The organism is Rhodococcus sp. MurmanLake-1, from assembly GCF_056945715.1.
Window position 1 is genome coordinate 572,617 of record NZ_JBWZNF010000003.1, and the last position, 57,671, is coordinate 630,287.

A 57,671-nucleotide genomic window follows, 5' to 3' on the forward strand; every position below is an offset into this window, starting at 1 on the left:
TTTCAGTGCATCGCGCAGTTCCGCGGCGTGGGCGGCGGTCAGATCGATTTCGTAAGCAACTCCGTCGACGGAAAACTCCACAGTTTCGTCCGCGGGCGATTTTTTGTCCAGATCGTCAACCATCGTGACAACAACCTTTTTCACCACGACCATTCCTCCCCAGATCCTTCGATAAGCAGCGACAATAGCACCTGGACAAACGTCCTGTCTTGGCTCGTCCGGATGATTGGGACTGATCTCCACCGGGTATGCCAGTCGACTTGTCTTGCGACAAAGACAGTGCCGATACATTCCTTGCGGCGCATCGGGGGATGCATCCAGACGGGGAATCATGACAGACGACGACTCGAGAAAAGACCTCTACCGAGCGCAATCTTCGCCTCCAAGAACGGCACTCTCGCCAGCATCGCTTACAGCGGACCCACGAATTTCACCATCTCCGGACGCCCTGCGATCCGGTACACCGCAACCGTCACAAATATCCCGGCGGACAACGAATGCGATCCGCCCTCAGCACAATTCGATGTCATGACCACACCCGGATACTCCACAGCCGAGGTCATGGTCTTCCTTGTCCAGTCGGATCAGGGACTACCTGACGCACTCAACCAGGGCACGATCGACCAAATCATCGCAATAATTCGAAAGTCCGAAACTCAGGCGACCGCGCATGGATGAATCCTTTGCCGCAGGCGAATGTCGTTGGGAACAAATCGAATCCCAACTACGAGCGCTCCCCGCTGAGCTGATCGAGCTGAAGAATTCACCCAGATTCATCTGGTTTTCGGCACCGCCGATAGCCGACGACGACGCCGACTGTGAACCGTATCGAATACCTTGGGAGTGCCCCAACTGAAAAAGGTTCGGCCGCAACATGTGCGGCCGAACCTTGATCGAAGTAAAGCTAGCGAGCGGACGGACGAACGATCGGGAAGAGGATCGTCTCGCGAATACCGAGACCCGTCAAAGCCATCAGCAGTCGATCGATTCCCATGCCGGTGCCGGTGGTCGGCGGCATGCCCTGTTCCATCGCGGCGAGGAACTCCTCGTCCAGCACCATCGCTTCGTCGTCGCCTGCCGACGCGAGGCGCGCCTGGTCGACAAAGCGCTCACGCTGGATGACCGGGTCGACAAGTTCGGAGTAGCCGGTCGCCAACTCGAATCCGCGGATGTACAGGTCCCACTTCTCGGTGACACCCTTCTTGCTTCGGTGATCACGGGTCAGGGGCGACGTCTCGACCGGGAAGTCACGGACGAACGTCGGCACGTACAGCTGATCGCCGCACTGGTGCTCCCACAACTCCTCGACGAGCTTGCCGTGGCCGTAGCCCTTGTCCTTGGGAACCTCGAGGCCTACCTTCTCCGCCAGAGCGAGAAGCTCGTCGACCGTCGTATCCGGCGTGACCTCGGTGCCGATGGCCGCCGACAGCGACGGGTACATCTCGAGAACCTGCCACTCGCCACTTACGTCGTACTCGGAACCGTCGGCGAGGGTGAGGACCTGCGTGCCGAATGCTTCCTGCGCAACTTCCTGGACGAGCTCACGAATCATCTTCGCGGAATCGTCGTACGTGCCGTAGGCCTCGTACGTCTCGAGCATCGCGAACTCGGGCGAGTGAGTGGAGTCGACGCCCTCGTTGCGGAAGTTGCGGTTGATCTCGAAGACCTTCTCGATACCGCCGACGACGCAACGCTTGAGGAACAGTTCCGGCGCGATACGCAGGTACAGGTCGATGTCGAGGGCGTTCGAGTGCGTGACGAACGGGCGAGCTGCCGCGCCGCCGTGCAGCGTCTGCAGCATCGGCGTCTCGACCTCGAGGAAGCCGCGGCTCTCGAGCGCATTGCGCAGCGCACGGACAACAGCGACGCGCTTGCGGGCGTTGTCGCGAGCCTCGGGGCGAACGATCAGATCCGCGTAGCGCTGACGCACCCGGGACTCTTCGCTCATCTCCTTGTGAGCAACCGGCAGGGGGCGCAGCGACTTGGATGCGATCTGCCAGGCGTCGGCCATCACGCTGAGCTCGCCGCGACGGGAGCTGATGACCTCACCGTGGATGAAGACGAAGTCGCCGAGGTCGACGTCGGACTTCCAGGCAGCCAGTGCCTCTTCGCCGACGCCGGCGAGGCTGATCATGGCCTGCAGCTGGGTACCGTCGCCTTCCTGCAGAGTCGCGAAGCACAACTTGCCGGTGTTGCGCATGAAGATGACGCGGCCGACGACGCCGACCAGCACGCCAGTCGCCGTGTCCGGCTCGAGTTCCGGGTACTCCGCGCGGATCTGCGCGAGCGTGTGGGTGCGATCGACCGAAACCGGGTACGCCTCCTGCCCCTGCGCGAGGATCCGTTCACGCTTCTCGCGCCGGATACGGAGCTGCTCGGGGGTGTCGTCGACTGGCTGGGCTTCTACATCACTCACGGGGTACAAGACTACTGGGCCGTGTCCACCGCGTTTGTTGCTGGTAGCACCGCGGCGACCGCGAGCACGATTCCCGACAGGAGGTACAGCGCAACCCTGACGTGATTCCACACCGTCCAACCCACCTCGTACGACGCCCATGCGGCTGCATCGGCAGCACTGACCGAGGCAAAAGCGTCGTTGCGGGGGACGTGGTAGATCGCTGTCACCGCGAAGGCCGCGAGCACCCCGACGCAACCGACAACGGCAAGGACCCAGCCGTCCGGTCTGGAGATCGCTGCCCAGATTCCGGTGGCGATCGCGGTGAGCGCCGATCCGACGAGGGGCAGCATCAAGGCGCTCCGCGGTGCTTCGACGTTGATCGCCTGCATCGACGTGATCGCGGCGTGTGCATCCACCGACCGCAGAGCGGGCATTACGAAGGACGAGAACGCGAACAACGCACCACCGGCAACGAGCGCGCCGAGCGCAGTCACGCCGACGAGCAACTCCAAGAAGATCTCGGATTTCTTCACGACCAGACCCCCGTTCGAGCAGCCTCGGCGGCAAAAGTGGTGAAATCTCGAGCGGGTCGTTCCAGGACCTCTTCGACGACGCCGGTCACACTTTGATTTCGTCCGTCGAGAACCTCGGCAAACAAGTAAGTGAGCAACTCCACGACATCACTCGGGACGCCAACTTCTGCCATGCCGTCGGAAAACTGTTGCAGTCCAATTCTTTCGAATGACATCGCACGCCCCGACGCCGCCGAAATCGCCTCAACCGCCTCCGCGAAGGTGAGCAACTCCGGACCCGTCACCTCGAGAACTCGGCCGAGGAGGTCGGTTCGAGTCAATGCGGCGACCGCCACGTCAGCTAGATCGTCGACGTCGATGAACGGCTCCCCCACTTCACCGACCGGAAGTGCCAGGTGGCCTTCCCGAATCGGATCGAGTAGATACCCCTCACTGAAGTTCTGGGCAAACCAACTGGCCCGCACCACAGCCCATTCCAGACCGGTGTCGGCCAGAACCTGCTCGGCTTTCTGCGCCGCCGGTTCACCGCGCCCGGACAGGAGCACCATGCGACGAACCCCTTCGCGGTACGCAAGCTCAGCGAGTTCCTCGATGTGGGTGCTCGATTCCGGCACTGCGAGGTCCGGCGCATACGTCACATATGCCACGTCGACGCCGGACATCGCGGGCTGCCACGTCGTCTGATCGTTCCAGTCGAAACGCGTCCTGGATGTTCTCGACGCGATTCTGGTACGGATTCCCACCGCCGTCAGCCTCTGCGCAACGCGCGCACCGGTCTTGCCGGTACCACCGATCACTACTGCCGATTGAATGTCGCTTGTTGTCGTCATGTACTCATTCGACCGCGGAGCGTCAATACGATCCATAGCCGAAGGTCGCAAAAACATACGTCAGCGTCTACCGTCGAAGCATGGATGCATTGTCGATGATGCTGGCCGGGTCGCGGGCGGAGGGCGCTTTTCTGCTGCGCTCGCTGCTCGATCCACCGTGGTCATTACGTATCGAGGACCACGCACCGATCACCGTGCTGGTTCTGGTTCGCGGCACCGCAGTTGTCGTCTCCGACACCGGACAGACCGAAGATCTCGAGGCCGGCGACATTGCGCTCCTGCGCGGCCCCGATCCCTATACGGTCGCCGATCACCCGGACACCCCGGTCCACGTACTCATCGACGAGGCACAAAACTGCGCCGCAGTCGACGGATCGCCACTCGAGGACATGTCGGTTCTCGGCGTTCGCACGTGGGGCAACTCGACCAGCGGCCAGACCGTCATGCTCACGGGCACATACCGTTTGGACTCCTATGTCAGCCGTCAGATCCTCGACAGCCTGACACCCGTCGCGGTAGTGCGACGCAGCATCGAAACCGCGCCGATGACAAACCTTCTGGAACAACAGATCGCCGCCGACGGGCCAGGGCAGGAAGTGTTGCTGGACAGGCTCCTGGACCTGGTCCTGATCTCGGCGGTCCGTACGTGGTTCGCCGAGAACCCGAATCGATCACCGCGATGGATCAAGGCCTACGAGGATCCCCTCATCGGGCATGCCTTGCGGCTCATACACAATCGGCCGGAACACCCCTGGACGGTCGCGAGCCTGGCCCAGGAGTCCGGCAGCTCACGAGCGGCCTTCGCGCGCCGGTTCACCGGTCTCATGGGGATCGGACCCGTCGGCTATCTGACCGAGTGGCGCTTGTCGGTGGCGGCAGATCTACTCGCAGACCCGGCACGAACGGTGTCCTCGATCGCGCGAGAAGTGGGCTACTCGAGCCCCTTTGCCCTCACGACGGCCTTCACCCGCCATCACGGTATGAGCCCGAAGATTTACCGCCAGACCCGCTGTGCGCCTTTATTAACCGCCCGCGGTTAATAAAGGCGCACAGCAAATACCTCAATGAGCCGAAACCGCCGCCAACTCGCGGGAGCAATGACGAACTCCGCTGAGAGCACCGAGCAGTCCGGCGGCCTTGATCGCCTGGTACCCGCCCACGAGATCGGTTGCCTTGTGCAGACCCAACTGCTGCAACGACGCTGCGGCCAGGCTCGAGGTGTAGCCCTCGGAGCAGACGATTACCCACTCGACGTCGTGGTCGGTGGCCAACGCGAGGTGTGCGCTGCTGGTGGGGTCGAGTCGCCACTCGAGAACGTTCCGCTCGATCGCGAGTGCACCGGGGAGAGTTCCCTCGATGGCGCGCTGCGCCTGCGGGCGAATGTCGACGAAGATCGCGCCGCGATGGAAGGCTTCGGTGAGCTGGAAGACGTACATACGATCGATCTGTGCGCGAGCGTCGTCGAGCATTTGGTCGATGGTCATTTGGTGCCCCCCTCGGGCAGGTCGGTCAGCTCGGTACGGGTGCGACGAAGAGTCCGGTGATCCGTCACTTCGTAGAAGGACATTGCCGTCAGCGGCGGCGAGTAAGCGTGAACACTCAGAGTCGGTGCATCAGAGCTGATTTCGATCGGAGCACCAGGAACATCCGTCGAACGCACGACATCGTGAACCCAGCCGAGCGGGAAAGAAGCCTGATCGCCGGCGTCGAGCTGGCGTTCCACCAGGGCGTCACCGGCCCAACGGAATTCGGTGAGAGAACCACTGAGGACGGTCAATGCGCCGAACGAACCTGCGTGGTCGTGCAATTCGGTGTTGCGTTCGGGTACCCAGCTGATGAGCCACACATCGACGTCGTCGTCCGCATGCAGGCGAGTGGACCAACGATCGAGCGTCGGGAAGGCGTCGGGAATGAGGTGGTCGAAACGGCCGTCGAGCACGCCGTTCGCTCCCTCGTCGGTCAGTCGCAGCAAATCGGCCGGGCGAAGGCGGGTAGGCAACGACGCACCACTCGGACGGCGTCCGGACGCCCCACGATTAGCGCTACGACCTGCGGAAACAGCACGATCAGCAGCGAGAGTAGGGGTCAAAACAGAGAGATCTGCAGAATATGTGGATAGCACGAGCTAGCTCCAAGGAATGTGAATTGGTCAAGGCAGCGGTCAGCCTCGACAACACTCCTGAGCACCCATGCAGCGATTCACGAGTACCATTGTGGCATAACTTTTGCAATCGCGAAACTGCTGGAACGAAACCATCGATCAGGCGACCGGTCGTCGACCGGATCCACGACGCGCCTGATTGCGCTCGAAGACCAACCTCAGCCCCTCGAGAGTGAGGTCCCGTTCGAGGTGGTCGATAGTGTCGGATTCGGGAATGATCAGCGGTGCGCTGTCCCCGGTTGCGATCACGGAGACGTCGTCACCACCGAACTCCGGCAGTTCGTCGCGTACGCGGTTGACCAATCCGTCGACGAGGCCGGCAAAGCCGAATACCGCACCGGACTGCATGCATTCGACGGTGTTCTTGCCGACCACCGAACGCGGGCGCACCAATTCGACCTTGCGCAGCGCAGCGGACTGCGACGCCAAGGCATCGGTCGAGATCTCGAGTCCGGGCGCGATGCAGCCGCCCAGAAACTCACCCTTGGCGGAAACGACGTCGACACAGGTCGACGTACCGAAGTCCACGACAATGCACGGACCCTCGTAAAGATGGTGAGCGGCAAGACTGTTGACGATCCGGTCGGCTCCCACCTCTTTGGGGTTGTCCACCAGCAGTGGCACACCGGTGCGAATACCCGGTTCGACCACCACATGGGGAACGTGACCCCAGTACCGCTCCAGCATCACGCGGATTTCACGCAAGACGGACGGCACTGTCGACAGCGCCGCAACGCCGGTGATCTCATCGACATGAGTACCCAACAGCCCACGGAAGGTCAACGCCAACTCGTCGGCAGTCATCCGAGGGTCGGTTCGCATTCGCCAGTCCTGCAACAGCTTCGAATACTCACCAGTCCCGGAAAACAACCCCAGAACGATATTGGTGTTCCGCACGTCGACCGTGAGCAGCATGGATTACACCAGGCTGGATTCGCGCGAGGCCTCGAGTGTCGACAGCATGCGCGGGGTGATCAGACCCGAACCCTCCGGCGCATGAGCCGGGTCGGAGCCGAGTTCGATCTGCTTGTTGTCGGCATCGACGAAGACGACGCGCGGGGAGTATTCCTTGACTTCCTGCTCGTTCATCACGCCGTAGGCGATGAGGATGACCAGATCGCCCGGCTTGACCAGATGCGCTGCCGCACCGTTGATTCCGATGACACCGGTTCCCCGCTCGCCGGCGATGACGTACGTCTCGAGACGCGCACCGTTGTCGATGTCGACGATGCACACCTGTTCGCCTTCGAGGAGGTCTGCGGCGTCCATCAGATCCTGGTCGACGGTGACGGAGCCGACGTAATGCAGGTCGGCGTGAGTCACGGTGGCGCGGTGGATCTTCGACTTCATCATTGTGCGAAACATATCCAGGTCCTTACTCGTGAAAAGTGCTCAGTGAGACAGCAGGTCGTCGATGGCGTCGGCGGATGGGTCGGTGTCACGCTCGAGGAACCCGGTTCCCACCGCGACACCGACGTTGTCGATCAAACGGGTGGTTCCGAGCTTGGCGGCCACTAACAGTCGGCCGTCACCTCGCTCGGGCGCGGGGCCCAGATCGACGCCCCGAACCTCGAGGTAGTCGACCTCGATTTCCGGAACAGCTGCCAGAACAGCGCGTGCGGTTTCCAGAATTGCTTCCGCTCCCCCGGACGCCGCGTGTGCACCGGCGATCAGAGCAGCGGACAGCGCGACCGCTGCGGCGCGCTGGCCCTCGTCGAGGTAGCGATTGCGAGAGGACAACGCGAGGCCGTCGAACTCGCGGACCGTCGGAACTCCGATGATCTGTACATCGAAGTTGAGATCCCACACCATCTGACGGATGAGCGTCAGCTGCTGGTAGTCCTTCTCACCGAAGTACGCGTGATTGGGTGCCGCGATCTGCAGCAGCTTCGCCACAACCGTCAGCATTCCGGCGAAGTGAGTGGGGCGCGCTCCGCCTTCGAGTTCGCTACCCAACGGGCCCGGCACGATGGTGGTGCGCTGGCCCCGCGGGTACATCGTCTTGGCGCTCGGCGCGAACACCAATTCGACGCCCTCGGCGCGAAGCAGGTCGAGATCCGCATCGAGAGTGCGCGGGTACGCGTCCAGGTCTTCGCCCGCACCGAACTGGAGCGGGTTCACGAAGATGGAAACGATCACGACGGCGCCGGTGACCTTGGCCTGACGAACCAATTCGATGTGGCCCGCATGCAACGCACCCATCGTCGGAACGAGCGCCACCTGACGCCCGACACCTCGCAGTGCCCGCGAGACGCGCCGAAGCTTGTCCGGATCGTGGTGCACCGTCAGTTCGCCGCGCTTGTATCCGCCCTGCAGATCACTCACGACGGTCACCTCCCGTTTCAGTCAAGATGTCGAACAATTCGGTGGGGGCGCCCACCCGCTGGGCCGATCGCAAGGACATCGCCCGATAGCCGGCAGCGAGCTCCGGATCCAGTTCTGTCAGTACGCGCAAATGTGTGTCGACAGCAGCAGCGTCGCCGCGGGCCACCGGGCCGGTCAACGCCGAGGGACCGCGTCGTAGCGCGTTGTCCAAGGCCGCCGACAGCAGCGGCTGCAGGACACGCTCGGCCACTCCACCCGGATCTCCGTCGACCAACTGTTGACCGAGCAGCTCGTCACCTTGCAACGACGCTCGCAGCGCCTCGACGGCGTCGACCACGAGCGTGACCAGGTGATTACTGCCGTGAGCCAGTGCCGCGTGGTAGAGCGCGCGGTTCTCCTCGCGCACTCGGACGGGCTCGCCGCCGATCTCGAGGACCAGTGACTGCGCGATCGCGTAACCGATGTCGTCGGCAGCAGTGATTCCGAAGCATGCCGACGACAGCCGTGCGGTGTCCTCGTCGTGACCGGTGAACGTCATCGCCGGATGGATAGCCAAGGGCAGCGCGCCGAGTTCGGTGAGCGGAGTCAGGATCGCGATCCCGTTGGCACCGGACGTGTGGGCGACGAGCGTGCCCGGCTTGACCGCTTGGGTGGCCGCGAGACCTCGAACAAGATCCGCAAGCTGGTCGTCAGGAACGGCAAGAATCAGCAGTTCGGAGCGAGCTGCGACGTCGGCAGCCGGAAGAATTTCGGTATCGGGAAGCCGCTTCACAGCGCGGGCAACCGAGGCACTGGAGACGGCGGAGCAAGCGCTGACAACATGACCGGCTCGCTCCAATGCGGCACCGACAGCTGTTCCGACCCGTCCTGCTGAGACAATTCCTACCGTCAATCGCGCAGGTGCAGGCCCATTAGTGATCCCGAAGGAAGTCACCGGATTCCTCTCGTTCGTTCCAGTCCCGCTCGGCGGGTACCAGACGTTCTGCGTCCGAGGATATCCTTCGCCCGAACCGTCATGCCATGGCCGGGCGAGTGATCTGCGACTCAGTCCTCTCGGCGACGACGTCGACCGGAGCCTTCGGACGGGTTGTTCGAACTCAGGTTCGCCATTATTTCGGCGACGGTCAACCCGTTGGAATGAGCACCGCTCGCGGCATCTTCCGGGGCAGCGCGACGACGACGGCGAGGCTCTGCGTCAGGCTCCGCAGCGGGTTCAGCTTCCGCGACGATCTCGGGAACAACCTCGGGCGCCTCCTCGGCGTCTTCGATGACGGCGTCTTCGATGTTCGGGGCCTGGGCGGGAGCCTTGATTTCAGGCTCGACCGGCGCTACCGGTTCCGGATCCTTCTCCACCGGAACGTCTTTCACCGTTCGTGTCGGCGAGGAACTCACAGTGGAACTCGCTGGGGAACTCTTCGGTGCCTGGTTCCCGCTCTGATTCTGCGGCTTCTGCGTCTCTTGTGGCTTCTGCGTCTCTTGTGGCTTCTGCGTCTCTTGTGGCTTCTGCGTCGGTATGACACGCGGCGCCACAAAGCTACTGTCACGCCACGACGTCTCCGCGAACACGACGGTTGTCTCAGCAGTCACCGGATCGTCGTTGGGCGATGCCAAGCCGCCGACGTTCGGTGCCGGTTGGCTGGGTCCGTTCTGGCCGGCGCCGGGAACGTACAACCCCGACGGTGCCGGCTGGTACGCGCCGTACGAACTACCGCCAAGTTCCGGTACTCGCGTGGAATCGGTCTTGAGCGCGGTCTGTTCGGGCAGCAGTCCACCTTCGAACAGTGCTTCGAGGTTTCGGCGCAGCGCCACCAATTCGGCGCGCAGCCCGGCCAGTTCCTCCGCGTCCGCGGTCACCTCACGTCGCACGCGACCTTCGACGCTCAGTTCGTACTCACGTCGAGCCGAAATTTCACGTTCGAGCTGCAGTTCGTACACGGTCTGCAGATCGGCAACCTTGGCTTTGTCCAGTGCCGACTCACGCCGATACTTGGTCATGGCGATAGCGCCGAGGGTGGCTGCCCACAGAGCGACGACCAGTCCCACCCGAAGAAGCTGAACGCTGTTGCTGAAGATCAGAAACAGCGAAGCAATGACAGCAAGTGCCAGAAGAGCAGCAATGATCATCTGGCTCGCGCTGCGCTTGCTTCGGCGCGCAGACTTCGATCGACCAGAATTTGTCATGGTTGCCAGGGTACTTGCCGAGACCGGGGTCGCCACGTACCTCGGTGGGTGATTTGCCGACCAGGCTGTCAGTGCGCGGGCTCGTCAGGTGTATCTTCCGGCGTCTTGCAACAATGTTCGAGCCACAGAGCTGCCGCTACCAGCGCAATTGCGGCGCCCAACCCCACCCACGCGCCCGGCGTGTCGGAGGCTGCGGCCTGCAGAACCGAGCGCTGTGGGATGAGATACACCAGCACTCCGACCCAGACACCGACGGTAGCTGAACCGACCAAAGCGGATGCTTTGGCCAATGCCAGCGCTCGGGCGGCAGTGATGGGATGAAGCTGTCTGAGCCCGTCACCCACCTGACGGTTCTTGACGCGTGAACGAATGACAAAAGCGAAGACGGCCTCGGCAACGGCCACGAAGTACAGCGACGCTCCCGCATAAACAGGGATCGGCGGCATCGAACCGTAGAACACGCGAATCAGAATCCAGGTCGCCACAGCGGCAACCGCAGCCAGAACCGCGAGTTCACTGATCCGGGTCGGCTTCAAACCCTTGCCTTCTTCGGTCACCGCGCAAGCACCACATCGGTAGTGCGCACACCTTCACGCTCAGTGCGATCGAGGCCGTCGAGAATTTGTGCCACCGACAACTTCTGGCCGTCGACGATCAGCGTCGCGTCAGGCTCGACGTCCAGCCAGGGAACGAGCACGAATGCCCGTAGATGCGCTCGCGGATGCGGAAGGGTGAGCACGGGATCGGAACTGACGACGCCTTCGCAGTCGACCACGTCCACGTCCAGGCTCCGGGGTCCCCAACGCTGTTCGCGCACCCGGTCTGCAGCTTCCTCGAGAGCTTGCGACCGGCGAAGCCACTCAGCGGCGTCGGCCTCGAGATCGTCGACCACCACCACCGCGTTGAAGAAATCCTGCTGCTCGACGCCACCCCACGGCGCCGTCGAGTAGACCGGTGAGACAGCAACGACGGCGCTGCCCAACCCGTCGACAACGGACTGCAGGTGAGCCACGCTGTCGCCGATGTTGGAACCGATCGACAGAACAGCGCGCGTCATGCCGATCTGGTCCGATGTGCGACGACGGCGACGTCCGCAAAAACCAGCGGAATCGGTGCCGACGGTTTGTGGACCACGACCTCGACGCTCTCGACTCGCGAATCTTTCATGACGTCGTCGGCGATCTCAGCGGCGACAGTCTCGATGAGATCGCGCGACGGGCCGGCGACGATGGCTGCGGCGGCTTCCGCCAACTCGCCGTAGTGCAGGGTCTGGGTCAGATCGTCCGACGCCGCGGCGGGAGCCAAGTCCATCCACACAGTGATGTCGATGAAGAAGTCCTGACCGTCACGCTTCTCGTGGTCGAACACTCCGTGATTGCCGCGAACCTTCAGCCCGCGCAATTCGATTCGGTCCCCCATGTCAGGCCCTTTCTCGTCCACGGTTCCAGGCGTCGACCACGGCAATGGCGTCGAGCGAGGCTTGTGCGTCGTGCACCCGAACTCCCCAGGCGCCCTCACGTGCTGCAAGGGCCGAGACCACGGCCGTCGCAGTCTCGCGGCCACCAGGCGGACGGGGATTGCCGTCGGGATCGCTGAGCAGAGACCCCAGGAACCGCTTGCGGGAAGCGCCGACCAGTATCGGGAATCCGGTCGCGTTGAACTCGGGTAGTGCACGCAACAGGGCCCAGTTGTGGTCGGCGTTCTTCGCGAACCCGAGGCCGGGGTCGAGGATGATCGACGACGAATCGACCCCTGCTTTCAACGCCAGATCGACCTGCGACAGCAGTTCGTCACGGACGTCGCGGACCACGTCGTCGTAGTGATCGGCGCTGCCACGATGGACGTAGTCACCGGCCGAGCGCCAATGCATGAGGATCCAGGGCACTCCGGCGTCGGCCACAACGGATGCCATGTCGGGGTCTGCGCGACCGCCCGACACGTCGTTGACGATGCCTGCGCCCGCTTCGATCGCGGCGGCGGCGACGGAAGCACGCATCGTGTCGACGCTGACGCGAATTCCGGCTGCCACGAGTTCTTCGATCACCGGGGCAATACGGTCCGCCTCGAGTTTCGGATCGACGCGGGTGGCTCCGGGGCGCGTCGACTCGCCGCCGACGTCGACGATGTCGACGCCTATGCGTTGCAGTTCGAGCCCGCGAGCGATCGCCGCGTCACGATCGAGAAATTGACCACCGTCGGAAAACGAATCGGCGGTGACGTTCAGAATCCCCATCACGACCATCCGGGCCGGATCGCTACCTGCAACGGGAGCCGCGGACATCTCGCTCACTTACGAAGGATGAGGTCCAGCGCTTCGGACCGTGAGGCCGCGCTGGATTGCAGGAGCCCACGAACCGCAGACGTGGTCGTGCTGGCTCCAGGCTTGCGGATACCGCGCATCGCCATGCAGAGGTGCTCGGCTTCGATGACGACGATGGCTCCACGCGGATCGAGCTTGCGCATCAAAGCATCCGCGATCTGACTGGTCAGGCGTTCTTGAACCTGCGGACGCTTGGCGTAGAGATCGACGACGCGCGCGAGCTTCGACAAACCGGTGACCTTGCCCGACTTTCCCGGGATGTAGCCAACGTGAGCAACACCGTGGAAGGACACCAGGTGGTGCTCGCACGTCGAGAACATCGGAATGTCTCGCACGAGCACCAATTCCTGGTGACCCTCGTCGAAAGTTGTGTTCAACGCGTCGTCGGGCTCGGAGTACAGACCCGCGAAGATCTCCTTGTACGAGCGCGCAACCCTGGCCGGCGTATCGAGCAGGCCTGGGCGCTCCGGATCTTCACCGACCGCGATCAACAATTCCCGTACGGCAGCCTCTGCCCGCGCCTGATCGAACGGGCGGCCCGTTCCGAGCGACACCAGTTCACTGGCCACATCATTCACCGACAACCGAACTCTCCTCGAGAATTGTTCACAGGTCCCCCGCCGCAGAGCCTAGTGGCGCAAGGTCAGCGGGATCCGTCCGGTCCGTCCCAGCGAGCGGTGCTCGGGCCGTCGTCCTCAGCCGAATGCTGCGGCGGCGGAGTCTGCGGCTGTTCCGGTGCGGGGCTCTGCCACTGGTTTTCGCCGGTCGGGTTTCCCCGGTTCGGATCGGCGAAGGGTCCACCGTCCGGGTACTGCACCGGGTAATCGGGCTGCGCGGGGTAACGACGGCCGGGGTGCGGCTGCTCGGGGTACGCCTGCTGTCCCGGATGCGGCTGACCGTACTGCCCCTGATCGGGCTGGGGCTGACCGTGTTGGGGCTGACCGTACTGGCCCTGCGACTGGTTCGGCGGGGTCGGATTCTGTCCACCGGTGTACCCACCCGACTGCTGTCCGGGGTACGTCGGCGACGGGTTCTCACGCGGAGGCCAACCCGGTGCCGACCATCCGGCGGGCGCTCCGTAATCGGGTGTTCCCGGTTGCGGCGTCTGCTGCGGGGCACTCGGCTGCGGGTACGAGGGCTGTGCGTAGCCGTTCGAGGGCCCCTGGTTGCCGTTGTTGGGGAGACCACCGTTGTTGGGGACACCGCCGTTGGGGACACCGCCGTTGGGTGCACCGCTGTTGGGTGCGCCTGCCTTGACGAGAACAGGTGCAGCAGCGGGCTCCGGCCACGTTTCGCCGCGCTCGATCGCGAGTTCGCGAGGAGTCTTCACCGGCGGACGATCCGAAGGCGTGCGCCCACCGAAATCGTTGAAAGCCGTGATACGCGGACGCTTTTCGACGCCAGCAAGGATCTTCTCGAGGTCCTTGCGAGTCAACGTCTCACGCTCGAGCAGTTCGGTAGCGATGAGGTCGAGCGCATCGCGGTACTCGTTGAGGATGGCCCACGCTTCGGTGTGCGCCGCCTCGATGAGGTTGCGCACCTCCTCGTCGATTTCGCGGGCGATCTCGTGCGAGTAGTCGGACTGAACGCCCATCGAACGGCCGAGGAACGGATCCCCGCCCTCCTGTCCGTAGCGAACCGCGCCGAGCTTGGCACTCATGCCGTATTCGGTGACCATCGCGCGTGCGATCTTGGTCGCCATGTCGATATCGGACGACGCTCCGGTGGTGGGCTCGTGGAACACCAACTCCTCGGCGGCGCGTCCACCCATTGCCATGACGAGACGAGCGATCATCTCGGAACGCGTCATCAAACCCTTGTCGTCCTCGGGCACGGTCATCGCGTGACCGCCGGTGCGACCGCGAGCGAGGATCGTGACCTTGTAGACCGGCTCGATGTCAGGCATTGCCCAAGCAGCCAGCGTGTGACCGCCCTCGTGGTACGCCGTGATCTTCTTCTCGTGCTCGCTGATGATGCGACTCTTACGCCGCGGTCCACCGACAACACGGTCCACCGATTCCTCGAGCGAGGCTTCGGTGATGACGGTCCCGTTTTCGCGTGCGGTGAGCAGCGCAGCCTCGTTGATGACGTTGGCAAGATCGGCGCCCGACATTCCGACGGTCCGCTTCGCGAGGCCTTCGAGATCGGCGTTGGGATCGATCGGCTTGCCCTGCGAGTGCACTCGCAGGATCGCACGGCGACCGGCGAGGTCGGGGGCGCCGACCGGAATCTGGCGATCGAAGCGTCCCGGACGCAGCAGTGCGGGGTCGAGGATGTCGGGGCGGTTGGTTGCGGCGATCAAGATGATGCCGGTGCGATCACCGAAGCCGTCCATCTCGACGAGCAGCTGGTTGAGCGTCTGCTCGCGCTCGTCGTGTCCGCCGCCCAGTCCTGCGCCGCGCTGACGACCGACTGCGTCGATCTCGTCGACGAAGATGATGCAGGGGCTGTTCTGCTTGGCCTGCTCGAACATGTCGCGAACACGCGAAGCACCGACACCGACGAACATCTCGACGAAGTCCGAGCCGGAGATGGTGAAGAACGGGACGCCGGCTTCGCCTGCGACAGCGCGAGCGAGCAGCGTCTTACCGGTTCCGGGAGGGCCGTACAGCAGCACACCGCGCGGAATCTTGGCGCCGAGCGCCTGGTAGCGAGCCGGGTTCTGCAGGAAGTCCTTGATCTCGTACAGCTCTTCGACAGCCTCGTCCGCACCGGCGACGTCGGCGAACGTGGTTTTCGGCATGTCCTTGGTGAGCTGCTTGGCCTTCGACTTACCGAATCCCATGACTCCGCCGCGACCACCGCCGCCCTGCATCCGGTTCATGACGAAGAAGAAGATGCCGAACAGAATGATCATCGGCAGCACGAACAGAAGGATCGACGTCAGCCAACTCTCCTGAGTGACCGTCGTGTTGAACTTGTCCGCTCCGGCGCCTTCGACCTTGTCGAAGATCTGCTCCGACGCACTCGCGGGGTACTTCGCCAGGATCTGCGTCTTACCGTCGGTGGCGTCGTTGCCGTTCTTGAGCCACAGACGAACCTGCTGCTCACGGTCGTCGATCTGCGCCGACTCAACGTTCTTGGCGTCGAGTTGGGAGATCGCGACCGAGGTGTCGACGGTCTTGAAGTCGCGGGTGTCGTTGCTGAAGTAGCTGAAGGCATAGATCACCAACAGCACGACGGCTACGAGTAGCACGTTACGGAACACAGTCTTACGGTTCATACAGGTCGGCCGATGTGGCCGGTCCTTTCGAGAGTGCGGGTCTGCCAGGTCGCCTTCCGGCTGCCAACCGGACACCTGCAGGTTACCGCGATCGGCCCCATCGATGCCCGCCAGCGGCCGTGCCGCTTGGTTGGAACGGTCGTCACTGTGTTCAACGTGCGCATTGCCGATCAGGTTCCCGGGCTACGTCGCAGCACAGTTTCCTGTGAGCGAACATGCTCATAGTGGTTATCGTGCGCTTTTCCGACGCTCGTCCGTCGTTATTCGTCAGGCCGTTTCGGAGAGGATTCCCGCAACAGCGTCAGCGGCGCCCGATTGGTCACCGTCGATGATCCGGTGCGCGAGCTGATCGAGTCGCGCAGACAGTCGCGCCGAGGACTCGGGCACGTCTGCCTGCTTGGCGATGGTGTCGTCGAGATCAGCCAATAAGCCGCCGCCGGCCAGGTGCCTGACGCAGCGCCATGTCTCGGCGAAGTTTCTCGCGGTCCCGTCGTCGGTCAACATCGCGACCCGAAGCGCAGCGTTGGGATTCGACGCCGCCGCCCGAGCCAGGCCGGCCATGATCGCTTCCCTGGCAGCAGTCAGTTCGTCGACGGTTCGGTCTTGCAACCGCACTCCCGAATCCGCAGACCTACCCGCGTCGGGCGTCGGAGCTTCGCGAATCACCGCACCGTTACCGTGCTGGATTTCGACTCTGCCCCGAATCTCGAGGGCCACGAGCGCTTGAGCCAGCGATGCTCGACTGACGCCGAGTTCGGCAGCCAGGCTGCGTTCGGGAGGAAGCCGATCGCCGGGCGAAAGGCCTTGAGCCTCGATGAAATTCGAAATGTGCTCGGCCAACTGCTCATACAGACGCGGACGCTTCAATCGTCCGGGCAGGCCCGAGCGCGAGCCGGGCGATGACGTCGAATTCATGCCTCGGAGTGTACTTGACAAATGGAGCAGTGGCAGAGAGGCTAGGCCAATTCCAAGTGATGCAGACCACAAGCTGGTCGCGAACGGATTGAGAGTTCGATGGCAAATGTCATAGCCCTGTCAGTACTTGTCCTGGTGTTCGTCATATCCACCGTGAGGTCGGTGAACATGGGTGCGCTTGCCCTGGTGGCTGCCTTCGTCGTCGGAACACTGGTCTTCACTGTCGATACCAGCGAGATCCTCGACGGCTTCCCGGCCAGCCTCTTCGTCATCCTGGTCGGCGTCACCTACCTGTTCGCGCTGGCCAGAAACAACGGCACGGTCGACTGGATCATTCACGCGGCGGTCCGTGCGGTCAGAGGACGAGTGGCCCTCGTGCCGTGGGCGATGTTCGCGGTGTGCGCGGCCGTCACCGCCATGGGCGCGGTCAGTCCCGCTGCCGTTGCCATCATCGCGCCCGTGGCGATGGGCTTCGCCACCCGCTACCGGATCCACCCCATGCTGATGGGCTTCATGGTCGTTCAAGGCGCAACGGCGGGCAGCTTCTCCCCTATCGGAATCTTCGGTGTGATCACCAACGACGTCATGCGCCAGAACGGCCTCCCGTCCAGCCCGGCCTTGCTGTTCGTCTCGACCTTCGCAGCCGCGGCCGTTGTTGCCGCAATCGCGTACGTCTCGTTCGGCGGTCGCGCATTGATTGCACGCGGCGCCTCGGAGCGCGTGCTCGTCAGCGCAGTCGGCAACGCGTCGGGCGGTGGCGACACCATCACCGGTTCGGGTTCCGGCGACAGCTCGAAGGGTGGCGGCAAGTCCTCGGGTGGGACCGCTCCGCACGAGGGAGCACTCAATCTCGAGCGGCGACTCACCCTGCTCGGGCTGGCATCACTTGCACTCGGCGCCTTGGTCTTCGACCTCGACGTCGGATTCACCGCACTGACCGTCGCGGTACTTCTCACCCTGATCTTCCCGGCCTCCGCCCGCGGAGCCGTCGACAAGATCAGCTGGGGCACCGTCCTCCTCATCGGCGGAATCGTCACATACGTGGCCCTATTGCAGAACCAAAACACCGTCCAGTGGCTCGGGGATTCGGTAGCTCACGTGGGCATTCCACTTCTCGCGGCGTTCCTGATCTGTCTGATCGGCGCGATCGTGTCGGCGTTTGCATCCACCACCGGAATCCTCGGTGCACTCATCCCTTTGGCAATTCCCTTCCTCATGACCGGCCAGGTCAATGCAACCGGCCTGGTTATCGCACTGGCAATCTCGTCATCTCTGGTCGATTGCAGTCCGTTCTCGACCAACGGCGCGCTGGTGGTGGCGAACGCCGCTCCGGAAGAACGCGACGTGGTGTTCGGGCTGACGATGCGGTGGGGCATGACCATCATGGTGGTGACGCCGATTCTCGCCTGGTTGCTGTTCGTTGTTCCCTGGTCCGTCTGAATCTTCGCTCAAAGAAAGGGAACTCGCGATGAACAGCGAATCCACACTTCTGCGCTCCCTCGACCCCCGCATCTTCGACGATCACGGAGCGGCGGTCAGTTTCGGCGAAGGCGCGACCCTCTCTCGCGCCGACTTGTTGGCCGCCGCCACCGCGGTCGCCGATCGAATCCACGGTGCACAGCGAGTGGCAGTACAAGCCGCCGCCGGCCTCGAGACAGTGGTCGCCGTCGCCGGCGCGCTGATCGCCGGTGTTGCCGTGGTCCCGATCCCACCGGACTCCGGCCCGCTCGAACGTCAGCACATCATCGCCGATTCCCAGGCCGAACTGATACTCGGAGACGGACCGTCGGATTCGAGTATCCCGTTGATTCCCATCGATATTCACGCGCGATCTGCGACGTCCTATCCCGAACCGAGCGCGGCAGCTACCGCACTGATCATGTACACCTCAGGAACCACCGGAGCGCCGAAAGGCGTCGTCCTCTCGCGAGCAGCGATCGCAGCAGGTCTCGACGCACTTGCCCACGTGTGGAATTGGACTCCGGAGGACACACTCGTCCACGGACTGCCCCTCTTCCACGTCCATGGGTTGATTCTCGGCGTGTTGGGCGCATTGCGCGTCGGTTCACCGCTGATTCATACCGTCAGACCAACTCCGGATTCGTATGCCGCAGCGGGTGGCTCGTTGTACTTCGGTGTTCCGACCGTCTGGTCACGCGTGTGCGGTGATCCCTCGGCTGCGGCAGCATTGCGATCCGCGCGCTTGCTCGTGTCCGGAAGTGCACCACTTCCGGTTCCATTGTTCGAGCGGATGAAATCGCTGACCGGATTGGCTCCCGTCGAGCGCTACGGCATGAGTGAAACCCTCATCACCGTCAGCACGACGCACGACGGCGAACGTCGCCCGGGTTGGGTCGGGCACGCTGTTCCCGGAGTCAGGACGAGGTTGCGCGGCGAGAACGGCGAATTGTCGGCGCACGACGGAGAGCAGCTAGGGCAACTAGAAGTTGCGGGAGCCGTGCTCTTCGACGAGTACCTCGGGAACCCCTCGAAGACAGCGGAATCCATGACCGAGGACGGCTGGTTCCGCACCGGCGACATCGCGGTGATCGACGACAGCGGATTCCACCGCATCGTCGGCCGCGAGTCGGTCGACATGATCAAGTCCGGTGGATACCGCATCGGTGCAGGCGAGGTGGAACAGGCACTTCTGGCATACCCCGGTGTTCGCGAGGCCGCCGTCGTCGGTGTGCCGGACGACGATCTCGGCCAGCGCATAGTCGCATTCATCGTCGGAGACGTAGCCGACTGCGCGGTGGTTTCGGACTTCGTCGCCGAATCGCTGTCGATCCACAAGCGCCCTCGTCAGGTTTGTCTGGTGGACAGCTTGCCCCGCAACGCTATGGGCAAAGTCCAGAAGAAGCTGCTGACGACCTAGGCGGTTGGATCAACGGTCGATCCAAAATTATTGGAGCGACCGGTACTTGACCGCTAATGCGAAGTCCGAGTCCTCGATACCTGCCAGGGCAGCCAAGATATCCGCCGAATGGCTTTCCAACACAATTGCTTTGATCGAATCAGAACTCACCTGCGGCTCGACAACCGGTAGGCCTCGCGAGGCGACCGCAGTGGAAGCAGCGATAAGCATCTTGGTTGCTTCCTTCTGCTGCCACGGCGTCAGTGGACGGGTGGTCACCATATCGATTGCGAACGTGGGAATCGGCTCGGCGCACACGGATCTGCCCTCGTCGACTGGTATTCGGCTCGGCCGGTTCAAGGCGATTACGGTCCAAGGCTCACCGGTCAAGAAGTCTTCGGGTAGCTCATGCGCCTTCGCCGCCATCAAGGACACCTGCGCAGAGACGGATGAACCTCGAAACCACCCCCTCCCGACAGTGACGAGCCCTCGGCCTCCGAGATGACGAACCGCAGGCAAGAACTTCGCACTTGTCTGCGGAGTCAGCTGCCCGATGCGATGGCCGTCGACACGGACCTCGACCACCTTCTTTTCCGTCCTCGCAGTGCTCACGTCTAATTCATGCAAAGTGACGAGCAATTCCAGCTCGCCCTCCGGCTCTACAAAATTCCGAAGCACGTCGAAATGGTCGTCGACTTTGGTGACCTGGACAGAGGCGCCAGACGGTAGCAGCGTGTACGGGATCTCAGGTGGTTCGTTGCCTGGTATCAATAGATGCGGTTCACTGAGCTGAATCTCCACGGAGACAGACAACTCCACTGGAGTTCCTGGCGTGTCGTCCCAAGAGTTGCGGTCGTAAGCACGGATCGATGCGGGCACTGTAGGCACCAACCCGCGCTTGATCAGCTCCGCCAAGCGACTGTGGAACAGGATCGCCCGCTCTCGCGCCAAGTAGCCGATCAAATAGTTCGATGCCCTGACCGAGACTGCATAGCGATCATGCGGATTGCCGGGTTCCGGGATGAGTTCCACCGTTCTACGGACGGATGTACCTCCAGGGTCGAAGTCGGAACCCAAAGTCGACCTGATCGCATCGGTATAGGCATGAACACCGACGACTTCCTCGTTGCACCAGTCTCCGCGCCCTCCCCAAAGCGGATATGGACGCCACTGCCCACCAACGTCACTCATTTTCGTTCTACTCCTGTATTTGGTGAGATATGGAGCGCCTGCCTCCGAAAGACCGATTTGTCAACCTATTTCAGGAAGCAACGCACTAGGCTTGCCAGTCCACACCACGACTAAGTTGTCTCTTGCTCGGGTTGCAGCCACATACAGCAGCGACCTCTCCCTTTGAAGCGCGTCGTCACGCTCCCCCTCCGGGAGGGAATCCACCACATAGGACCGTGGAATCGAGTTCTCTCCCACTCCAACGAGAACAACCTTCGCGAACTCCATACCCTTTGCCCGGTGCATGGTCATCACCTGAGGAGTTCCCTTGGCACCTGATGAATTCCGGTCGACGAATGTTGCAGACGTCTCACGTTCACCCAGTGCGCGCGGAAGTGCTTGGCCCTCTTTCTTTGTGGGGACAAGCAAACCGATGGATTCTGCATCCGTACCAGCCGCTGTCCAAGTCTTCACGAGTTTGGCAACGACGTCATATTGCTCGGTGAGGTTCGATACCGAAATCTGTTGGGGTTTAGGCCCACTGCGAGCGGATCGGTACCCCTCGGAAGTCTCCGGCAGATCACCCAGATCGGTGAATTCTGTGCCAGAGAGAATCCCGAGGGCGTAGTGCAAGTTCTGTTCGGTCGTTCGGTAATTGAGCGTCAGGCGACGCGAGCGCCCCACAATGTTGATGCCGTACCGTCCGAGAACAACCCGTTGGCCGTATATCCGCTGATGAGTGTCCTCCGCAAAGAACAGATCATTCTTACCTTCAGATGCGAGGGCTCGAAGGAGCTGAAAACGGCTCGGGCTCAAGTCCTGAGCTTCATCCACGAGCACGTGATCGGCCAGTGCCGACGATCCGTCGCGCAGCACTGCTGCAGCGATGGCAGCTTTCTCGTCGAAGTCGGTCGAACCCGACGCCGCTCCAGATGCTCGGTAGCCGGCGATGACGTCCCACACCGCGTTTCGCTTCGACCGATTGAGTGACACCCCCCGCCCAGAGCGCTTCACACGCAAGTATTCTTCGCGCGTTGTGACAGAGTTCGGCAGAACTACCAAGCTGTACTCCGCTTCGAAGAACGAGTCCACTTTCAACTCATTCGGCAGATCGGCTCCGTAAGCAACGATCGCCTGTTTCCATGCATCGATACCCTGATTCTTGAACACTTGCGCAGTTCGAGGACCGAGAACTGTTGCAACTGCGCCGTTTACATCAGCACCTCCGCCAAGCTGACCTTCGTATTTGTGCAGGACGCGCGAAGCGATGGCGTCGACGCCGGCAATGTAGACACCCGCCTTCCCTATGTCGGCCGCGAGTGTCACGGTGGAATCAAGTTGGCGAAATTGTGCCCGTAGGCTCTCCGCGAGGGTAGCGCCGTAGGTTGTGAGGACGATTCGCGCCGTAGGGTTCTTGCGATGAAGCTCGCGTGCGCGATGGAGAAGGACGACCGTCTTGCCGGTTCCTGCACCGCCAGTCAGACGGAAGGGGCCGTTGATGTCTTTGAACGCATACGCACGCTGTTCCGGATGGAGAAAGATGCGCCATGCGGCGAAATCCGGACGCTCGATAGCTTCGCGAAGCTCGTCGTTGTCCTCGATGAACGCGAATTCCATTCGCGCCGCAGGATGCCGGAGGGCCCTGAGCAGTTTGTCGTCCTCGGTACCGTCGTCGGATTCGACGGTATCGAGCGCGTACTTCTCCTTGACATCTGCCAATGACGTTCCCGTGAAGATGTCGACGAGAGCAGTGCCTTGCCACGTTGCCGGCGCCGTCTCCGCGTACTCAAGCAATGCATCGGGATCGTTGATGTCCAGAGCAGCCGTGGCAAACTCGAGGTCCAGTCCCAGCTCCGTCAAATCTTCAGCTGTGAACTCACGCCGGCGTAAGGATTGTTCAATCGACGGCGTACGGTTTTCGGAAACTGCAACCGGCGCTGAGTAAACCGGCGCTGGAGCTGTACTTTCGACCGGCAGCAGCTCAGCGATACCGTTACGCGGATTGACGGCCATCCTTTGTGTCTGAGCAATCTTGATTGCCTCGTCGTGCGGGTAGGTCCCGATGAACACGTACGATGCGTCCTGGCCGCTACCTTGAACTTTGAACAGAACCGCACGATTGGAGAGGTCCACCCTTCCCGTCCGTGCACGCGGATCAGCCGAGTTGTTGATCGGCTCAATGTGCAGGCTCTTGTTGTCGTCGTTGGCCGACAGCTTCGCCAAAAACGCATAGGTTGCCTTGTGGAGACTCCCATCGATCTTGTCCAGTCCACGTCCGATGACAATCTGAGGCATCTACTCGCCTTTCACTGAATCAATAGTCACAGAAGGCGTCTGTGCAAGACCCTCTGCTTGGACAAGCTCGATTACCTTCTTCGCATCCACTGGGCACAGCGTCCATCCTGCCGCCGACAACCCCTCGCGATCCTCAGCATCGAGTCCCAGATCGACAGCGATTCGCAGTGAAGGCCAGGATATTTCGAGAGGCACCCCGGCGAACTCCTCACCGACCTCCGGAATTGGTAGATCAGACGCCGCCAATCCGGTCACCAGCGGCTGAGCCGCCTGAACCACCTCGTCGTACACCTCACGCCAAGGTCCGGTCAGTGTCACAGATTCACTTGGGCCCCCCGTGACAGACGAGGCGGGCGAACCGAGATTCATCGATGAAGACGCCAGGTGCCGGCGCGTAGTCACGACCGCCGGAAGCGGACGCAACTCGAGCAGGTTGGACCACCGAAGCCATTCCCTCCACAAATCGCGTGTCTCCGTGGACAACGCAGAATCGTCGTCGTCGATGACGACGGCTACCTCTGCATCGTTGGGCGACTTTCCTGCGGGAACCCGCACCGCGATCGCGAATCCTCGGTCTCGCCACGTGATCGTGTCCCCATTCGGATCCGCGACAACACCACCGTCGATCAGCCGTCCCGCGAGCACCACAGGTGCCGCACCGCCGGTCTGAGTTGCCGATGCACTCATTCCCATGATCGCCAGTACTGGGAGCCAATGTGCAAGGTTCCGCCGCGACTGCGCTTGCGGGCTCTGCATCCACGCAAGCAGTAAATCAATGGCGGTGGCGAATACGAGGTCGACAGAACTCTTGGCAAGCTGATCACCCGCCATCTGCAGCAACCCCGGGACGTGCTCGGCGGCCAAGATCGGTGACGTCGATGGCTTACCCTCGAGATCTTGATGCGTCACGGCGACGACTTGGTAGCCACCGTCACGTAAGTTACGTCGTTTCTCCGCATCGTCCGCAAGCCGATTTTTCGAAGGACTGGCATGGAATTGCCATCCGTCGGTGAAGATCGCGGTCGGAGGAACACCCGGTGTTGCTGACGTCAGAACGAAGTCCGGCTTGCTTCCCAGGATATTTTCCTGAGGCCTCAAACTCCATCTGTTGGATGATCCAAGCGCCACGTCCCACGCGACGCCTCTGTCGGTCGGTTTCTCGACGATCGTCGCACCAAGCGCCCGGAGGCGCTCGGCAAACACGACCCGGAAGCGCCGTTCGAGGTTCGACTCCAGATCGACCATAGGCGGTTCATCCGAAGTTATGCTCCACGGCATCGCATCCGGAATCGGACTGTTGTCGTCCGTTGACACCTCCCGGCCGAGCAACAGCGACCGCAGGTGACGTGCAGCAGCACTCCGCGACGTGAATTTGACCTCGGTGAACGACGCGAACGGTAGCAGACACTTTTCGCAGGCAAGCTTCCCTTCGTGCTGGCATTCGCACGATACGACGACAGCGTGCGCCCTTCTCAGCACGTCCCAAATGGTACTGGGATCGGAAAGATCAGCGAGGTACCCCGTACCTCCGGGGACGATGTCATGCAGCAGCAGACCGGGTCGGTTTTCGCCGTTCACGGCAGGATCGACCACAGCCACGATCTGCAGATGATCCGGGTCACCGCCGATTCGTTCACGCAGCCCAAGTAGCAGCGCCGCGGACAGGGATGGAACTGCAAAGGAATCGCCCCACGTCACCGATGGCGGCAACCGCAAAACCAGTCCTTCGGTGGTCAATGACCGCGCCAATGCAATCGAGAGCGTCGACTCTTCCAATGCCTTGCGATACGAACACCAGGGACGGTGTTCACTCGGCGAGTTGCGCCGCGTGTCCGTGTCGAGCTTTCCGCATTCCGAGCACACCCGAAACATTGCAGACTCGATCTCGCCGCCCGCGAGAATCCGCGACGACCCACCGCTACGGCTGCCTCCGGTATTGATCCATCGGATCGTCATCGAACGACGATGTGTCGCTCCGAAGCCGAGTCCTTCGACGAACCAACGGCGGGTAAAGGAGGTCGGGTCGATATCCGCAGCAGTAATGATCGTGAACGGGTTACGGATTCGTTCTTCTTTGCCGTCGTCGATAGCCGCTTCTTCACGTCGAACGACGGCCGACACACTCGAGAGTTCTACGACGGGGAGGCGCTGGCCGATATCCGCAATTGCTGCTGTTCCACAACGCGGACATGTCGCCGGAGGCTGCGCACCGTCCCCCAGGTCGGCGATGAAACCGCAAGCGGGACAGCAAGCCCACTCGTGCACAGCGTCGCCCTCGGCGCCGAGGTCGACGGCGTCGATGGCAATTGCGAATCCACTTGCGTAGAAGGTAGATCCGGGTGCGAAGTCGCGTAGCGCCTGGGCGGATCCTCGGGTGAGCTCGAACTCGGTGTGTTCGAATTCCTGAGTCTCAGGATGTATCCAGTTGACGGAGACCGAGAGGGTCACCGAATCGTCGAGCAACGTGTAGTTGGGAAAAAGCCCGAACGCTTCCAGTGCACTGATCCAGTATTCGGACCGCAGGGACGCAAGTTGCGTGCCGACCAGTCGCTGGGCGGCGAGAGCGGTACGGTACGCAACTTTGTCATCATCGGTGGCCACTGTGCTGTGCGCTGCTGCATGAAGTTGTGGAACAACCGCGTCCACTGCCTTCTTTCGGTGCTGCAGCGTCTCGATCCGTTGATTCCATTCCATCGACGCGCTATGGCACCGGGACGCCAATTCGCTACTCTCGGGCCCACTCTGAGGTGTGGCGAAGTCGCGCAGTCGCTCGACTACCTCGCCGTCCAGCGATTGAAAACCGGCCACGAACTCGTCCACATAGAGCGTCGAGTGTGATTCGGCATCGGATATGAGAGTGCCCAAGTAGGTTTTCGGTCCGGTCGACCCGAGAGCGTCAGGGGTGGTTCTCGGATGTGGCACATTCTTCAGGCGTGCCAATCGATCGGCGACCGAAGCGATGAACTGCCGACGAAGAATCTCTTCAGCATCCAGATACGTTGCCGGCGGTCTGACTGCGCCGTTGATCGTCGCGTCCGGATTGGCAAAGCGTGGCAGTTGATCGCCACGTGCGGTCACATATGCCAAGGCAAGCGCATTACCGGTCAGTCGACCTGCACGGCCGACTCGCTGTAGATACGACGCGACGGAGCGCGGGAGCGATGACAGCATCACTGCCGACAGATCACCGATATCGATGCCCATCTCCAGTGTCGGCGTCGCGACAAGTACATTCGGCGCGTTTGGCGGCGGATTGGTTTCTTTGAACTGTGACTCGTACTCCAAACGCTTTTCGTCGGGCAACAGCGACGTGTGCTCACGCGCGACAACTCGACGAATGTCGGTAACGGTGTACATCTGTCGATAGAAGTTGTCATCGATACGCCGGCGTTCAAGGGTGCCTGCACAAGCCGCAATCAGGCACGGACCACCAACAAGTTGATCAACGGTGTCGTGGCCGCTGATGATCGAATCTCCGCAGTTGCTACACCCCAGCGAGACCGTCTTGTCGGAAATCTCACTATCGGAGATCGGACGAGCGACAACCGAATCCGGCGTCAAATGGAAGGTACGAGTTCCACTACCGCCTGCCAACTCGCCTACGACATCGCGATGCCGTAGACGCTCGAACAGCAGTCGGCTGAGGACTGCCCCCTCGGCTGGACTGACGGCAAGAGCTTTTGCCGTCCAGCTTGCGTACCAACCGCGGGCAGACGCCACTGGCTCGAAGTCGCTGTCGCGACGGTTGACCGTGCCGAGTACGGGGAAGCCCGGTGCGGAGTTCCCGCGGCCAAAACCTGGCATTCCTTGACTTCGTTTGCGGCCTCCGGTGATCCACCACCGGTTGCCGTCGTCGGTCCGAAACTTCTCGAACCATTCGTGCGCGATCGCGCCTCGGATTCGCATGTGCTCCAAGGTTCCTCGAACCCAACGAACCAACTGTGCATCGGTGTACGTGTCCAATGCCAGTTGCACGTCCTGCCCGTCGAGCACCTCTCGTGCACAGAGCAGCAACACCGAAGGCGAGACATCGACCTCGGCAAGGGCCGTCCCCGTACGCGTTAATGTTCGACCGACGCCGGCACGTAAACCGAATTCCATCGCTATGTCAAGTTGAAGTCGCTTGGTGACAAAACCACTCAACGTCGCCGAAGCTCGACTCAGGCGCGCGGTACTCCAAAACTTCGAGAAGTCGTCCCGATCGGCGAGTTCAGGAGGCAGGAGTCGGTAGCGCTTGGCGCGGTCGTTGCCCGCCATGGTGATCATCTTGTGGGCGAGAGCGTCGAGGTTGGTGTCGCCGTCCTCGAGTGCCTGACGGATCAACGTTCGTAGCGTGAGAGCCCTGGATCGCGCCTGAACGAAACCGGCGCGATGTGCCGCGTCCTGAACACTGTCAGTGAAGACCAGCGCACGCTTCTCTCGCGGATCAAGGCCGGGGGTGCCGAACAGTGTCGAGAGCGATACCGACAGCATCGTCGCGATCGCGGAACCGAGAAAGCGGATTCCGTCACGTTGACGGCAAGACGGGCACACATCTCGAATCGAATCCTCACCGGCGGTGTCGCCGATGTTGACCAACACGGGCACGGCGCCTCCCTCGGCAACAACCGATTCGGCAGGCCGTTGTCGAGTGATGCGACGATCGTCGACTACCAGCCATGAAAGCTCGGACGCAGAAGCAGGTTTCGACGGAGCACTCGAGTCCGATGTCGAGTCGACCGCGGTCTCCCCTTCTACCGGTGCATGGATGAGAGCCCGGAAGCGGTCATCGTCAGCGAGCTTGCGACGCCGGATTGTAGAGTCGTCGACGTCGAGATCCGTGCCGGTAGGTGCGAGTAGAATCCCCCAACCGGATCGATTGCAGTGCCGGCAGTAGAGCGCGGGAAGGTACGGAGCCGCGAGTGAATCGTCATGAAAATCGTCGCTGAGCAGTAGACCGTCGTCGCCCCAGGCGAACTGGGGCGCCCCCGATGCTGCCCGATCCAGCCGGGTCAGCTCCCGAACCCAGAGATGAACGTCCACCGATGGTGCGGTGCGTCCCGAAACCGCACGCACGTGGCTGAGAGTAGTGACCAGCGCTCGTAGGGCCTGGGCTCTGATGTTTGGGTCGATGCGCGCGAGGTCTGACGCGAGGGACTCGTCTGTGCCCGCAAACAACGCAGGATCGGGTAGGTCGAGAATGGGTACTGCAGATTCGCAGCGTTCGACAATTCGATGAAATACTGGATGCGCTCGAATCAAATCGAGGCCGAGACCATCAATCGCGTCGTCTTCGAATCCATTCGGCACCCTGTAGAGCGACCGAAGTGCAGCCCGCGATACGTCAACAGGATCAGTCACACTGGAAGCAGATGCGAGCTCTCGAAGTCGTTTCTCGTCAATTTGTGCAACGGTGATCCCGGTTTCAGCGATTCGCGAGGCAGCACCATCTGACCACTCCTGCAATGATTCTCGAGATTCGGTGACCACCGATTCAGCCGTGAATTCGTCACCGAAGACCGTGCGGGCAAAATCGAGCATGGTCGAGGAGTCATTGCCGTCTCCCAGAGTCGCCGACGTCGCGATCGGCGTGACGCGTCCTAGTGGGCGGGCGCGGTCTTCGTCGGAGATGCCGGTGTCACCGTCAACCCAATAACTCTTGAGAGTCATTCCGAGACGGCGCAACAGCATTGATACGTCCGTGCCCTGAGCGCCATCATAGGTGTGAAATTCGTCGAGAACCAGATATTGAAGGCTGTGAGCACTCTGTCGCCACAGTTCTGCATCAACCGGACGGAGCAACAGCTGGTCAAGCATTTTGTAGTTGGTCAGCAGAATGTCCGGTGCGACGCTTCGGATTACGTCCCGGTCGCTGATCAGTCCGTCGGGGCCGACGGTCGTCCGGGTTGCACCAGCTTCACCGGTGTAGAGCGCGGCTGTGATTCCGCCGAGCTCCTTGTGCTCGGTGATCAAACCGGCGAGGCGCTGCGCCTGATCATTTGCCAGCGCGTTCATCGGGTAAAGAACGATCGCCTTGGTGCCAGTCACGCCCTGGCGTTTAGCACGCAGAACGTGATCGAGAATTGGGTAGAGGAATGCTTCGGTTTTTCCCGAACCGGTACCCGTCGTAACGAGAGTGGGCAACGGCCGCGACTTGTCAGGTCCTAGGTTCGCGCTACTGAGCCGCGCGAACGCGGCGGCTTGATGGCCGTATGGCGTGAATCCTTCGTACCATTCCAGCGAGTCTCGCCAGCCGTCTTCGGCAGGCCGAAATGGCATGCGCAGCCGCAGATATGGTCCGCGAAACATCCCGGTTGAGGGATGCTCGAGAAACGCATCCAATTCACGTCGTGCATCGGGGTCCGCAAGTGCGAAAGTAGTGCCGAGGTAGTCGAGCAGACTGGCAGTGATGCGCTCGGCCTGCGAGAGCGGCAGAAGTTCAGAGGCCATCAGTTGGTACCCACTGCCGTGCCGCCCGTAATACCAAGTCGACGTTCGAATTCCGCATATGCCTCACGCATGTCCGCTTCGCGGTCCAGGAATTGGAACGGCAATTCGTAGGTGTACGTGTTGCCGGCCGGGTTTGTGGCAGTGCGTTCGTCCTCGCTGATCGCGTCGCCCTTCTTGCGCCACACACTGAGGACTTCATTGGGCACGAGTCGACCATTGATGTCGTAGAGGTATGTCTTGCGGTCGTATCCATAGAGCACCGGGAATTGTGTGCGGTAGATGGTGCACAATTCGTCAGCGGTTAATCCGAGCCCGAGCGCTACAAGCGCATCGATCTCAACCAAAGCCTGGCGACGATCAGCAGCAATGCGCAACGGGGTTTCAATCGTCCACTCGGAACCTACGTCACCCAAGGGCTTCCTCAGTGAATGATCAAAACCGCCAGTCCAGAAGTCCACTTGCATGTCATCGGCGTAACACAACTGCCAAAGGTCTCCATAAGCCTTTGTCAGGCAATTCAACCTGAGGGCCCTAAGGCGGAGAAGTCGCCGGATGACTGGGCTCGGAACAAATGGCAAACGTTCCACCGACGAAAAGCGGATGTTCGCCTTTGGAGCAGATCGGAGCGCAAAGTCCGCAATCAGGGACGACATTACCGCCACACAATTTCCCAGTTGATTTTCGTCCATCGGGGTGGCGGAGGATACTCCGTCGATATGCGCAGTTCCGGGAGGAACGAGCGCAGGAATCAGTGTACGTTCTCCGGTATTTGCAGCCATTTTTCTCCATGCCACTCGATAGCAATCCCGAGCCCGAACAGTCTGCAAGATTCCGTTCTCGTCCTCGACTTCCCACGAGGTGTAACCCCCGTCGTACCGCGCCCGTCCACCCACCGGTTTGTACGATGTCGCGGGAATGGCCTCTGCAGCGAGCGATTCGAGATCAGCGCTGGACCAGTCGAGGTTATTTCTCATCGTTTTGTTGGGAGACTTGTAGAACGGAGTGCTGACATGCATGTGCGGGCCTTGCAGGATCACCTCATCCCAGCTTTCAGGCACCCCCCACTCCGAATCAAAGAAACCCCTTGTTCGATCGTTCTTTTCGTGCCAGCCACTTGAGAATTGCAAACCTAAGTCCCCAATTCTGGGAGAACTTGCAAGCTTCTCCAAGGCGCTAGCCGCCGATCGGTTAACCGTGTACACCATTCGCGTTTGATGGATGGGCGTTTCTGGTGCCTCTAGAACGTCTTTCCAAGATTGCAACACTGCATCGTCTACTTCGATGATACGACCCTTGTGTGGCCGAAGATCCCAATTGCCTTCCGGGTCCTTCAAGCCAGGTTCGGCACCCGATCCGTCGTGCACGAGCGACCTCTCGACGGTATCTGGGTGATAGAGAGACGCGCCCGACATGAAGACTGGATCTCTTGCTGCTCCATACACATGGACACCGAAAGATACATGGTGATCGATCTCGTACAACGTCAGCTCGTTCACGAATTGCCAATGGCGCCTCAGCCGTCTGTATGACGCTTGGCGCAGAAGCCCAGCCTTCTCGTCTGTGAAATGCGATTCCGGGTGAATCAGGGTAGCGACACCGAACTCTGACTTATTACGCCAGGTCTGCTCCATAAAGCATCGATAGAGATCAGGCTGAAGTCCCACAAGATGTGGGTACTGCCTAGCATCACCGACGAACACCGCAGTTGCTGCAACATCCGATGTACCACCAAGAACCAGGTCACTGACATTTTCAATCTCGAGCGTGGCCTCGCGCTTTGCCTTGTACTCCGATTGAGTCGCCTTGACGGCCAGCTGAAACCAGGGATCGCCCTCAGAGAGGAGTGCATCGACGTCCGATCTTGGGCGCACCCACGGCGGGTTACCGACTTGGAGGTCGAAGCCTCCTCGAGAGAAAACAGGCGCGAAATCGAGTTCCCAATGGAAGAAGCCTTGGCGAGCGGCCACGCGCTCCGCAACCACCAGCCAGGGCGAGTTCTTCTTCAGCTCATCGACTTTGGCAGCTTTCGCAAAGAGCAACTCGTTGGACTCAACGGCCTCGAGCTCATCCCAGGACTGAATTGTGAACAAATTGAGCTGCCCGTGCTTCTTCTCCGGCTTCGACTCTCCGATGGGAGTGCCGAGTAAACCGGTCAAAGTTTCGATCCACTGATCCAAGGTCGGAGGCTGTACGAGATCGTCATTGACCGTTGCGTCGTCGTCGACCAGCGGCCAGAACCACAGCGCGCACCATGCGTCCATGACCCGACGCAAACGCCGATACGCGCCATTCTCGTCTGCCAACGACGCTTCGATCAGATCGCGCGTGACAACGGTTTCTGCGCTCTCGGTTTCACGTCCCCACACTGGAATCGGCCGACGGATCTCCCTCTCCGCGATCTCGAGCCGCTTGTGTGCCAGCAGCCACAATGTCTCCACACGGCCGGCGAGCTCTTTAAGTTTGCGAACCTGGGCAGTTGTCGGCTGGGGCTTGAGCTCTTTCCGCCATGTCTTCAGATCAGCCAGAGCGTCCGGCGCGAGCTCTTTTGCTTCCTTGGCCTCGACGGTCGAACCCCAGCCGCTGGTCGGCACCAAGAAGTGGTGGACACCGTCCACTACGTCAATCGGCTTGCCCAGCAGGTTGTCCGCAAGGCGAACGTCGATCGGCGTGGCATCGAGCCATCCCCGAGACTTCAATTGCCCACTCGGAATAAGAGCACGCCTGGCACCGATGAGTGAATTACCACGCTTGAGATGCAATCCGAACCACGGCGCATCAAGATCGCGCGCCATGGTGTCCAACCATAGCGAGATTTCGGCGAACTCAACCGCAGTTGCATTGAGGTCCACGCCGTACACCTGATGAAGTGCTATGTATGCCTTTGCACGTTGCAGTTCAGTTGGGTACTCCTCAGGGTCAATACGCATGCCCAGCTCACGCTGCCGACGTGTCAAGTACTGATCGGCTAGCTGGCGTACTGCTTCGATAGCGAAAGCGCCTGACCCCAGAGCAGGTTCACACACGGTGAGACCAAGAATCTCCTCGGCGGAAGTGGTCCTTCCATGCTGATCGAGCAGTTCTTCGAGGGCCTGCCCCACCGTGAACTTCGTCAGCACCTCAGGGGTGTAGTACGAGGCGGATTGCTGACGTTCGCGGCCTGCCAAACGAAACACGAAGGTGCCCTGCTCATGTCGAACTTTTGTCGGCTCCCCGGTGAGCTCATCCTTCACAGTGACGAAGTCGGACTCGGCGATGCCGTCGATTCGCCCCTCCGGCACCACCCATGATCCTTTGGAGGAATCCCCGTTCTTCGCAACCTCGTACAGCGCGTCCTTCGCGAAGAAGCCTGTGTAGCTCATCAATCCCTCGTACACCGCGCCGAGCTGATTGATACCGAGATCTGCATAGGAAATGAAGCCGCGATCTCTTCCCCGAGATTCTTTGCTCAACAACAGATTCCGAAGCACCTTCTGCACGGCAGAATTGCTCAGCTTGACTTCGTTGACGAAAGCCGTTGCGATCGGCCGAAATAGATCGGCCTTGAGGTGTCTGAAGGTGAGCCCTTCAGTTCTCGATGCATCACCGGACAATCCGTCGTGACCTATGTCGACAAGTTCGAACAAGGTGTGCAACGAATCGTGGAAATGCGTGCCGTTCTCGGCCCGAGGTGTGACCAGCTCGACGAGTAGCAGCTCTCGCAGGCGATCAAGACTGTAGCCGCGCTCATACGTCTGCTCACCGGTGGGTAGAACACCGAGCTCGGGCCGGGCCTCGGCGTACAGCAGGAACAAGATGCGGTACAGGTATCGAAGCGCTTGTCCCGCAAGCTCTTGCGCGTCCGAATCTGCCAGTGGAGCCAGTCCTTGCACGGCTCGCCGAGTGACGACGTCGTTGGCGATGAGTTCGATCGACAGCCGAACGCCCTCGCGTAGGTCCTTGGACACTCCCACGGTGTGCTTGGCGGACTCGTCGATCACCCCGGCCCACCAAATACTACCTTCGGCATCGGGAGCAAGCGAGTCGGCCGCCAGGCAGGTTAATGCTCGGTCCGTCTCACCACCTCGTTTGTCATCATTTCGCTCGCAGATCAGCTGCAGGTCGACGGCGAGGTAGCGACCTTCGAGCCAGCGGCTTCGTTCGGTGATCAGGGCCAGGGACCCAGCGAGAACAAGAATGAACTGTGGACCGTCTTCCGCCGTCGACAGGTGGGACAGCAATTGAGCCACTGAAGCCAGGTCTTCGCCGGGAACGTCCTCGTCGCCAGTCCTGAAATCTGTTCGCAGCGTCTTCTCGTCCTTGGCGATCAACTGCTCGACGCTGAGCTCCGCCCTACCTTCGACGATCACCAACGGTGCAGGCCCGGTCAATCCGCGAGTACGGACCGCAAGCGCAGGCCCCGATTCGGTGTCGGTTCCACCAATACGCACAATCTCCCAGCGCACACCTTCGTACCCGAGTATCGAGCGAAGGTTCGAGTAGAGCTCACTCAGCGTCTGCTGGTCCGCAGCTTCACCCAAGCCCAAGAAGTCTCGCGTCAGATCACCACGTTGCGCCGTGAAACGCGAACGCGCAGTTAGTTGCCCGTCGGCCTTTTCGGACTCCCATTGCTTGCGTCGATCGATCACTCGTGCGTTGAACGACTGAGATGTCGCGTCGGTGGTGAAGTAATGCTCGCTGACAAAATCCTCGCCGACGATCAGGGCATCAGATGTTGAACTCACTAGAGACTCTTCCCTGTCGTCGCTACACTCTGATTCGTCGAACCGCCCGGGACCGCAACGAGTAGCGGACGGACAAGTCGGCGGTCGGGATTCATGGATTGGGCGACTTCTCGCTCGTGTGACACTCGATCTGCCCGTTGACGTAACTCGTCACGTTGGATCAGCGCGTCAGCTTCGTGGGTCCACCGTTCTGCACGTGAAGTCCATTCACTCACTCGTTGCCGAGTCTCGTCCCTGATCGCGCCTGCGTGTTCTTCGGCTGCAGAATCTGCGGCACGAACGGCTGCAGCAACCAATAGCTGCAAGGCTTCGACGCTGCCGAGAGCGGCGGTGTTGATATCAGCGAGGCCAAGTGCCGCAATTGCATGAGCCGCGCTCGGGTGCGGAGATGCGAGACCGAAACTTGGATTGTTCACATCGGGGAACGCCACGGTGTAGAACGACGCAGCGACTACCTGCCCACGTGTATTCGTTTGCGTTACCTGGACCAGCACCGTCGTATCCGGCACTGCCCCGCAGACCGCGAAAATCTGCCGTCGACCCAGATCTGCGAGCGACCGATCTGCAGCCCAATCAAGAATCGGATGAAGGGGCGCAAGGAAATGCGCCTCGGGCCACGTCGACGTCGACTCCCCTGCCCGCGCAGCGCGCAGTTCTTCCTCGCCCCGCAGTGCTGTGAGCGCCAGCTTGTAAGTCTCGGTGACCGACCGCGCCCGAAGATACGACTGCGGCAGAACCTGCAATCGCTGCTTCAGGTCACGCGGCGGTGTTAGACTGGCAATCGATTGCGCCTTGTGCACAGTCCAGGACACACCATTCGGCGCTGGTTTACTCGGCGTTCCGACGAACTCCTCCAAGGCATCAGAAAGATACTCGAACTCGGACGAATACAAACTGGTAGATGCCTCGCCGCTTGTCGGCGGCTCGGTGGGCGATGACGATGCATCGAGGCTTTCACTGGCAGCACCAATTTGGGCAAGAAGGCCACTGAGGCCACCGCCTGAGGTCACCTGATCGACGGTCTTCACCACGGAATCCAGGGACTTCTCGCCGGCGAGAACCTGACGAATGGCCTCTTCTTCCGCTGCAACGTCGTAAGTTCCCATCAGCGAAGAAGATTCGCCCAGGGCCTTGTGCGCCTCGTGTTCTCGCTCCACCAAACGCGTCAGAACTCTCACGTCACCCGCAAAGTGCTTCGTCGACGGTGTCAATAGCAAGGTCACAATCCGAGGGCGATGCCGTTGCCCGTACCGATCGATGCGCCCGTTGCGCTGCTCGATTCGAATCAGGCTCCAGGGAATGTCGTAGTGCACCATGTCGTGACACTGCGAGTGTAGGTTGACGCCCTCGGACGCAACGTCACCCGTGACCAGAATTCGAATGGGTGATGACTCGAGTTTGAATGATTCGACGATGTCCTGCTGCTCGACGTCGCTGAGTCCACCGTGCAATACCGTCACCTGACCAAGGTCGCGCCCCTCGGTGAGAGTCATCTTCAGGTCCTTCGAGACGGCCTGTGCAAGTGCCTTCAGCGTCGCGACGCGCTCCGCAAACACGACAACGCGGGTGTCGCCGTTCTTTTTGACGCCGATTTCCGCAAGATAGTCGAGGAGCTTTCTGTACTTCGCAGACTCGCGCAGTGGTGTGGCGGCCACCAACTCGCCGAGATGATCGAGCGCCGCGATTTCCCTTGCTGCACTTGCATCCTCCGGGTCCAACCGCTTTCGTCGTTCGACGATCGACTGCGTCAGCGCATCCGGAGACGAAAGGAATGCTTTCGCGAGCACCCACGGAAACAACCGCTTCGAACCCGAATACGGCGACTGCCCCTTTTCAGGCCAGAGCCACACATCTTCGAGTTCGCGGGCTACTGCGTCTTCAGCGGCCGAGGCATCCACCGTGATATTGCGTGGTGGTTGACGTTCCGCCCAATCCGAGCCGACTTCGCTGGCAACATCGGGATGATGGCGATGGCGACGAATGACAAGCTTTTTGACCTGCTCGGCATCCAACTCACCTGACGGGGACACGGCACTGGGGTCCAACATGCGAATCAGCTCGGCGAACGATTCGGCACGACCGTTGTGCGGTGTTGCCGACGCAAGAATCAACGCGTCAGTCCGCGACGCCAACAGCCGGGCGAGTCGGTTGTTTTGAGCGGCAACATTGGTGACGTTGTGGGATTCATCGATGACCACCGCGTCCCACTGCTGCTTACGAAGGTGGTTGAGGTAACGGTCGCTCTTGAGGGTGTCGATGGAGATGATCACCCGTTTGTAATAAGTGAACGGGTTGCGCGTAGCAGGCAGTATCTGTCGAATGCGTTGAATCCCAGCAGAATCCAACCGGACGAACGGCAGAGCAAACCGAGTCCACAGCTCCATCTGCATCTGCTCGAGTACGTGTTTCGGAGTCACGACAAGGATGCGATCACCACGACCACGCCGGACCAGTTCCGACAGAATCATCCCGATTTCGAGTGTCTTCCCGAGACCGACAGCATCGGCAAGCAGTATGCGCGGGCGAAGGTTGTCAGGATCGAGTGCCTGACGAACAGCCTTGTACTGGTATTCGAGCGGTCGGGCAAGTGCCTTGTGCGCAGTCGTGAGGCTGGGATCGGCAATCGCCACCGGGGTCTTGCGGAGCATCGATTCGAGCCACAACCGTGATCTACGGAATTTATCCGAGGTATCGGCCACCACCGTTACGTCGGTGGGATCGACCGGCACAATTTCATCCAGTGCAGTCGAAAACGATGCCTCTGTGTCGCGCACCAAGTCGGAGAGACCCAACACATGCACTACGTATCCGTCTGACGTCGGTTCGACGGAGGACACCAACCATTCCTCATCCCGAACCTCCACTATCGAGCCGGGAGCAACGTTGAATGAATACTCGCCCCCGGCTGCTGAGCCGACGACTGGGGTAGCGCTGATTGTCACGCGTGGTGGTCCTCTCACTTCGGGCCGTGCCGGCTCGAAATCCAACCATAACGGTCGGACGGTTAGTGCGCCGCTGTTCCCTACCTACTCTGGAGTCAGACCGCCACAGCGGCACCAAGATCCAGCGCACCTTCCATCCCCAGGTCAGGAGCTACTGTTAAAACCGGCGTGTCGGACACTCGTGATCGCATCCAGGACTCCTCGATCTTGCTGTCCAGCTGCGCAGTCACCGGAACGCGACCAAAGGCGGCCGCGAGCGCATGAACAGCCAACCTGGGCGGCATAGCATTCCCCACCTGCTGAGCCCAGCCTTGCCCCGCCCATTTGTAGTCGAGGGGGAACGTCTGCAGCCGACCAGCTTCGGCGGGAGAGAACCGTTCCTGTTCGTCCCCCATGTGGTCGACAATGCGGTTACGCGAAATCTTGCCGGTCACCGTGGCCGACGGCTGATCAGAAGTGCGCCGCCCACGCGCGGAGGGAATTCCGCCCGAGCCGTAGTTGGACACAACCTCGAACCACTCGCCCCGCTTCAGAGCCGAACCCATGGTTTCCCATGGCAGCAAATGCGATTCTCCGGTTCCACGCACCATTCCCGCTCGGTACGCCTGGTGCGTGGGCACCGGACGGATCGGCGAAACTGTCCGGTTGGCGAGCAGCACTGCTCGGCGGCGGGTCTGCGGCACACCAAACTCTTCGGTTCGTAGAACTGTGCACACAACTTTGTAACCGAGCGACTCCAGAACCGGCTTCATCGCCTCCCACACGGGTAGGACCGTCTGAACCTGTTCGAGGACCACCGCTTCGTACGGTCGGCCGGCACCGTGCGCTTCGAGGACCCAACGCAGCGGTTCGAGCACCAGTCCGGTGCGCTCGTCATCGAGGCCCTTGAGCGAAGATGACACGTCTTCAGCCCGAGCCATGCGATCTACCAACTTCAGCACATCATCGAGAGCGTCCCGGCCGCTACCGGATCCCGCCACTGTGAACGTCTGGCACGGGGGCCCACCGGCAAGAATGGTTGCATTGGGGAATTCCTTCGGACCTAGCTCACGAACATCACGATGGTCAGTATCCAGGCCGGCCTCGGTACGTGTTGCATGCGCATCGTCGTCCCATTCGACTCCGTGGGTACTCATTCCGAGCCAGGTCGCAGCGACATCGATGCCTCCGGGACCGGCAAACAGGTCGACAACCGAGTGCGTGGACAGATCACACTGTGCGCTGCGATTGTCTTCCATAACGGCGAAGTTTACGACACCGATGGTCGACTCCAGCCACCACACAGCCGCATTGTCGCCTGGTCATCGTAGAGTCTGCGTCGAATGCGAATTCGCCCGTGACGACCACCACCGCATCCGAGATGTAAGGACCGACGCGCCTCATGGCCAAAGTAATTGCGACCATAAACCTCAAGGGTGGCGTCGGAAAGTCCACAATGACCGCCGCACTCGCCGAGTTCATGGCCGGCATGTTCGGAAAGAGTGTTCTCCTGATCGACCTGGACCCCCAGACCAATCTCACAACGATGATGATCGGGACCGAACACTGGCACGAGCTCAACAACTCCGGTCGCACACTGAAAGCACTGTTCGAACAGGCCCTCGATTCGCAAGCGCCAAAGTTCGACATCGACGATGCGATTCAACGAAACGTGTCACCGCTGGCGAAATTGGCCGGTATCGACCTCCTGGCGTCGTCACTCGACATGATCGAGATCTCCGAAGAAGTCGCAGCGTGGCAATATGACGAGCCAGATTCGCTGCAACCGCTTCTAGTTCTCAAAGAAGCTGTCGACACGGTGAGAGACCACTACGACTACATACTCATCGATTGTCCGCCCAATATGGGGATCATCACGCGCAACGGACTGATGTTGGCCGACGCGTACGTAATTCCGACGATTCCCGATGTGCTGTCCACGTACGGCATCCCGCAGATTCAGAAGCGCGTACGGATGTTCTCCGAAAAAACTGGACATCACGTCCAAGCCCTCGGACTGATCATCACCAAGTATCGCGCGAACACCAACTTGCACCGAAACACCATCCAGCGGTTGCAGAACGCGGTCCTCGACTACGACGCGTTGCCTGCTGCAGAACGCAAGCTCATCGAACGTCCACCCAATGTCATCCCCTATTGGATACCCGAGGCGACGGACATCGCAGCGGCAGCAGAGTTCTTCGACTTCGGCACCTTGAAGAACCGCTACGGCGGGGGCAAGAAGGTCGACGATCTGAGAGACCTCACATCCCACGTAATGACGAATGTGGAGATCTACACGTGACACCAATCAACGACGAACTCGTCGCCGCCCAGACGGCGTTCGAATTGTCGATCAACAAACTGGCAGCTCAGGATCCGAACGCCGCGATCATTGTGCTGACAATGGGGAAACTCGTCGCAGAACACATTGCCGTTGGGGATGCCCGCCCTAGCGCCTCGCGGACCATTCGAACGGAAACCAAAGCCCGAAGAGTCAGCACACCAAGGGCACCAGCAGTCCTTGATCCCTTCGCAGCTTTTCGCAGCGACGGAGAAGATGGACTGCGCAAGGAATTGGGTGGTCTGGATCTCGAACAACTCCGAGACATCCTGCACCAATACGGGTTGGATCCCGACAAGCGCTCGATGAAGTGGAAGACGGCCGGCAAGGTCAGGGAACGCATTGTCGAGCGCGTCCGTGCTACGAGCACGCGCGACAACGCATTCCGCTGATCCAGTCTTCAGATCGACTCCAGAGCCTCGCTGAACAATCCGTGATCCTCATGACCGTCCTCTGGCGTTCCGAAAAGCAAGGCTCGGTCCAGATACCGGTTTCCCAACTCGCATGAGGTTTCCGGCAACAGAACGCAAGCGTGGCACGCAGCCAGATTCATCGCATCGGCGCCGGCACCCTGAGATTCGATGCAGACGGGATCGGCTGAACACCAGGACATTCGAGCCAAACCTTCAGTGAGAGCCGGGCCCAGCCGTTCGGTTTCTGCCTGCGATGCCACTCCACCGAGGCTGCCTGCGGAATCGGAACTTGCGGTGTAGATCAACACACCAGCCATGCCCGTATCGTCAACATAGAGCCGCTCTCGCAGTGACGCCGCCGGATACCCTGCTTCAAGCGACAATTGGTCGATCACCACATGCGCAAACGTATGAAGTGCAACACGAATCAGACCCGTCACAGCTCGTTCGTCGGGTCGCTGCAACGCGGGACCGGCAACCTTCTTGAACAAGTTCCACCGTTCGACCGGAAAACTCTCTTGTGCCCAGTCCTCCAGGGCATCTCGATGAAAAGCAATAAAGATGCCCTCGCCGATCACCTCGATCGCGGGCAGCCAGTGCGTCTTGTCCGGCGACAATGCGCACAGATTCTCTTCGTTGTCATCAAGCCTGGTAAAGCCATAGAGCGCGCGCACTTCCCGCAACCGAGTCACCTTGCGAACGTCAGAAATCAAGTGCTCGAAGTCGACGGGCACATCTCTTTCCAGGCACACAAAATCATCGTCAAGGCTCTCTTGTTCGCGGCCTTCGACAAGAGCGGCATATTCCTGACGGCGGAGTGCCTCCTCGGTAAGCAAGTCGTCGAGCGCTTCGCCTCTGCGCCGTTCCAGCTCGGCCTCGATCTGCTGCACCGAGAAGCGACGAGAGTGCTCAGCCAGATTACGCAGAAGTGCCGGTGTCACTGCCTCCGGGTCTCCGAGCGAAACCCAATAGCGGTCAACAAACTTGGCAAGTGCTTGAGAATACGGTGGGATCGAAATTGCCGATCTGACGGCCGGCAACCAGACGTTGGACGCACCACGTTGAATTGCCCGCGGCGTCTCCTCACAGTGCTGGGACTCGTCGGGACCCAGCCACGGACGATGGCCGTGGCACTTGCCGAACTCAGCAAGCGCCATCGGACCAGCTGAACCGTCGAGGGTCCTGGGTTGCACACCGCACGTACAAGTCAATTCCAGGTCAGCGAGCGACGAAGTCCGGCCCTGAGCGCGCAGGTGCATCGTGTGATCCGATCCGCCGTCTTGCCCCTGATGAAGCCAGCGGAAGTAGGGGAATTCATCGATATGCCCACGTATACAGGCAATAACCAGACGGAACGGGCTCAGTTCCGTTCGCTTCTCACACGAGCAGCGAGCAACTTCTCGGTCGTTGGACAGCTTTCCAATGGAATCGATTCGCCTGCACGACGGGCAGACCTGTGTGATGGGAAATCGAATCACCGGTATGTCGCGCTTGCGCTTCGATCCTGCTGGGGGAGCTTTCAGCTCAGACACTCCGAGACTTCGCGCAAGACGCGGTTCACTGATGAGGTCCGCATCACGCGCCTTCCACTCGTGAATGCCGGCAATCATGTAACTCGTTGTCTCCGAGGGGAACAGACTCCCGACACCGTACGTACTCAGCAGCTGAGTACGGCGAGCTTTCGCGACTGTCATGACTGGCTCCTCATTCGGATCGTGTACAGGGCGCTCTCCGCGTCGACATCGCGCAAACTCATCAAAGTGGGCCAGGGCGTCTCGGTTTGGGTGTATTCGATGTTGTCATCAGTGAGTGCAGACGAGGGCTCGACCAGAAGCGCGTCCATCGAATTCTTGCGATCCTGGTACTTCATGGAATCGCGGGACTTCGCCTCCTCGATCCATACCTTGAGCATTTCGTTCAACTGCTCCACGGTGTCTTCGCTCTCGTCGCTCGATGTCGCTTCCACCCGTCGTTCGATGATGGAGATCAAGTTTCGAAGCTCTTCCTCATGCGCAGGCGCAGCATGCGCGCCACCTTCGCCCGACATCGGACCGATCATCATCCGCGCGAGGGATACAAAGACCCCGTGCAGCCCTCGATCTCGCGCACGCGCAGCGAATGGAGTTGCGCTCGTGGCTTCTACGGCACGGTAGAGGGCCTGATGGAACGGAACAAAATTCTCGAAGTGCGATCGATCTCGCGAACGAGCGGAGTTGAAGATCGTGACAACCAGCCCGGGATACTTCCTACCCACGCGGCTTGTGGCTTGGATGTACTCGGAGCTCGACTGAGGTTGTCCCATGACGGTCATCAACCCGAGCCGATCGATGTCCAGCCCGACCGAGATCATGTTCGTGGCCAGAACGATGTCATCGGCGGTTCCCGAATCGTATTTCCGCTCCAGACTCTTGAGCCGCCTGGGGATTTCCGCTGACGAAACGCGGCTGGTCAACTCATTCGCAGACTCCAGCCGGCGCGCCTCGGTGCCGCCACGCCTGGATACGACGCCCAGTCGCTCACGAACGTCTCCTTCGACCTGCAGCATGGCACTGCCGAGTACTCGCAAACTGTTGAAGTATCCCAAGAGTGTCCAGTAGGGATCCCGTGTGGAGTCCTCGGACTCGATGTCCTGCGCTGCCTGCAGCAACGCACCATACGTCCTCACGAGGAGAGTCGCGTGGCTGGTGCCCGGACTCATCACGCCTACGTACATTCGAGTTCCTGCGGTGTCGCGCGGCGCCGGCTCAGCAAAGAACGACTGATCGGGATCAATTCCTGGGGGTGGGAATTGGCGCGACTCCCGGTCGAAAACCATCTTTATCTGCTCATCAGACCGGCGGATGGTGGCCGTCGACGCGATGATCTTAGGTCTTGATCCGGGCGCTCCATCCTTCCCAGGAACCGAACACGCGACATCCACTGCCGTCTCGTACAGACCGACCATCGACCCCAAAGGTCCGGATATCAGATGGAGCTCGTCTTGGATGATCAGATCAGGCGGGCTACCCACACCGTCTCGCGCGAAGAGCTTTCCGACATCGGAACGCCAGGCCATCATGGCGAACTTGTCTACCGTGCCGAGAATCAGCTCGGGTCGGTATTCGTAAATGTCCTCATCCACAACATAAACCGGTAGTCCCGCCGCAAAGTCGCATGCATTGTTGCGACAAGCGATGACGAGCTTCGACTCAGGACTGGCAACAACCGAATATTTCGTGTGATCGAGAGTCTTTCCACACCAAGGGCACTGCGTCAGCTGGACCGGATTCGCCTCGGTGATCTCGGTTTCCGATCGCAGAGACCGCAACGATTTCTTTGCCTCGAGGAGCGTATTCGGTGTTCCCCCCCGACCTACCCACAAGCCGATCGAGAACGGTCTCGCGCCCAAGCTGCCGTCTGTAATTCGAATTCGTTCGAGAGCGCACATCAACATCGTCGCGCGTTCGAACTGCTGAATTGTCAGCAGCCGCAAGGTGTACCGCATGATTACAGCTACGCCAATGGCGGTGTCATCGCGAATTCTCCTCAGGAGAACGATGAACGCAACCAGTCCCAGGTACGCTTCGGTTTTTCCGCCACCGGTAGGGAACCACAGCAAATCCGCGACGCCGCGCTCCGGGTGCTCTCGGTCGGAGATGCTAGGGAGGTTGAGCAGGATGAACGCGATCTGAAACGGATACCAACTTTGATCAATTCCGTCGCCGACAGGACCGGTGGCACCGGCACGAACCCAGACCTGTCGGGCACGCTGGGTTTGCATTGCAGAGTTTGCCAGGCGAAATGCCCGGAGAACCTCAGAATCGTTGTCGAGCAGCTCGATTCCCGATTCTATGCGATTCGCGGCCTCGCGCGCATTCTCGAAGTGAACGTCTGCGGTGCCCTCGAGCGATTCAGGAATGTTCGTCTTGCCGGCCTTCACCGACCCTTCCAGCTCGCTGATCCACTCCCGATATGCGGTGACAAGCTTGCCCAACGTGGCGACCAGAGTCGCCTTGTCTGCTTCCGCGAGAAAAGACATTCTCAGATCGACGTCGGGTCCGACCTTCCCAGGCCGGGCGCGGGAAACCTCGTGCGTAGGCAACAGCGTCGTGGCGATGCGATCGGTGGTCGCCTCGACTCCACTCCAGGTGACGGCGCATCCGTGCCCTATGCCGAAGTTGCGTGCATTGCGGTACATCAATTCCGCCGAGAGCAAGTCACCCTCGCCACCGAGCCTGTTCGGCGCACTACGGTCGACGATCGCAGGCACTTCGGTTGTCACGACAAGTTCGACCTGGAACCAGGCACTCGCGTCTTTGAGTTCACCTTTGTTCACCGAAAGCTTGTTCCGGAGAACAGCGGAGACCGTCACCTTACCGTCGCGCGGTGTCCGAGTCAGAATGTACAGCTCCAGGCCTGGTGCAACATGCAGCTTCACTGCACCCTTCGTGGCCAGTGAATGGCGCACTCGTTCTGGCGTACATGCCTCTCTGGTCCAGGCGGTAGGCCGACTCCGTCCTCTGCGACGTTTGCCACCCTGGTCTTGGTCGTCGAGCGTCTCGGAAGGTCTGTATCGTGCTGCCGACACATCGAAAGACACCTCGGATACCAGACCAACATCGACTGTGAACGTCAAACCCATCGACGAGGGGTAGCGCATCAAGGATTGCGCAACAGGTGAATCACTTTCACCTTCAATGGAATCCGCTTCGGCACTGTCGGGTTCCGGCTCCTCCTGCAGGGGCTCATCCGTCGGCCACAGCACGCCCACCACGTAGCGATCCAACGGTGGTTCTGCGAGCACCTCCGACGCGCCCTCTCCCGGACCGAGAAGATCGAGTTTGAGCTCCTCGACCATCTCCGCACGGAACCCGTACATCGCATCCAGCTCGGTCATGACGGTTGTCAATTCTTTCCATCCCATCTCGTTTTCCAGTCTGGTTGGACAAGGCCGGCGAGCCGGGGTACCAGCCAGATGCCGGAATCACCAATTCCCAATTCGTCGCTGACTTCGGGTGAACCTGCGACAGATTCAATCGACATCGTCGTTGCACCATTCAAAATCGTTGGCCAACGGGCATTTCCAATCATGAAGATTCGCCTGATATCTCGCCCGAACTGCTCGGATGTACGCGCAAATGCGACACCATCGGAATCCTTGACCAGATAGATTGGCGCATCGCGGTGGGTCCACTCCAGGTCCAAAACCAGTGTCACAGTTTGGCCGACGAGAGTACCGGCGGCAAGCAGACTCTGAACAGCAGGAGCGTTTTCACTACATTCGAAGGGCTCGTCAGTATCGATGTCGTTGACACGAAATTCAACGGCTCGAACGCGCTTCCGGCCCTTGAATTGCACTTTTTCCGTCCAACGCCCCGTCGCTGCTGCATCTCTCTCCATCCACGCCCTTGTGGGCTTGGGGCAACAACGGACGATTTCGTCACGAGCGCGGCTCAACGCGACATAGTTTCGCCGAGCGATGGCGAAGTCGTCGTTATCACGTTCGTAGTCTGTATCGAACAGGAAGACCCTCTCGAATTCGAGGCCCTTCGCACGATGGACAGTGGACACCACAACGTCCTCCGTGGCATCTGCCAACAATGCCGTCGGGATGCCGTATCCACCGATGACGCGCCTGATCCTCGAGAGATCGAGATCGTTCGGAAACTGCGTCCGACCTTCGGATTCCTTGAGCAGATTCCATGCATCGATCGGGTCAATCACCGACGTATTCTGCAGTGCAGCAATAACATCCTCACGGCGGTTCATGTTTCGCGGAAGCTGCTGAGCAAGCTCTGCAACCCATGCCCGAGCGCCGTGCTCTTGTGCAGTACGCCGCAGTGTATGACGGATGTTCAGGGCGGTGAGCTGTTGGGACACGCGCAAAGCGTCACCGTTGGTCTTCGTCAGGATCGCGGTGCTTCGTCCAGCGCGGTAAACATCAGTGAGCCACGCCGAGGAATCGACGCTTTCCAACCGGGAAATGAAGGCATCAACCTCTTCACGTGCTCGCGCTCCGCTGTCCATCTCACGGAGGCGAGACCCTAGCTCTACGACAGCAAGAGGGTCTTTCCCCCGCGCACGGAAATTACGTTGCAGACCCGTCGATTCAACATTCGCGAGACCGCGCAGCTCGCTGATTACGTCCAAACGCTGGGTTTGTTCTTCCGGAGAAAGCTGGAAATCGTAGAGCGCCTGATTCGGATCGCCAAGCGCAGTGAATCCGACTTCGTCCCCAAGTCGATCGATCAGCGCCAGCACGAGCTTCGCACGCTGCCCGACGAGGTCCTGTACCTCGTCGAGAACGACATGCTGAATGTCTTCCAACATCGGCAAATCAGCGTCTTCATCAGCCAAAAGCCCAACAGCACGTTCGATTCTTGCGTCGAAGTTGCCTTTTGGATCCTCACCCGCGTCGATGATCACCCGGTTGGCAAACGAGTCGAAAGTACGAATCTCGGCCTGCGCCAATACCCGTGTTTCCAATCGACTACGAACAGCGGATACTGCTGCTCTGGAAAAACTCAGAACGAGCACTTCTGTCGACAGCGATAAGTCGCACTCCCTTGCCAAGTGATCGAGTCTGGCAGCAACAACTTCGGTCTTTCCCTGCCCCGCGCCGGCAACTACCACAAGACGGTCTTCAGTGGCCGCCTCAGCTACTCGGCGTTGAAGTTCATCAAGACCGGTAACCGTTGAACCAGAATCGATCTCGAGCGATTGCGAGGGGCTTTCGCTCGCATCGATCGAGAAAGCGGGCGCCACAACCGACGCGGCCGCCGCAGCGCGACGGCGGTCACGAAAACGGGTAAGGATGTCGACAGGGTTCGCCCGCGCCCTGAGCCGGTCGCGAAACTTCGGTGTGTCCGAAATCGTGACAACGATTGAATCTGCTGCGACGTCTATCGGCTCCGTGCCGGTTGCGGCAGGAAGCTCCAGACGAGCGATCAGTTCCGCGAGTCGTTTTTCCACCAGGCTGCCCCAGCGGCCCCTGGTCACGTCTGAAATTTCAGCCTGTGTTTGCTCGGCGAGGTCGGGCCAGGGCGCCAGTATCGTGGTCACCGCGTCCTTCAGTCGCTGAATTTCACTCTGGTCCTGTTCCGCTGAGGATTCTCGAACCAGAAGTGCAGGGCTCATCGTGAGCGTCCACGCCACGTCGCTTCCCCATTGCCGATGGAGAGCCCTGGCAACTGCCGGACGGACGTCGTCGAATACACGGCTACGAACATGCGCGCCGACCGGGAGATCGTTCCGTTCGAGGACACTCGTACGGAACTGGAGCGACTCACCACCGTCTGCGGTCAGCCCGGTCGATCCAAGTTCGATGAACATCGGTTCAGCAGGATCGATGGTCAGAGCAATCCCACGCACATCAGTACTCGAGGCCGTTTCGTCATCCCCAAGGTCGCCTTCAGCACCCTTTGCGATGATCCGCACCAGTCGCGCCGAGCGGAATGCGATACGGGTGTCAATTCCGTGCTCAGGAACGACCAGACGCCACGCTGCGATGACGGTATCGACCGTCCGAGCAGACAGCGAAATCGCAGTCTCGAGCTCATCAAGCACGTCGTACAATTCGGCGCTCTCTTGAACACGGCGCTGGAAGCGCCTCCACGTGTTCCACGTTCGGCGGTACTCACCGAACAACTCACTCAGGTCGAGGCCGTATTCGCGATAATAGAAGGGGGCGTGTGTATTAACTTCGCTCAAATCAACGACCAGTCCTTCCGCCGACCAGTCGCCCAAGTCGGAATCGTCGATGAGCTCATCCAACGGCCACGGCAACGGTGGGGGAATCTCCGTGGCAACGGTGTTTCCGCGCAGAATCTGAATTCCTACCGCCGTAGCAGTAACAAATGCGGCGAGTTCACCGAAGGAATCCGTCAACGGGGCTGTGAACGCATTCGAACCAACGCTGTTCACCAGGTTGCGTCGGCCCCGTTCATCAGCAGCCCGGGCTTGGACGAGAATCGCACTGAGCGACGCCACCGCGTCTTCTTGTACTCGAGAACTCACCCGGCACTCCTCTCCACCGCCAACCGAATAGCACGATAAGAGACTATCCGTCCGGTTTATGCGTTCGCTGGTAGCCTCGCAATTCGCCAGGAAGACGAATGACTTACTTAATGACCTCGAGCGAGACTTCACGAAAAATCGCGCGCACGCGGTCGTCCAACTGTTCGTCGCTCAATATCGAGAAGTCGATGAACGCCATCAACCGACGCAGTCTGGGCACAGCGTCACGGAGAACCTTTCTCTGTCCTCCACCTTCGATCAAGATGCGAGCGATCGAACGAGCAAGAGGAGTTACTCCTGCTATCGACCTGCGTTCGGTAATCTGGTTGAGGTCACTCTCCGAGAGTTTGCGCAGGAGCGAGTAGTCCGCGACGCCGTCGACCACTGTCGCGAATGTCATTGCCTGCCACCACAAGCGAGCAAACATATGACGTGTCAGGTCAGTTGCGATCCAACGTTCAATGTTCTCTCCAGGGAATCGCCATCGGGTGATGTCAGGCATCGCCACGATTGCGAGGAAGTTCCACACTCCTCGGTGAGCTGCCTCCACTGACGTGATCTGCATAGTCCGATGAATCTCTTCTGCAGCAACGCGATCAAAGCGAATCAGGTCCGCATTCCCAACCTCGCCCGGATATCCGCAATCATGCGCAATCGCTCGAATCGAGTCTGCCAACTCTTGTACACCGGACTCGCCGATTCGCTTCCCTCCACTCGCTGCATACGTCATCTGCGAGTGTGTAGGACGCGCCGCCCGTGCCATTTGTGAAGGATCTCCATTGAGCTTTTGCAATTCAACTACTCCCGACGCAAGACTCAATCGGGGCCACAGCTCGGTCATGAGAGCAACCTTCCAAATCCGATCGAACGTGCACCCGCCACAATCGAACTGTGCAAATCCATTGAGGAGCCCAGGATTGATTCGGCGGTCCACGCAGTGGGGTCGACAAGCACCCTGAGAGCAAGAGCACGAGCAGTGGCGCCGAATGATTCGCTATCACAACCTTCGAGCTCATCCCAACGCGCCAGTGACCATCGGACGATTTCGTCCACCAGGCCTTCTTCCATCTCTTGAATGAGCACCAATTGCTCGTCCGTATGGTTCCTCTCCCTCTGGACTGCCTTGACCAGCTTCTTGTCAAGCGGATTTATCAGGAGCAGCAATGCCCCCATCGCAGGCTCGTCCGGACTCAGTGGCATTCGAAGATGCCAGCTGGCTCCCTCGTCGATGCCGAATGCGTCGAAATCGACAACCTCGGTAGGAAACATCGCTTCGGAGCCGGTGAGTCGAAGTGCTTGCTCGTCGTTCCAGAGGATTGAGCCCGCGTGGCGCGCTTCTCCCACAAGCGGACTCAACCGATCCCTTTCGAGAACCAATTTCCTGGTCAAAGCGATAGTTGCACCGGCATATTGCGGATCGACTTCAATCTCGACATCGAACCGCCCGTCCGCGAGGGGTACGCGCTTCGCCGGTCCGACTAGGTAGGTGTCCAAGGCTCTCCACCCGAAGTAGAACGCCAATGGCGAACCATCATCAAGCCTCGCATGCGCGCGGATCATCAACGGATCGGCATTTATGGTGCAGCGCAAGCGGAGTCCTGATCGATAGTCCCAATTTTCGATGGCCTCTCCGAGTGGCTCCCACTCACCTTCAACCATCCGTGACCAAATCGACGGCTCAATAGTCTCGGAATTTGGCACCAAATACGGACGAACGTCTTTGACGGCCATCAGCTTTCATCCTCTACAACAAAAGTTAGCCGCACAACCGCGTCCCGAGGTGGACGGACGGAAACTACCCATTTCCGGGGGTCTGCACGTCCAACAGAAATCTGACTTCCTACCCGATGTTCGCCCGTTTCAAGACATACCCAGCCCACGACCTCCGCCGGTTCCAGAAGTCCCCGTAACTCAATGCCACCATCGATCACAACGATAGGCTCCGCAACCACCAATTTTGTTGTGGGCCAAGCGGGTAACTCGACCGTAGCAACCACGAGCGCGTCGCCGCCACGCACGATCAGTTGCGGGCCCTCCACGATCCTTGGCTTGACAGCCGAACGACTGCCGGATCGACCTGACCGACGGCTCCCGTTTCGACTTGGTTGCCCTGCGCCATCGCCGGATGCACCTGCCACAAGTCCTGACAGGCGACCCGCGAGCGGAGCCAACGCAGCTTCGTGATGCAGATCAGCATCGACATCTCGAACCGAGGGCTTGAGCTTGCTCTTCACGTAAGTGGCTCCGAGACGAACTACGCCCAATGCTGTGCCATGTAGCCCACTCGTCACCCAATCGTCGTGAGTGGGGGGCTCAGCATCCGAGAAGTACCGATCGGCATCGATGCCGGCTTTGAAGACTGCGCCGTACTGAATCGCTTCATCTGGATGAGGATCTCCAGATACATAATTTACGACCAGATCGGCTTGGCGCATTCGCGCGCAATGATGTGCGGCACCACTGAATGGGGCTGCCAGAGACAGCAGATAATTCTGCTTGATGGGCGCCATCGACTCGACCTTCGCGAAACGACCGATCTCCTGAGGCTTAGCCCTTCGAGCCGGCACATCGTATTCACCGTCCAGCGATAGCTTTCGATACGCATCGACGAACGGCTTCAATTCGATTGTTGCAGCTGGATCAGGTATCTGGACAGAGAACCCTTCGAACTTCACTGAACACCGCAAGCGGTTTTCCACCCCGTCAATCATTTTCGGCCACAGATTCCACAACATGGTCGAAGCGATGAACTCGGCAGCCGACTCCGGTGTGCGTTCCTGCTCTACGTCGCCATTTCGAACAGCTCCCAGGTCAATATCGATGATCGCTACAGTCGTACCGGTTTGCCCCTCAGCGAACCTCGGCAAACCAAGGGCAGTTGCCATCTCTTCGGCATCGTCATCTACCAGTGCCTGCGCGATTTCACCTTCCAGCACGCCTAGCCAATGGCGTCCGGTGTAGCGAACGCCCTTGTCTTGGAAACCATCTCCCATGGCGGCACCGATCAATCGACGCTGCGGCTTACCGCGAAAGATGCAACGACTGTCAGCGACGATCACGTGACACCGACTGACGTTGTACAGAATTCCTTTGCCGAATCCGTAGGAGCCCCCACCCAGGTCGACTCCCTTCCTCTCACCTACATTTCTGATGAACTTGACGAAGTCCGCTCGCTCCCCTTCGAGTGGAGGTTCATCTGCTCGTAGTGGGCCACCAAGGCCAGTCGTGCCACGATCGGAAATCGTCAAGATGGTCGGCTGTCGGTCCAGCGCTTCAGCCAGGCCGAGGGACGCCCCTACCGGCCCTGGGAGAAGGAACTCCCGCCACCGTTCGAGCCTATTGCCTGTCAGTTGACGAATCTGCACATTGAAGTCAACCTCCCGGCCGGGAAGCGCTGCATCGCAGCTATTTTGAGCCGCTTCGCGAATGAGCACGGTGAGCGGATCCAGCTTGGGTTTCCCGAGTTGTCGACGGATACCTTCCGAAGCGGTAGATCCCTCAGCGGCGACCCGTTGCGACCACCACTGTGATCGCTCCGCAGCCTTTGATTTTCTCAATTGGACCCCGCACCTACCAGCTCATCGAGTTCTTCCTGATCAGATTCGATCTCGGCATCAGTCAAATCGACACTGACGTACGTCTGGGCAACCGGGCTTGTGTCGTCAGCAGCACCAGGGAAGACGAGAGCCACGCCGATGACGTCTTCAACCGCGTTCAGCGGCTTCCTTGAATCCTTGTTCTGCTCCAGCGGTTCTGACACCGGATCGATCGGATACAAGAGAAGTAGGCCCTTCCGTTGCACGGTTGCATCTTTGTCTCGCGCATCCATCAATGCACCTTCACTGAGCTTCCTCGCGACAGTCTTGGGTATGAAGTCAACCGCACGATGATCCTTCGACATCAGAGTCTTGATATCAGCCCGCTCGAGACCGTCATCCTTGAGCTGAGATCGAACGATCCGACCGAAGTCGAACCCACCCAGCCTGACAAATCCCTTCTCCTTCCCTGGCTCTGCAGCCAAAATTGCCAGGTTCCATTTGTCGAGCCTATTTTTCCGTCTTTGCTTCACGACATACTTGGCAATCAACTCGGCGTCGAGATCGGGCGAATCCTTATGCACGTGGTAATCACCCAAGAAGGTCAGCACATCGTCCGCATCGACATCGCGAAAAAGTACGGAGCCGGAGTCCAGGATGTCGCCTTGAATTCCCTTGGTACGAACTCGCGATACGAGACCGTCTGCAGCATCCTTGTTGTGTAACAGCCATTCCGAGTCCTGCGTGCGGAAGTAACGCGTCTGAACCCTCCTGCCGCCGTACGACGCGTACGCGGGAATAGCGGCGCCCATCTTCGCTGTAATCCGGAGTGTGGGATGAGTCCTGATTCGAACGCCGAACTCCGTCGGTGTCAGATTCTCGGACTCGTACCTCTCGATGTCCAGTCGAATCTCACGCTCCACCGTCGCCAAATGACGGAACCACTGCCGTAGTTCCTCGGTCATCCAGATCCTGGGCAAGTCTTCGTAGCCTGGCCTGAATCCGAACCACCGTGCCATCTGCAGCAACGTGTCGTAGGCACCGGCTGCGCGGACGAAGTAACTGACGGTCAGCCCCTCCAACGTCAGACCGCGACTGAGAGTGTTCCCCCCGACCGCGATAGCGATTTGACCGTCAGTGGAGTAGTCGAGGCGGTCATCGCTTCGGAAATTGTCGATGATGATGCGACAGACCGACAAGACATCTTCGACCTTCGCCGACACTGCATCGAAATCGATTGATTTCAAATCGAATTCGGAGGAGTGCACCTTCCCTGTCTCGGATTCCCATAGCGCTCGCAAGCGATCCTTGGTCGATGCATCACCGGCAGCCCACCTTTTTGAAAGCCTCTCCACGTATGCATTCAATGGCCCCTTGAACTGGCGATGAATGTCCGTCTTCACCGAGGTGTGGATCAACATCGTCGAATGCCCGGCGTCACCGCGTGCGCGTCGCGCAGCCGTCGAGAGCACAAACCAATCGAGCGCATTCTCGAGGGTGGGCGGAATCGAAGGAATGAAGGACGCCGTCGCGGTCTTCCCCAGCGGACGAACGTCGTCTACGTCTTCGTTGGGAATGATCCGCACCATGTTGGAGCCGTCGAGGTCTTTCCCGTTCGCCTCGTCGCCCTCGACCGCATCTCGACCGAAGATTTTTTCAGTGCCGAAGTATCCCTTTGGTTCCGGGAGATTCAGAATGAAGTCCTTCGGGTACAAGTCGCCCCCGGCAGGATCGATCAGAATGTTTGCAAATGGCGTTGCTGTATAGCCAATATAGGTGCTTTTCGGCAGCTTCTCGATGATGCCCCTAATCAGGGGGTTGATGGTTCGAGTCTCCACACTTGCCTGATCTGCCTCGTCGTCGATGATGAGAGTCGGCACATCGGTGAGAGCTCGCTGTTTTACTGCCGGCTGTAACCACTTGTCCAAACGTTTCAGGACCGCGGCATTCTTCTTCACGACGGCGAGGATCACACCACTGTCGTCGACATGCAGTAGAGCCGTCGACTGCATGGCGGGCGCTCGAAAATCGTCATCCGCATTCGTCAGCTGCTTCCACTTAGTAGGCGTGAGCATATGAAGCTGCTCATCGAGACGCTCCTGCGTCTGTTTCCGTAGCCCGTTGTGAATTCCCGACAGCACAATGACGAATTTGTAACCGACATCCGCAGCCTTTGCGATTACAGCAGTGAAGTTGGTGGTCTTACCAGATTGCACATAGCCCACCACCAGCCCCTTCGCATCCCACGATGATTCGTTAGGACGCGGCGTGTAGGCAATAACCTTATTGGACGAGCCGTCCAAGGACTGGATCCGATCATCCGGCCACGACAAGTCTCCTCGGATGTAACGCTCGAGAGCAGGCCAATAAGTATCGGCGCTGGCGTTCGGCCCCGCATACCAGGGCTCACGCGGCCCGTGGATGATCGGCGGGCCGGCGGTGATCACTCCAGAGAGATGTCTGCGGTACTCCGCCTCGAATTCATCGAGTTCCTCCGCGGTGAGCCTGCCTTTGAAACGTTTGAGAGCTGATTCCAACGACGTCTTCCTCGCCCAACCCGCAAATACCTCGTAGAAATCGTCCATCAACTCCATACCTCCGTGTCGCCTCGCGACTGAACGGTAGCGCAGAAATCGAAAAGGTTGCGTTAGAAACGATCCGTCCGGTCTGTCGCAGACGAGCGACTTCGACCGAGGTTAGCTGTGGAGAGCCGAAACTTGCCGAAAACCTATTGCATAACCGACGCAGCACCGCGTCTAGCAAGAAGGATCCGGCGTTGCAGAAACCTTCCTAGAACCCAAGTGATGACTGGGAACAGTTAAGATCTGAGCTGGTTGGCGCGTTGGGGACGAGGCAAATTCAGGTCAGTGCGAGCAGGCTCAGCCGCCGTAGACCTCGGGGTCCAGGGTGCCGATGTACGGCAGATCGCGGTACCGCTCGGCGTAGTCGAGGCCGTAACCGACGACGAACTCGTTGGGGATGTCGAAGCCCACGTCGCGGACGTCGACGTCGATCTTGACCGCGTCCGGCTTGCGGAGCAGGGTGACGACCTCGAGCGAAGCGGGATTACGCGTCTTGAGGTTGCGCATCAACCACGACAACGTCAGGCCCGAGTCGATGATGTCCTCGACGATCAGCACGTGGCGACCGGCGATGTCCTTGTCGAGGTCCTTGAGGATGCGGACGACGCCCGAAGACGAGGTCGAGGATCCGTAGGAGCTCACCGCCATGAATTCCATCTGCGACGGGATCGGCAGGGCGCGGGCGAAGTCGGTCATGAAGAAGACCGCTCCCTTGAGGACGCCGATCAGCAGGAGATCCCCTTCGGGGGCGCCTGCCGGGTAACGCTTGGCGATTTCCTCAGCCAGTTCCGCCGTTCGTGCACGGATCTGTTCTTCGGAGATCAGTACCGATGCGATGTCGCCCTCGTACACGCGTCAAACCCTTCGTCGGTCTTCGAATCCGAGGATCAGCCTGCCACGTCGCCGGGCCGCCACCAACCTCGCCTCCGGTGTTCCGCCCCCGATCGCGACGCCGCCTTGCCCCCGCCAGTCGGTCACCAAAGCGTCGACTGCGCGTAACTGTTTGTCCGTCAATGCTTTTGCGCCGCCCTGCAGCAGCCAGGCTCGCAGAGCGCGTCGGCGGATTGCGGTGGGCGCTTCGGCAAGTGTGTCCACTTCCACTTCCCCGTCGACGACAGCCCGTAGAAGTAGGGCCTCGGCGTACTCGTCGAGCGCCTCGCCGTCCTCACGCAACTGCGTCGCGGTTCGGGCCAACGCCTCGGCAACTCCCCCGCCGAGAATTTCTTCGAGCAGCGGCAACGCCTCGTGCCGCAGACGCACGCGAGTGAACTCGGGATTGTTGTTGTGCGGGTCCTCCCACGGCGTGATGCCCAGGTCGACGCAGGCCGCCCTGGTCACCGACCGACGGATGCCGAGAAGCGGCCGTCCCCAGGGAGCATCGAATGCAGCCATACCCTGAATCGATCGCCCACCGGACCCGCGGGACAGTCCGAGAAGGACGGTCTCTGCTTGATCGTCGAGCGTGTGTCCGAGCAGAACCGGGAGGTCAGTCCTGGCGTCGCGCAGAGCGCTGTACCGAGCCTCACGCGCGGCGGCTTCGAGACTCCCACCTTCGGCTACGTCGACGGCCAGCACCGTCGCGGTCCGGCAACCCAGCGCCAGCGCCTGGTCTGCGGCCGAGCGCGCGACGGCATCAGAACCAGGCTGCAGCCGATGGTCCACGATCAACGCGTCGACCGAATCGGCTTCCGCCACCGCTGCTGCGGTCAGCGCCAACGAATCGGCTCCCCCGGACAGGGCGACGACCACACGGCGTCGTGGCTCGAATGCGACCGTCCATGCCCGCACGGCCTGTCGCAGCGCCAGTAGGGCAGGCGTCTCAGGCAGCAGCATCTAGCCGAGAACGCGCTTTACCCACGCGTCGGGATTGTCGATCTCGTCCAGCAACGGCAAGGTCTCGGGCCCGGTCCAGATGGTGTTGAACTGCTCCATGCCGACCTTGAGAACCACCGCGTCGACGAAGGCCTTGCCGCGTACGTACTGCGCCATCTTGGCGTCCATGCCGAGAAGCATCTTGATGATCCGCTGCACGGGGTTGGACTTGCGCTGCCGACGCTTGTCGAAGGCCGCGCGGATAGTTGCCACCGACGGCACCACGGCGGGGCCGACGGCGTCCATCACGTGGTCTGCATGCCCTTCGAGGAGGGTGCCGAGTACGAGCATCCGATCCAGCGCGTCACGCTGAGGTTCTGCCTGCGAAGCACGCAGCAGGCCGATGATCCCGCCCGCCGTCGCACCGTCACTGGAGTCGGGTTCCTTCCGCGAGCGCAGCTCTGCAGCAAGGCGCCCGACAACGTCGGTCATCGACTCGTCCACCGTCGCACCAAGCGTTTCGACGGATTCCTTCATGTACTCCGCTAGCCACGGCGAGGACGAGAACTGAACCCGGTGGGTGACCTCGTGCAGGCAGACCCACAACCGGAAGTCACTCGGGTTCAGCCGAAGGGACCGTTCGACGGAGACGATGTTCGGTGTGACCAGAAGCAGGGTGCCGTGCTCGCCGGTGAACGGGTCGTACTGCCCGAGGATCGCCGAAGACAGGTACGCCAGCATGGCGCCGGCCTGCAAGCCCGCCGGCTTTCCGACGATGAGATTGCCACTGCCGTCAGGGTCGGCGCCGGTGAGATGCGCCATCGACCGCGAGGCCGCCGTGATCCACCCGGCCCGGTCGAGCACGTCAGCGGCCGGGACCGGTAGACCGTCGGCCAAACCGGTCACTTCACGAACCGGCAGTTCTGCACGCTTGGATGCCTCGGCGAGTTCTGCCGTTGCCGTCTCGGCCGTGTAGCGAGACATCGCGGGGCCGCCGCGCGCCAGTTTTATCCCGGCTTTGGCGGCAAGACTCCAGTCGACGGCACCACCGAGCGGAGCCGAGGCTTCATCATCTTGTGGAGTCTTTTCGGCCACTATTGGCACCCGCAATTCCTCAATGCTCCGGCAATCGCGTCCAGGGCAGGACGGCTCACTTCTGGCGGCCGGTCATTGGACATCAGTGCGAAGGTGAGCACTCGCCCGTTCTGATCGACCACGAACCCTGACAACGCGCTGGCCGTCGAGAGAGTTCCCGTCTTGGCCCGTACCCAACCCGCACCGGTTCGGTTTCCGGACGCGTAGCGGTCGGACAAACTTCCTGTTCCGCCGGCCACCGGAAGGTAGTCCAGCAGCGGACGCAGTTTCGGATCACCGTCACCGGCCGCCGCCGTCATGACGCGATCGAGTACCTGAGCGGGAATGAGATCGTCGACGGAAAGTCCGCTGGAATCGTGCAGCGAAACTCCGGTGTAGTCGAACCCGGCGGCCTGCAAGGTCTTGCCGGTCGCGTCGACGGCTCCGGTGAACGAGGCTTCGATTCCGGAGGCAATCGCGACCTCACGCCCGATGGTCTCGGCGAGCACGTTGTCGGAATGTTCCATCATCTGCAGCAGTCGGTCGCTCAGCGGCGCCGACTGCACGGTGGCGATCGGCTTGGCACCGGCAGGCGCCGCGCCGAGACTCACGTTGGCGGGATCGACACCGAGGGCC

The 57,671-nt window shown here is 60.5% G+C and carries 41 protein-coding genes (2 of these 41 only partly in view); 6 read left to right on the forward strand and 35 right to left on the reverse strand.

Going from position 1 to position 57,671, the window contains the following annotated elements:
* On the reverse strand, positions 1-147 hold the start of the coding sequence (locus AC2ETI_RS12615; RefSeq protein WP_003945673.1) for a histone-like nucleoid-structuring protein Lsr2. 192 nt of this gene lie to the left of the window's left edge; only the first 147 of its 339 coding nucleotides appear in the window; the start codon lies at positions 145-147; its stop codon lies beyond the left edge, outside the window.
* Between the two features lie 75 nt (positions 148-222).
* On the opposite strand from AC2ETI_RS12615, the gene AC2ETI_RS12620 reads away from it, so the two are divergent.
* The gene (locus AC2ETI_RS12620; RefSeq protein ID WP_483633979.1) at positions 223-678 is read left to right on the forward strand and encodes a DUF8017 domain-containing protein; all 456 of its coding nucleotides are present in this window, start codon (positions 223-225) and stop codon (positions 676-678) included.
* Positions 679-904: 226 nt separating this feature from the next.
* On the opposite strand, the gene lysS is transcribed toward AC2ETI_RS12620, so the two are convergent.
* From lysS to AC2ETI_RS12635, 3 genes are read right to left on the reverse strand one after another with little or no spacing between them, the layout of a single operon-like run.
* Positions 905-2,416: a lysine--tRNA ligase gene (lysS, locus tag AC2ETI_RS12625; RefSeq protein ID WP_003945834.1), complete on the reverse strand. Its 1,512-nt coding sequence runs from the start codon at positions 2,414-2,416 to the stop codon at positions 905-907.
* An 11-nt stretch (positions 2,417-2,427) separates the two neighbouring features.
* Positions 2,428-2,931 (reverse strand): anthrone oxygenase family protein, encoded by a 504-nt coding sequence (locus AC2ETI_RS12630; RefSeq protein WP_069146917.1) that lies wholly within the window; start codon positions 2,929-2,931, stop codon positions 2,428-2,430.
* On the reverse strand, positions 2,928-3,761 hold the full coding sequence (locus AC2ETI_RS12635) for an NmrA family NAD(P)-binding protein (RefSeq protein WP_483633980.1): 834 nt from the start codon (positions 3,759-3,761) through the stop codon (positions 2,928-2,930). The genes AC2ETI_RS12630 and AC2ETI_RS12635 overlap by 4 nt, the downstream gene beginning before the upstream one ends.
* Before the next feature lie 80 nt (positions 3,762-3,841).
* Between AC2ETI_RS12635 and AC2ETI_RS12640 the strand changes: the two genes are divergently transcribed.
* The gene (locus AC2ETI_RS12640; RefSeq protein ID WP_400822877.1) at positions 3,842-4,801 is read left to right on the forward strand and encodes an AraC family transcriptional regulator; all 960 of its coding nucleotides are present in this window, start codon (positions 3,842-3,844) and stop codon (positions 4,799-4,801) included.
* A 21-nt stretch (positions 4,802-4,822) separates the two neighbouring features.
* Here AC2ETI_RS12640 and AC2ETI_RS12645 read toward each other — a convergent pair whose 3' ends face one another.
* The 14 genes from AC2ETI_RS12645 to AC2ETI_RS12710 form a co-directional block, all read right to left on the reverse strand.
* A complete protein-coding gene (locus AC2ETI_RS12645; RefSeq protein ID WP_003945445.1) occupies positions 4,823-5,245 on the reverse strand; it encodes a rhodanese-like domain-containing protein in 423 nt (140 codons plus the stop codon).
* Positions 5,242-5,760 carry a cysteine dioxygenase gene (locus AC2ETI_RS12650; RefSeq protein WP_019746792.1) on the reverse strand — a complete coding sequence of 173 codons (519 nt, stop codon included), beginning with the start codon at positions 5,758-5,760 and terminating at the stop codon, positions 5,242-5,244. The genes AC2ETI_RS12645 and AC2ETI_RS12650 overlap by 4 nt, the downstream gene beginning before the upstream one ends.
* A gap of 261 nt (positions 5,761-6,021) precedes the next feature.
* Positions 6,022-6,837: a type III pantothenate kinase gene (locus AC2ETI_RS12655; protein WP_019746791.1), complete on the reverse strand. Its 816-nt coding sequence runs from the start codon at positions 6,835-6,837 to the stop codon at positions 6,022-6,024.
* A gap of 3 nt (positions 6,838-6,840) precedes the next feature.
* Positions 6,841-7,287, reverse strand: a complete 447-nt coding sequence (panD, locus tag AC2ETI_RS12660) for an aspartate 1-decarboxylase (RefSeq protein ID WP_003945761.1) — start codon at positions 7,285-7,287, stop codon at positions 6,841-6,843.
* 27 nt (positions 7,288-7,314) lie between these two features.
* Positions 7,315-8,247 carry a pantoate--beta-alanine ligase gene (panC, locus tag AC2ETI_RS12665; RefSeq protein ID WP_170320391.1) on the reverse strand — a complete coding sequence of 311 codons (933 nt, stop codon included), beginning with the start codon at positions 8,245-8,247 and terminating at the stop codon, positions 7,315-7,317.
* Positions 8,240-9,181, reverse strand: coding sequence for a Rossmann-like and DUF2520 domain-containing protein (locus tag AC2ETI_RS12670; RefSeq protein ID WP_019746789.1), 942 nt, complete (start codon positions 9,179-9,181; stop codon positions 8,240-8,242). Before AC2ETI_RS12670 ends, panC begins: the two co-directional genes overlap by 8 nt.
* A gap of 110 nt (positions 9,182-9,291) precedes the next feature.
* A complete protein-coding gene (locus AC2ETI_RS12675; RefSeq protein WP_483633981.1) occupies positions 9,292-10,428 on the reverse strand; it encodes a DUF6779 domain-containing protein in 1,137 nt (378 codons plus the stop codon).
* A 68-nt stretch (positions 10,429-10,496) separates the two neighbouring features.
* Positions 10,497-10,964 carry a DUF3180 domain-containing protein gene (locus tag AC2ETI_RS12680; RefSeq protein WP_153213529.1) on the reverse strand — a complete coding sequence of 156 codons (468 nt, stop codon included), beginning with the start codon at positions 10,962-10,964 and terminating at the stop codon, positions 10,497-10,499.
* Positions 10,965-10,981: 17 nt separating this feature from the next.
* Positions 10,982-11,485 (reverse strand): 2-amino-4-hydroxy-6-hydroxymethyldihydropteridine diphosphokinase, encoded by a 504-nt coding sequence (folK, locus tag AC2ETI_RS12685; RefSeq protein WP_483633982.1) that lies wholly within the window; start codon positions 11,483-11,485, stop codon positions 10,982-10,984.
* Positions 11,482-11,847 (reverse strand): dihydroneopterin aldolase, encoded by a 366-nt coding sequence (gene folB / locus AC2ETI_RS12690; protein ID WP_003945780.1) that lies wholly within the window; start codon positions 11,845-11,847, stop codon positions 11,482-11,484. The genes folK and folB overlap by 4 nt, the downstream gene beginning before the upstream one ends.
* Position 11,848: 1 nt before the next feature.
* The gene (gene folP, locus AC2ETI_RS12695; protein WP_029254407.1) at positions 11,849-12,709 is read right to left on the reverse strand and encodes a dihydropteroate synthase; all 861 of its coding nucleotides are present in this window, start codon (positions 12,707-12,709) and stop codon (positions 11,849-11,851) included.
* 5 nt (positions 12,710-12,714) lie between these two features.
* On the reverse strand, positions 12,715-13,332 hold the full coding sequence (gene folE, locus AC2ETI_RS12700; RefSeq protein ID WP_019746783.1) for a GTP cyclohydrolase I FolE: 618 nt from the start codon (positions 13,330-13,332) through the stop codon (positions 12,715-12,717).
* A 59-nt stretch (positions 13,333-13,391) separates the two neighbouring features.
* On the reverse strand, positions 13,392-15,971 hold the full coding sequence (gene ftsH / locus AC2ETI_RS12705; protein ID WP_483633983.1) for an ATP-dependent zinc metalloprotease FtsH: 2,580 nt from the start codon (positions 15,969-15,971) through the stop codon (positions 13,392-13,394).
* Between the two features lie 267 nt (positions 15,972-16,238).
* Entirely contained in the window at positions 16,239-16,886 is a 648-nt protein-coding gene (locus AC2ETI_RS12710; protein WP_007727006.1) for a FadR/GntR family transcriptional regulator, read from the reverse strand.
* Positions 16,887-16,985: 99 nt separating this feature from the next.
* Here AC2ETI_RS12710 and AC2ETI_RS12715 point away from each other — a divergent pair, with 99 nt between their 5' ends.
* Positions 16,986-18,326 (forward strand): SLC13 family permease, encoded by a 1,341-nt coding sequence (locus AC2ETI_RS12715; protein WP_003945503.1) that lies wholly within the window; start codon positions 16,986-16,988, stop codon positions 18,324-18,326.
* Between the two features lie 28 nt (positions 18,327-18,354).
* Positions 18,355-19,764 carry an acyl-CoA synthetase gene (locus AC2ETI_RS12720; RefSeq protein ID WP_483633984.1) on the forward strand — a complete coding sequence of 470 codons (1,410 nt, stop codon included), beginning with the start codon at positions 18,355-18,357 and terminating at the stop codon, positions 19,762-19,764.
* Positions 19,765-19,791: 27 nt separating this feature from the next.
* On the opposite strand, the gene AC2ETI_RS12725 is transcribed toward AC2ETI_RS12720, so the two are convergent.
* The 6 genes from AC2ETI_RS12725 to AC2ETI_RS12750 form a co-directional block, all read right to left on the reverse strand.
* Positions 19,792-20,934, reverse strand: a complete 1,143-nt coding sequence (locus AC2ETI_RS12725; RefSeq protein WP_157092627.1) for a hypothetical protein — start codon at positions 20,932-20,934, stop codon at positions 19,792-19,794.
* A 60-nt stretch (positions 20,935-20,994) separates the two neighbouring features.
* On the reverse strand, positions 20,995-23,208 hold the full coding sequence (locus AC2ETI_RS12730) for a 3'-5' exonuclease (protein ID WP_483633985.1): 2,214 nt from the start codon (positions 23,206-23,208) through the stop codon (positions 20,995-20,997).
* Positions 23,209-29,637: a DEAD/DEAH box helicase gene (locus tag AC2ETI_RS12735; RefSeq protein WP_483633986.1), complete on the reverse strand. Its 6,429-nt coding sequence runs from the start codon at positions 29,635-29,637 to the stop codon at positions 23,209-23,211.
* On the reverse strand, positions 29,637-33,614 hold the full coding sequence (locus AC2ETI_RS12740; RefSeq protein WP_483633987.1) for an Eco57I restriction-modification methylase domain-containing protein: 3,978 nt from the start codon (positions 33,612-33,614) through the stop codon (positions 29,637-29,639). The genes AC2ETI_RS12735 and AC2ETI_RS12740 overlap by 1 nt, the downstream gene beginning before the upstream one ends.
* Positions 33,615-34,357: 743 nt before the next feature.
* Positions 34,358-37,300, reverse strand: coding sequence for a helicase-related protein (locus AC2ETI_RS12745; protein WP_483633988.1), 2,943 nt, complete (start codon positions 37,298-37,300; stop codon positions 34,358-34,360).
* A 95-nt stretch (positions 37,301-37,395) separates the two neighbouring features.
* Positions 37,396-38,538, reverse strand: coding sequence for a DNA cytosine methyltransferase (locus AC2ETI_RS12750; RefSeq protein WP_082900760.1), 1,143 nt, complete (start codon positions 38,536-38,538; stop codon positions 37,396-37,398).
* A 143-nt stretch (positions 38,539-38,681) separates the two neighbouring features.
* Between AC2ETI_RS12750 and AC2ETI_RS12755 the strand changes: the two genes are divergently transcribed.
* Positions 38,682-39,584, forward strand: coding sequence for a ParA family protein (locus tag AC2ETI_RS12755; RefSeq protein ID WP_042922676.1), 903 nt, complete (start codon positions 38,682-38,684; stop codon positions 39,582-39,584).
* Positions 39,581-40,015: a hypothetical protein gene (locus AC2ETI_RS12760; RefSeq protein ID WP_252194246.1), complete on the forward strand. Its 435-nt coding sequence runs from the start codon at positions 39,581-39,583 to the stop codon at positions 40,013-40,015. Before AC2ETI_RS12755 ends, AC2ETI_RS12760 begins: the two co-directional genes overlap by 4 nt.
* A gap of 8 nt (positions 40,016-40,023) precedes the next feature.
* Here the strand turns inward: AC2ETI_RS12760 and drmB are convergent, their stop codons facing one another.
* The 11 genes from drmB to dacB form a co-directional block, all read right to left on the reverse strand.
* A complete protein-coding gene (gene drmB / locus AC2ETI_RS12765) occupies positions 40,024-41,730 on the reverse strand; it encodes a DrmB family protein (RefSeq protein ID WP_483633989.1) in 1,707 nt (568 codons plus the stop codon).
* Positions 41,727-44,912, reverse strand: a complete 3,186-nt coding sequence (locus AC2ETI_RS12770) for a helicase-related protein (protein ID WP_483633990.1) — start codon at positions 44,910-44,912, stop codon at positions 41,727-41,729. The genes drmB and AC2ETI_RS12770 overlap by 4 nt, the downstream gene beginning before the upstream one ends.
* Positions 44,913-44,920: 8 nt before the next feature.
* The gene (locus tag AC2ETI_RS12775) at positions 44,921-48,004 is read right to left on the reverse strand and encodes a UvrD-helicase domain-containing protein (RefSeq protein WP_483633991.1); all 3,084 of its coding nucleotides are present in this window, start codon (positions 48,002-48,004) and stop codon (positions 44,921-44,923) included.
* A gap of 130 nt (positions 48,005-48,134) precedes the next feature.
* The gene (locus tag AC2ETI_RS12780) at positions 48,135-48,872 is read right to left on the reverse strand and encodes a DUF6339 family protein (protein WP_483633992.1); all 738 of its coding nucleotides are present in this window, start codon (positions 48,870-48,872) and stop codon (positions 48,135-48,137) included.
* Entirely contained in the window at positions 48,869-49,762 is an 894-nt protein-coding gene (locus tag AC2ETI_RS12785) for a hypothetical protein (RefSeq protein ID WP_483633993.1), read from the reverse strand. The genes AC2ETI_RS12780 and AC2ETI_RS12785 overlap by 4 nt, the downstream gene beginning before the upstream one ends.
* Entirely contained in the window at positions 49,762-51,090 is a 1,329-nt protein-coding gene (locus AC2ETI_RS12790; protein WP_156519126.1) for a hypothetical protein, read from the reverse strand. The genes AC2ETI_RS12785 and AC2ETI_RS12790 overlap by 1 nt, the downstream gene beginning before the upstream one ends.
* A 494-nt stretch (positions 51,091-51,584) precedes the next feature.
* Entirely contained in the window at positions 51,585-54,152 is a 2,568-nt protein-coding gene (locus tag AC2ETI_RS12795) for a Z1 domain-containing protein (RefSeq protein ID WP_483633994.1), read from the reverse strand.
* A gap of 294 nt (positions 54,153-54,446) precedes the next feature.
* Positions 54,447-55,001 carry a hypoxanthine phosphoribosyltransferase gene (hpt, locus tag AC2ETI_RS12800; RefSeq protein ID WP_019746778.1) on the reverse strand — a complete coding sequence of 185 codons (555 nt, stop codon included), beginning with the start codon at positions 54,999-55,001 and terminating at the stop codon, positions 54,447-54,449.
* A gap of 3 nt (positions 55,002-55,004) precedes the next feature.
* Positions 55,005-55,982, reverse strand: a complete 978-nt coding sequence (gene tilS / locus AC2ETI_RS12805; RefSeq protein ID WP_483633995.1) for a tRNA lysidine(34) synthetase TilS — start codon at positions 55,980-55,982, stop codon at positions 55,005-55,007.
* Entirely contained in the window at positions 55,983-57,056 is a 1,074-nt protein-coding gene (locus tag AC2ETI_RS12810; protein WP_019746776.1) for a zinc-dependent metalloprotease, read from the reverse strand.
* Positions 57,056-57,671 carry the final stretch of a D-alanyl-D-alanine carboxypeptidase/D-alanyl-D-alanine endopeptidase gene (gene dacB, locus AC2ETI_RS12815; protein WP_029254401.1) on the reverse strand. The gene runs 794 nt beyond the window's last position, so 616 of the gene's 1,410 nt are visible here — the last part of the coding sequence; the start codon falls outside the window, past its right edge — the gene reads right to left on this strand; its stop codon occupies positions 57,056-57,058. Before dacB ends, AC2ETI_RS12810 begins: the two co-directional genes overlap by 1 nt.

Coding starts and splice junctions, on each gene's coding strand:
- AC2ETI_RS12715 (WP_003945503.1), top strand. CDS start 16,986: ATGGCAAATGTCATAGCCCTGTCAGTACTTGTCCTGGTGTTCGTCATA.
- AC2ETI_RS12750 (WP_082900760.1), bottom strand. CDS start 38,538: ATGGAAGACAATCGCAGCGCACAGTGTGATCTGTCCACGCACTCGGTT.
- AC2ETI_RS12645 (WP_003945445.1), bottom strand. CDS start 5,245: ATGACCATCGACCAAATGCTCGACGACGCTCGCGCACAGATCGATCGT.
- AC2ETI_RS12785 (WP_483633993.1), bottom strand. CDS start 49,762: ATGGCCGTCAAAGACGTTCGTCCGTATTTGGTGCCAAATTCCGAGACT.
- tilS (WP_483633995.1), bottom strand. CDS start 55,982: ATGCTGCTGCCTGAGACGCCTGCCCTACTGGCGCTGCGACAGGCCGTG.
- panD (WP_003945761.1), bottom strand. CDS start 7,287: ATGTTTCGCACAATGATGAAGTCGAAGATCCACCGCGCCACCGTGACT.
- AC2ETI_RS12675 (WP_483633981.1), bottom strand. CDS start 10,428: ATGACAAATTCTGGTCGATCGAAGTCTGCGCGCCGAAGCAAGCGCAGC.
- AC2ETI_RS12635 (WP_483633980.1), bottom strand. CDS start 3,761: ATGACGACAACAAGCGACATTCAATCGGCAGTAGTGATCGGTGGTACC.
- AC2ETI_RS12640 (WP_400822877.1), top strand. CDS start 3,842: ATGGATGCATTGTCGATGATGCTGGCCGGGTCGCGGGCGGAGGGCGCT.
- AC2ETI_RS12735 (WP_483633986.1), bottom strand. CDS start 29,637: ATGGCCTCTGAACTTCTGCCGCTCTCGCAGGCCGAGCGCATCACTGCC.
- AC2ETI_RS12720 (WP_483633984.1), top strand. CDS start 18,355: ATGAACAGCGAATCCACACTTCTGCGCTCCCTCGACCCCCGCATCTTC.
- ftsH (WP_483633983.1), bottom strand. CDS start 15,971: ATGAACCGTAAGACTGTGTTCCGTAACGTGCTACTCGTAGCCGTCGTG.
- AC2ETI_RS12755 (WP_042922676.1), top strand. CDS start 38,682: ATGGCCAAAGTAATTGCGACCATAAACCTCAAGGGTGGCGTCGGAAAG.
- folB (WP_003945780.1), bottom strand. CDS start 11,847: ATGGGGGACCGAATCGAATTGCGCGGGCTGAAGGTTCGCGGCAATCAC.
- AC2ETI_RS12620 (WP_483633979.1), top strand. CDS start 223: ATGATTGGGACTGATCTCCACCGGGTATGCCAGTCGACTTGTCTTGCG.
- folP (WP_029254407.1), bottom strand. CDS start 12,709: ATGTCCGCGGCTCCCGTTGCAGGTAGCGATCCGGCCCGGATGGTCGTG.
- folK (WP_483633982.1), bottom strand. CDS start 11,485: ATGACGCGCGCTGTTCTGTCGATCGGTTCCAACATCGGCGACAGCGTG.
- AC2ETI_RS12795 (WP_483633994.1), bottom strand. CDS start 54,152: ATGGACGATTTCTACGAGGTATTTGCGGGTTGGGCGAGGAAGACGTCG.
- AC2ETI_RS12710 (WP_007727006.1), bottom strand. CDS start 16,886: ATGAATTCGACGTCATCGCCCGGCTCGCGCTCGGGCCTGCCCGGACGA.
- AC2ETI_RS12770 (WP_483633990.1), bottom strand. CDS start 44,912: ATGACCGAGCTGGATGCGATGTACGGGTTCCGTGCGGAGATGGTCGAG.
- AC2ETI_RS12730 (WP_483633985.1), bottom strand. CDS start 23,208: ATGCCTCAGATTGTCATCGGACGTGGACTGGACAAGATCGATGGGAGT.
- AC2ETI_RS12725 (WP_157092627.1), bottom strand. CDS start 20,934: ATGAGTGACGTTGGTGGGCAGTGGCGTCCATATCCGCTTTGGGGAGGG.
- AC2ETI_RS12655 (WP_019746791.1), bottom strand. CDS start 6,837: ATGCTGCTCACGGTCGACGTGCGGAACACCAATATCGTTCTGGGGTTG.
- AC2ETI_RS12780 (WP_483633992.1), bottom strand. CDS start 48,872: ATGACCGAGCTGTGGCCCCGATTGAGTCTTGCGTCGGGAGTAGTTGAA.
- drmB (WP_483633989.1), bottom strand. CDS start 41,730: ATGACAGTCGCGAAAGCTCGCCGTACTCAGCTGCTGAGTACGTACGGT.